We start from the raw sequence: 57,671 nt of genomic DNA, 5'->3' as shown, positions 1-57,671 counted from the left end.
CGTCATTAAGGATCGATTAACCCTGTGGTTCTATTGCGTTAAGAGGGCTGCTCGGAGGCACGGAATCGGTGGCGAGCCGCACAAATCAACGGGTTTTGCTGGGATGCGCTCTGCTGTGCGCCGCAGCGTTGCCGTGTGCTGATTCCTCGCGCCTGAGTGCCGCGGAAAGCAAGCCGCAACCCATTGTTGCGGTAGCGAATTTTCCAACCGCCTCCGCCGCCCGGCTGGCCGGCGATGGCAAGCAGACACGCTTCATTCTCGACCTCGATCAGACCGTCACCTTCCGCGCCGTCACGCTCGCCGACCCATACCGGGTCGTCGTTGACGTGCCGCAGGTGAATTTTCAGCTGCCCGCGGGGGCAGGGGGCGCAGGGCGCGGACTGGTCAAGGCCTTCCGCTACGGGCTCGTCATGCCCGGCGGCTCGCGAATCGTGTTCGACCTGACCGGACCGGCCCGGATCGCCAATTCCTACGTGCTGGAGGCGGCTAATGGTCAGCCGGCCAGGCTCGTGCTGGAGCTGGAGGAGGTCGACCGGACCGCCTTCGTGCAGTCGCTCGCACCCGAGAACCGCCCCGAACTGCGTCCGACGATCGCGGAAGCGCAGCCAGCAACGGCTCCCGCGACGGCAGCCCCGGACACGGCGCAGCAGAAGGCCGACGGCCGCCCGGTGGTCGTGATCGATCCCGGCCATGGCGGCATCGACAACGGCACGCAGTCGAGCGGCGAGAGCGAGAAGAACCTTGTGCTGGCCTTCGGTCTGGCGCTCCGCGACAGGCTGGAAAAGGCCGGCAAATACCGTGTGGTCATGACGCGGGACGACGACACCTTCATTCCCCTCAATGACCGGCCCAAGGTCGCCCGCAATCTGAAGGCGGCCTTATTCGTCTCCATTCATGCCGATGCGCTGCCTCGCGCCGAGGGCGATGCGCAGGGCGCGACCATCTATACGCTGTCCGACAAGGCGTCCGACGCCGAGGCGCAGCGGCTGGCGGACGCTGAAAACCGGGCGGATGCGATCGCCGGCTTCAACCTCGCCGAGGAGCCGACCGACGTCGCCGATATCCTGATCGACCTCACCCAGCGGGAAACCCGCACCTTTTCAAACCGTTTTGCGCGCCTTCTGATGGGCGAGATGAAGTCGACGGTGCGGATGCACAAGCATCCCCTGAAGTCGGCGGGCTTTCGGGTGCTGAAAGCGCCGGATGTGCCCTCGGTGCTGGTCGAGATCGGCTACGTCTCAAATAAAGGTGACCTCGAGCATTTGGTTTCGGAGGGCTGGCGGTCTCGTGCCGTGGGCTCGATGGCGCAGGCCATCGACGGGTTCCTGACCAAACGGATGGCCACGGCGGGATCGTCAAATTGACGACCCGGGGATCATCAAATTGACGACCCGGGGATCGCCAAATTGACGACGAACCGGGGATCGTCAAACTGACGACCTCGGGATCGCCCAATGGGGCGACCCTGGGGTCTTCGATCTGAAAGGGTTTTCCAGTCCCGCCGCAAAAGCCCTAGTTTGGCCACAGCGGGCGCTTTATAAAAATCCCGCAGGGGGTTCCGGAATCGGCGAGAATCCTTGTTCGGCAGGCGTCTTAAGTCCGGTACTGATGGTATTGCGTTAGCCGGTGAATTCGCGACGTGAGATTGGCGCCTGTTTGGGGTGCCAGTTTTTTGGTCCGATGGGCTGATACTGGTCTGATCCAGAGTTTGAACGGATAAACACATAATGCGCTTGCTGGTGCGGTTCATGGGCTTCCTGTTCGCCGCGGGAACGGTGGTGTTCCTTGTCGGTGTCGGGGCCGTGGCAGGCTTGATCTGGCATTTCTCCAAGGACTTGCCCGACTACTCTCAGCTTCAGGATTACGAGCCGCCGGTAATGACCCGCGTGCACGCGGTCGATGGCTCGCTGCTGGGCGAATATGCCAAGGAGCGGCGGCTGTACCTGCCGATCCAAGCCGTCCCCAAGCTCGTGATCAACGCGTTCCTGGCAGCCGAAGACAAGAATTTCTACGAGCATGGCGGCATCGACTACACCGGCATGGCGCGCGCCGGCGTGGCCTACATCCAGAACTACGGCTCCAACCGCCGTCCGCAGGGCGCCTCCACCATCACCCAGCAGGTCGCCAAGAACTTCCTGCTGACCAACGAGGTCTCCTTCGCCCGCAAGATCAAGGAAGCCTTGCTCGCGATGCGGATCGAGAAAACCTACTCGAAGGACAAGATCCTCGAGCTGTATCTGAACGAAATCTATCTCGGCCTCGGCGCCTACGGCATCGCGGCCGCTTCGCTGGTCTATTTCGACAAGTCGGTGAACGAGCTGACGGTGGCGGAAGCGTCCTATCTGGCCGCGCTGCCGAAGATGCCGGCGACGCTGCATCCGGTGCGCAACCGTGACCGCGCCATCGAGCGCCGCAATTACGTCATCGACCGGCTGGTGGAGAACGGCTGGATCAAGCAGGCCGACGCCGACAAGGCCCGCAAGGAGCCGCTGGCCGTCACCAACCGGTCCAACGGCGCCCACACCTTCGCCGGCGAATATTTCGCCGAGGAAGTCCGCCGCGACATCTTCGAGCGCTATGGCGAGAAGAAGCTGTATGAGGGCGGTCTTTCCGTCCGCACCACGCTCGATCCGAAGATCCAGGTCATGGCGCGCAAGGCCATGGTCACCGGCCTCGTGAACTATGACGAGCAGCAGGGCTATCGCGGCGCCATGAGCAAGCTCGATATTTCGGGCGATTGGGGCGTGAAGCTCGCCGAGATCAAATCGCTCTCCGACATCTCGCCATGGCGCATGGCGGTGGTGCTGGAGACCAGCGACCAGTCTGCCCGCATCGGTTTCCAGCCGAGCCGCGAGCTCGGAGGCGCCGTCAGCAAGCAGCGTGAGACCGGCCTCATCACGGCCGACGGCGTGCGCTGGGCGCGGGCCGTACAGGGCGGAGCCAAAGGCAAGACGCCGACGGCGGTGTCGCAGGTGCTGCAGCCCGGCGACGTGATCTATGCCGATCCGCTCTACAAGGACGGCCAGCCGGTCGAGGGCCAGTACCGGTTGCGCCAGATCCCCGAAGTGTCCGGCGCGATGGTGGCGATGGATCCCTGGACCGGCCGCGTGCTCGCGATGGTCGGCGGCTTCTCGTTCGACCAGAGCCAGTTCAACCGCGCCACGCAGGCCTATCGGCAGCCGGGCTCGTCGTTCAAGCCGATCGTCTATTCGGCCGCGCTCGATAACGGCTATACGCCCTCGACTGTCGTGCTCGACGCACCCATCGAAATCGACCAGGGGCAGGGCGCCGGCGTATGGCGGCCGGAAAACTTCTCCTCGGGCAAGTTCCAGGGACCTGTGACGCTGCGCAACGCGCTGCGGCAGTCGCTCAACACCGTGACGGTGCGGCTGGCGCAGGACATCGGCATGCCCTTGATCGGCGAATATGCCCGCCGTTTCGGTGTCTATGACGAACTGCCGAACTATCTCTCCTACGCGCTGGGCGCCGGCGAGACGACGGCGATGCGCATGGTCACGGCCTATTCGATGCTCGCCAATGGCGGCCGCCGTGTGAAGCCGACGCTGATCGATCGCATCCAGGACCGCTACGGCCACACCATCTTCAAGCATGACCAGCGCGAATGCCGCGGCTGCGACGCGCCGGGCGGCTGGAAGAACCAGGCCGAGCCGCAGCTGATCGACCGCCGCGAGCAGGTGCTGGATTCCATGACCGCCTATCAGATCACCGAGCTGATGGAAGGTGTGGTTCAGGCCGGCACCGCGACCGTGGTCAAGGCGGTTGGCAAGCCGATCGCCGGCAAGACCGGCACCACCAACGAGGCCAAGGACGCCTGGTTCGTCGGCTTCTCGCCTGACGTCGCCGTCGCCATCTATATGGGCTACGACAAGCCGCGCCCGCTCGGCAAAGGCAACGCCGCGACCGGCGGCCATCTCGCGGCTCCTATCGCGCGGGACTTCCTCCAGCTCGCGCTCGCCGACAAGCCCGCCGTTCCGTTCAAGGTCCCGGCCGGCATCAAGCTGGTTCGCGTCGTCGCCAAGACCGGCATGCGCGCCGGCCCCGGCGAAACCGGCGGAACCATCCTCGAAGCCTTCAAGCCGGGCACGGCGCCGCCGGACAATTATTCGGTCATCGGCGTGGCCGACGCCGACGGGCGCGGCGGCATGCCGGCCTCGCAGCAGCAGCAGCCGGACTCCGGCTTCCTCATGCGGCCGGGCACGGGTGGGCTGTGGTAGCGGATAACGCCTGATACAGGCGAGGCGGGCGGTTGCGCTTTGGCGCTGCCGCCGTTACATCCCCACCAAGCGCGATGTTCATCGCGCTTTGGATTTGCTTTGCTCATGATCTTTCGGGAAGCCGCTTCGCACTTCCCCGGATCATGCGCGCGACGCGGATCAATTCCGCGAGACCAGAGAACGACATGCGCGCCGAAATCGAACGGTTGGTAGAAGAGATCAAGCAGTCAGTCGGGCTGCTGAGGAGGCATCTTTGACGTCGAGAAATCGACGGCGCGCCTCGCTGAGCTGAACAAGCTCGCAGAAGATCCCAACCTCTGGAACGACCCCCAGAAGGCCCAGAAGCTGATGCAGGAGCGGACCTCGCTCGAGGATTCGCTTGGCGGTATCGGCAAGGTCGAGCAGGAGCTCGAAGACGACATCGGCATGATCGAACTCGGCGAGGCCGAGGGCGATGCCGGGGTCGTCGCTGAGGCCGAAGCCGCGTTGAAGAATCTCAAGAAGGAAGTGGCGCGGCGCGAGCTCGAGGCGCTGCTGTCGGGCGAGGCGGATCGGTTCGATTCCTACCTCGAAGTCCATGCCGGCGCCGGCGGCACCGAGAGCCAGGACTGGGCCCAGATGCTGCTGCGCATGTACACGCGCTGGGCCGAGACCCACGGCTTCAAGGTCGAGTTCCTCGAAGAGTCCGAGGGCGAAGAGGCCGGCATCAAGTCCGCGACCATCCAGGTGTCCGGCCACAACGCCTATGGCTGGCTGAAGACCGAAGCGGGCGTGCATCGCCTGGTGCGCATCTCGCCGTTCGATTCCAACGCGCGACGGCACACGTCTTTCTCCAGCGTGCAGGTGTTCCCGGTCATCGACGACAGCATCAAGATCGACATCAAGGAATCCGATGTCCGCGTCGACACCATGCGCTCGGGCGGCGCCGGCGGCCAGCACGTCAACAAGACCGAATCCGCGGTGCGCCTGACGCACATTCCCACCGGCGTTGCCGTGGTCTGCCAGGCCGGCCGCTCCCAGCACAAGAACAAGGCGCAGGCCTGGGACATGCTGCGTGCGCGTCTCTATGAAATCGAGCTGAAGAAGCGCGAGGAGAAGGCCGCCGCCGACCAGGCCGCCAAGACCGATATCGGCTGGGGCCACCAGATCCGCTCCTACGTGCTGCAGCCCTACCAGATGGTGAAGGATCTGCGCACGGGGGTGCAGACCTCCGACACTTCGGGCGTGCTCAACGGCGAGCTCGATGACTTCATGGCCGCCACGCTGGCTCAGCGCGCCTTCGGCACAACCGGCGCCGACATCGAGGACGTCGATTAGCATGGCACGCGTCGCCTTCATCGGGCTCGGGCGGATGGGGCATGGCATGGCCGGCCGCTACCTCGATGGCGGCTTCACGGTGACGCTGTGGAATCGCAGCAAGGCCAAGGCTGAAGATTTGATCGCGCGCGGCGCGCTTTGGGCGACTTCGCCAGAGGACGCGGCGATCGACGCTGATGCCGTCGTCACCATGGTCGCGGATGACGAAGCCTCGCGCGCGGTGTGGCTCGGGCCCAACGGCGCGGCCAAGACGGCCAAGGCCGGCACTATTGCGATCGAATGCTCCACGGTCTCCTACGACCACGCCCGCGAGATGGGCCGTGAGCTCAACGCGCGCAGTCTCATCTATATCGACTGTCCCGTGACGGGTTTGCCGGATGCGGCCGCCGCCGGGAAACTGACGCTGCTGGTCGGCGCCAACGCGGCTGACCTCGATCGCGCGCGGCCGTTCCTCGAACCGATCGGCTCGACCATCCGCCATTTCGGCGCGGTGGGCTCCGGCACGGTCTACAAGCTGATCAACAATTTGATGGGGGCGATCCAGATCGCAGGCCTGGCCGAGGGCCTTGCCATCGCCGAGCAGGCCGGTCTCGACATGAACCTCGTGCTGGAATCGATCCAGGCGGGCGTGGCCGCAAGCCCGCAGGTGCAGCGCCACTCCAAGCGCATGGTCGCCCGCGACTTTTCCGGTGCGACGTTCACCACAGCACTGCGCCACAAGGATGCCGCCTATGCCGTGAGGCTCGCCGAGAGCCTTTTGGCCGACAAGCCGCTGGTCGCGCGCGCCGCGGTCGAATCCTACGCGCAGGCGAAAGCCACAATGCCCGATGACGACGAAGGCAGGATGATCGAGCTGGTGTCGCGGCCGAAGAAGCCGGCGTAGGCATAGAGTTCAGCTCAGCAAGGCAAAGCGGAGGTCCGCGACCGGATCGCCGCCCGGCGGTAACGCTATCGCAGTTGGCCTCGCAGCCGCGGCATATCTCCACGGAGTCATGTGGTCAGAACCACTTGTGCCCGGTGGAGGGCGGCGCGGTGGATAGGCGATCAATGATGGTCGCGATCCCTGTGCAACTGGAGGCTCGACAGTTTTCCGTCGATGAGGCGAGAGGCGGTTGCCAGCAGTTGCTCCTGCGTGAAGGGCTTCGTCAGTACCGTCGCTTGGGCAAAGCTTTCCGGCAAGGCCTGACGGCCGTATCCCGTCACGAACGTGAAGGGGGTTTTTCGCCGCGTCAACGCCGCAGCGATTTCGTCCACGGTCTCTCCTCGCAGATTGGCGTCGAGCAGTGCGGCATCGAAGGAACCTTCCTCGACCGCGCGAAGAGCCTCCCTGACCGATCCGAAGGGCCCTTCGACCTGAACGCCGACGCTTTCGAGGCCCGATACGATGTCGAGCGCGATCAGTGGCTCGTCCTCGACGATCAAGAACCGCTTGCCACTAAGCGGCTCGGCTGGCGCGGACTGACGAACGCTTCGCGGTCCCGAAAAGTTCGGCGCGACGGGCCTGCGCTCCTCCGCGTCCGCGAACTTCCCCGCGGTGAGCGGCATTACGATCTCCCAGCGAAGACCATCCGCTTCCGCGATCATGTGCGAGCTTCCGCCTTCGCTTTTCGCAGTCTGCTCTATCAGGGTCGTGCCGAAGCCGCGTTTGAGCGGCGACTTGACCGGCGGCCCGCCGCGCTCGCGCCATTCCAGCCCGAGCTTGTTGTCGTTTACGGACCAATTGACAATCACCGAGCCTTCCGACCGAGACAGAGCGCCATACTTGACCGAATTGGTGCCCAGTTCGTGCAGCATGAGCGCGAGATGAAGCGCGACCTGCGGTTCAAGCTGCACAGACGGACCGGACGTGAGGATGCGAGACGCCTCGTGCGCGGCAAGCTGATCGCGCAGGATTTCCTGAAGATCCGCGTGCTGCCAGCCCGACTGGCTCAGCAGCCCGTGCATGCTCGAAAGCGACTGGATGCGGCCGCCGAAGCTTGTGGCGAACTCGGCCGGGTCCTTCGCACGCCGGAGCGTCTGTTGAGCGATCGCTTGGACGACCGCCAGCATGTTCTTGACGCGATGGCTGAGTTCGCTGACCAGCAGGCGCTGCGTGTCGTCGTGCCGCCTGCGCTCGCTGACGTCGCGGGCGGACCCGAACCATTCGACGATTTCGCCGTGTTCGTCGAACACCGGCACGGCGCGCGAATGAACCCAGGCAAGGGTGCCGTCGACTTGCCTTACCTGGTGTTCGTATTCGAACGGCGTCTTCGTCCGGATCGCCTCTTCGATGACAGCCAACAACTCGGGGCGTTCGTCCGGGTGTATGTAGGTATCGAGCCAGGTGCTGCTCGGGCTGTCCGTGTCGCGGATCGATTGCTTGCCCTCGAGCTTGTGCATGACGCTCCAATCCGGGCTCATGCGATAGACAATGTCCGAGGTCGCGGTCACGAACGCGCGGTACCGTTCCTCGCTGCGCCGAAGGCTTCGCAGGACCTCGCCGCGCACGCGCGCGATCTTTAGGTGAGCATCGACGCGTGCCACCAGTTCGCGAGCGGTAAACGGCTTCACGATATAATCGTCCGCGCCCGCGCCGAGGGCGTCGACCTTGGTCTGCTCGCCGGCGCGCGCGGACAGCAGGATCACGGGTAAGGACCGGGTGCGCTGATCGGCACGCAGGCGCAGCAGCAATTCCATCCCGTCTACCCGCGGCATCATCACGTCGCTGAGCAGCAAATCGGGAATCTTTTGCGCAATGGCCTTCAGAGCGGCCTCGCCGTCCGGCACCGCTTCGACGCGGTACTGCTCGCTCAAGACGCGCGTCAGGTATTCGCGCATATCTGCGTTGTCATCCGCCAGCAGAACGAGCGGGCGCTCTGCGTCGGGCGCCGGGGCCGCGTCCACCGGCAGCGCGACTTCGATGACGTCCTCCGGTACCGGGGGAGCGTCGGGCAGCCAGCGCAACGCTTCCTCGATAAAGGGTTTCGCGCTCAGACCCGTCGAAGCCTGCGTGCGGACGCCCCCAATTTGCCGCTGCGGCAGATGTGTCGAGCCCGCGGGTATCGTCACTCTGAATCTGGACCCCTTGCCAAGCTCGCTTTCTACCGTGACTTCCCCGCCATGCAGCCGAGCAAGCTCCTGGACCAACGCGAGCCCGATACCCGAGCCTTCATATGTTCTTCCTTTCGCCCCTTCCACCCGGTGGAAGCGCTCGAACAACCGGGGCAACTCGGCGGGCGGGATGCCCGTGCCGGTGTCGGCAACGATGAGTTCGAAGCCGCTGCCAACGCGCTGAAGCGAGACCTCGATCTTGCCTTCGAACGTGAACTTGAAGGCGTTGGACAGGAGATTGAGGACGATCTTCTCCCACATTTCGCGATCCACGAATGCGGCTTCCGCGAGTGGCGGGCAATCCACGACCAGAGCTAGGCCGGCTTTCTCAATGGTGGAGCGGAATTCGCTGGCCAGATGCGCGGTCGCCTCCGCCAGTTCGGTCGGCTCATAGACGGCCTGAACGCGCTCTGCCTCGATACGCGAAAAGTCGAGCAGCGTGTTGACCAGCTTGAGCAGCCGCAGGCCGTTGCGGTGAACGAGATCGACCTGATCGAGATATGCATCCGGAATCATCGCACCGGCGGCTTGGCGCTTCATCTCCTCGAGGGAGCCCAGCATCAACGTCAGGGGCGTACGGAATTCGTGGCTAATGTTGGAGAAGAACCTGGTCTTGCCGCGGTCGATTTCGGCGAGCGCTTCGGCTCGACGGCGCTCTTCCTCCAATTCGCGCTGACTTTGCTCGGCTCTGACGCGTTCGGTAACGTCCATCCCCGTCGGCACCACCACGACGACGCGTCCGGACGCGTCGCGGACCGGCATGCAGGCGAAATCGACGATATGTTCCGAGCCGTCGCCCCAGAAATACATCGACTCGCCCCGAAAAGGCTCGCCAGCGATAGCCTGTTCGACCGCTCTGCGGACCCACGCCATCACTTCCGGCGAGCGATTCCACCAGCCGCACTCCCAGAACGGCCGCTCGAGAACGTCCTCACGCCTGAAGCCGCAGACCTCGAGGGCGGACCGGTTGATGTCGAGGACCGTTCCGTCCAAGCGGAGACGCGCGGCGAACAGGCCCTGATCGTAGACTGCCTGGAATTGCTCCGTGGCCTCACGCAGTTGCCGGTTGGCTTCCTGCAGTTCTTGGGCGCGCAGCATGACGTCCAGCCGCATCGCCTCGTCCGCGGCGGCGGTCGTGCGGTCGCCACGGGTGATGTCTGTGACGTCCTCGACGCGGTGCATGATGTACAACATTCGGCCGTCCGGGCCGATTACCGGCGCGTTCAAGGGAGACCAAAAACGCTCCTCGAATGCCCCATCAGGTCGGCGGACGTCGTACTTTTGCACGGCCATCGCATCCTGCCGGCCTTCGGCAAGAACTCGTTTGAGAGACGCGCAGGTTCATAGTGCCGGTCGAAGGATCGGCGGGATTGTCCGGAAAGACATCGAACAGGCGGCGCCCCACGATCGCTTCGCGCTCGGTGTACGTCGCCCGAAGGTAGGCGTCGCTTACCGCCAGGATCGGGAAGGTTTCGTCCGCGCCGAGAACAAGAAATAGAGCAGGGGAGCTCTCGAAGACTTTCTGAAAATCGACCATGTAATTCCGCATGGAATCCGGGGTGCTTAGCGATACGCATCAAATGGGAATTATCGGCAGATCATCGGACTTTCCGGCGAGACTGCAAGCTTAGTCAACTCTCGACCCGAATTCGAGTTCCTCTTGTTTTTGGGACGTGCGGTAAGCGCGCCGAGCAAGGCGCCGCCTCCGCGCGGGTTGATCGGGTTTACGAGTAGGCGCCCTAACCGGCCAGCATCGCGTGGGAAAAATTCGATCGCCCGATTCATAGCCGGCATCGGTTTCGTAAACCGGCATGTCATCGGAAATCGGGTGGCACAGTTCGACGCGTGGTCCTAGGCCAGCGGGCTCGACCGCCGATGTGAGAGCCCATGCCCCCAATCGACAACAGGATTCACGCGCGAGACTGGTCGTTGCTCGCGGTACTCTCGATCCTCTGGGGCGGCTCGTTCTTCCTCAACGGCGCGGCCTTGCGGGAATTGACGCCGCTGACGCTGGTATTCCTGCGCGTCGCGCTCGGTGCGGCCATTCTCTTGCCGCCGTTACGCATGCAGGGGATCGGCTTTCCCGATCGTATGTCGGATTGGACGCCGTTCATCGTGATCGGGCTGCTCAACAACGTCATTCCGTTCTCGCTGATCGTGCTGGGCCAAACTTTCATCCCGAGCGGACTGGCATCCATCCTGAATGCGACCACGCCGATCTTCACGGTGCTCGTGATGGCCGCGGCGGGCGAAGAGGCCTTGCATCTGCGGCGCGTGGCCGGCGTGGCGCTCGGCCTTGCCGGCGTGATCACCCTGCGCGGATGGGGCCTCGAGACGAGGCCAGGGCAGGGGCTCGGCATCCTGCTCTGTCTTGGAGGCGCCTTCAGCTACGGGCTTGCCGCACTGGCGGCGCGGCGAATGCTGAAGGACGCGGCTCCGCTCGGGACGGCGACGTTTCAGCTGATGGCGTCGACGGTCATGATGGCGATCGTCGCCGGCGTGGTGGAGCAGCCCTGGCATCTCCCGATGCCGGGCCTGACGACCTGGCTCGCGGTGCTCGGCCTCGCGGGCCTCTCGACGGCGCTCGCCTACATCGTCTTCTTTCAGATCATACGGCGCTCCGGTGCGACCAATGTCATGCTGGTGACGCTGCTCATTCCTGTTACCGCCATCCTGCTGGGATGGCTGGTGCTGGGTGAGCCGATCTCGATGCGCGAGATCGCGGGCGCTATCGTCATCGGCAGCGCGTTGCTTGTGATCGATGGACGCTTTCACAATGTGCTGCGGCGCGTCACGTAAGTTCCGGATGCCCGTTTCATCTCGCGGAAAATCGAAGCGCTTGCCAGCCGCGAGCCTGCTTGCGACACTCCCGGCAAAACAAGACTACAAAACACAGGGGAGAGAACGATGCCGGGTCGTCGCGAAAACCTTGCTGCCCTCGCCATTCTTGCCGGCGTGCTCGTCACGACACCGGCCTCGGCGCAGAAGAAATACGATCCCGGAGCCACCGACACCGAAATCAAGCTTGGCAACATCATGCCCTATAGCGGCCCGGCGTCGTCCTATGGCGTGATCGGCAAGACCGAGGCGGCCTTCTTCAGGATGATCAACGATCAGGGCGGCATCAACGGCCGCAAGATCAACTTCATCAGCTACGACGATGCCTATTCGCCGCCGAAGGCGATCGAGCAGGCGCGAAAGCTGGTCGAGAGCGACGAGGTCCTCTTGATCTTCCAGCCGCTCGGCACGCCCTCGAACTCCGCGATCATGAAATACATGAACGCCAAGAAGGTGCCGCAGCTGTTCGTGGCGTCCGGGGGCACCAAGTTCGGCGATCCCAAGAACTTCCCGTGGACGATGGGCTTCCAGCCGAACTACCAGAGCGAGGGGCGGATCTACGCGAAATATATCCGTGACAAGTTTCCGAACAGCAAGATCGCGGTGCTCTGGCAAAATGACGACGCCGGCAAGGACCAGTTCAAGGGCTTGAAGGACGGACTCGGCGACAAGGTGAACATGATCATCGCCGACAAGTCCTACGAGGTCAGCGATCCCTCGATCGACTCCCAGATTGTTGCCCTGCACGATTCCGGCGCCGACATCTTCTTCTCGTGGGCTGCGCCGAAGGGCTCGGCGCAGGCGATCCGGAAGGTCGGCGAGCTCGGCTGGAAGCCGAAATTCTTCCTCGCCAACACGGCCACATCCATCGCCTCGGTGCTGAAGCCTGCCGGGCTCGACTATGCCAAGGACATCATCTCCACCGCCTATCTGAAAGACCCGACCGATCCGACCTGGGACAAGGATCCGGCCGTGGTGAAGTGGCGCGAATTCATGGACAAATATTACCCCGATGGCGACAAGACCAATGCCAACAACCTCTATGGCTATGTACAGGCCGAGGCGATGGCGCAGGTGCTGAAGCAGTGCGGCGACAACCTCACGCGCGAGAACGCGATGAAGCAGGCCACCAGCCTGAAGAATTTTCACACCGACCTGATGCTGCCCGGCATCATGGTCAACACCTCAGCCGACGACTACTTCCCGATCGAGCAGATGCAGCTGATGCGTTTCAACGGGCAGGCCTGGGAGCTGTTCGGCGACGTCATCACCGGCGAGGTCGGCCACGAGCGCAGTCAGTAGTCAGGGCTTCAAGCGCTCCTGCCAGGGCTTAGCCCGCGCTGAGACGCACGCCTGCGCGCAGGAATTTCTGCGGATCGACCGCTTCGCCCTCGATGCGGGTCTCGTAATGCAGATGCGGACCGGTCGAGCGACCGGTCGATCCGACCAGACCGACGACCTGGCCGATCTTCACGATCTCGCCGACCTTGACGTTGATCTCGGAGAGATGGCCGTAGCGGGTCGAAAGCCCGTTACCATGGTCGACCTCGATCATGCGGCCGTAACCGCCGGACCAGCCGGCGGACACCACTTTGCCGTTGGCGGTGACGCGAACCGGATCGCCGGTGGCGGCGCGGAAATCGAGCCCTGTATGCATCGCGGGCCGGCCGAGGAAGGGATCGCTGCGAACGCCGAAGCCGGAGGTGAATTCGACCTCGCCGATGACGGGCTTGCGATAAGGCACCAGCGCCAGCGTGCGATTGAGACGGTCCATCTCGGCGCGCGTGGTGTTGATGCGTGAGAGCTGCTTCTCGAACGGCCCGGCGTTGGCCGTCAGTTTGACCGGTACGAACGGACCGCCCATCGCGGTGCGCGGCACGGCGGACTCCAGATTGGCGAGATTCAGGCCGAGATCGCTGACGACACCGCGCATCCGGCGCATCCGTGAATCCATGCCTTCCTCGACGGCGCTGAGCGCCGCCATCTGGCGCCGTTCCACCTGGTCGAGCGAGGTCGTGAGCCGGACCAGGACGTTGTCGAAACCCTGGTTCTTGGCCAACTGGTTGGTTGGGGGGGCTGCGACAGTCGGAGCGCGCGACTCCAGGCGCGCCTCACGGTCCGGCGGCGCCACGAAGATCACGGTGTCGCTGATCGGCGAGGGTTTTGGCGTCACCTGGCTCGAATCGCCGCGCTGAGGCGTCGCACGCGGAATCGAGCCGGTTACATCAGGCATGGCTCCGAGCGCCGTGGCTCGGGACTCCAGCGCCGTCTGGCGCTTCATGATCTGGTCGAGTTTCTGGTCGAACTGTTCCTGGTCGAGCAGCTGGCGGCTGGTGGTCCGGTCGACCTTGGCGCGCAGCTCTGCGATGCGGTCCTCATAGGCGTATTGCATCTCGGCCTGGCGGGCGATCAGCCGGGTCAGGACGTCGTCACGGAACGCGAAATATGTGGCGGTTGCCGCCGACCAAAGACCGAGCAGCACGACCGTGCCGACCACGATCCAGAACACCACGGGCCCGAAGCGGACCTGCTTGCCGGCATGGACGATGGTGTAGGCGTCGTCGGTCGCGGGAAGGGGGATCGCTGCAGCTGCCGCAGGGGCGGAGCGGCGTTGGAAGGCCCGTCCGTGGTCGTGGGGATGATGTTGGGGGTACTGCGAATATTGGGCAGAACTTTTCGACATCGGCACTCCCGCGCCGGTCGGATGAGTCCGTACGGCCTTAATTGCCGCGGCAATCTGGGCCGGTCATGGTTAATTTTCCGGAAATGGGAGCGCGCGAATTTGATGGGCTGGTTAAAGACTTCTTGCCGCTTCCAGCACCTCGTCGGCATGGCCGTCGACCCGCACGTTGCGCCAGATCCTGGCTAATCTGCCATCGGCCCCGACCAGTATCGTGGTGCGAAGAATTCCAAGGAAGCTCTTGCCATACATCGACTTTTCGCCCCAGGCGCCATAGGCTTCCAGCATCTGGTGCGTCTCGTCCGAGAGCAGGGGGATACCGAGGCTGTGCTTGTCGCGGAATTTCTCCTGGGCCTTTAACGGATCGGCGGAGACGCCGAGCACGGCGGTGCCGGCAGCGGCGAAGGCGCCGGCGAGCCGGGTGAAGTCGATCGCCTCCCGGGTGCAGCCCGGGGTGTCGGCGCGGGGGTAGAAGAACAGCACGAGCTTTTGGCCGGCATAGTCCGCCAATGTGACGACGTCGCCCCCGTCGCGGGGCAGGCGGAAGGCGGGGGCCTTCTGGCCCTCGGCCAGGCCAGACTTCGCCTTCGCGGGCGGGGGCGCCGATTTGGAGGAATTTAACTGTTTCGATTCGGCCCTGTGTGATCCTGGTTTTGCTAAGGTCCCGATTGATTTGCTCGCCGGTGTCCGGGGTGTTTTCGCGGACTTGGCCGGAGTCGAGGGCCGCGTTGCGAGGGTCTTCTTTTTAGCCGTCGAACTGCCGGAGGGCGTTTTGGACGATTTCGTTCGGGATTTCTTGGACATACGCCTTCCTTTCGACGCTTTCGGCGGGTCAATCGAACCGGTATTGCAGCTCTCGTCCGGCGTGCCGGAATCGCGCCCTCGGCTGGGCAAGTCTGGCGGCGCCGGGATATGGTTACAAGGAATTCCACGTACCACCCCACTGCTCGTTGAACGCGCTCCCGGGGCGAAATGACGAACAGCAGGAATATTCGAGGTATGGCGGCAATGCCGGCGCAGGGAGCTTCGCTTCCCGCGGACGGCTGCGGTCCCGGCGGCGCTCAATCCTACGACGGGCGCCTGTATCGAGAGGCAATGGCAAGGAACAAGTCGCCCCAGGATTACAATCCGGACTTCGATCGGCGCGGCGTTCAGCAACAGCCGCAGGAATGGGACGACGCCGATTGGGATCCGGATCAGGAGGCGGCCGCGCGCCATCGCGCGCGCCGGCTGTTGTCGCGTTCCAATTCGGGCTTTCATCGCTTCGGTGACGGGTTTGGCGGGCTTCGGCGCTGGCTGGCCGCCGATCGCTGGCTGAAGCGGGTCGCGCTCGTCGTCGGGACCCTCGCCGTCATCTTCGTCGGCTGCTTCGGGGCACTGTGGTGGCGGCTCGGTGCCGGCCCCATCAATCTCGATATCGCAACGCCGTGGCTGGCAGCCGCGATCGAGGACAATATCGGTCACGGCAACACGGTCGAGATCGGAGGCACCCAGATCGAGCGCGCCGGCCGGGTCCGCATCGCCGTACGCATCCGGGACATCATCGTCCGCGATCGCGATCACGCCATCGTTGCCAGCGCGCCGAAGGCCGAAGTGAAGCTGTCGGGTGCAGGCCTCTTGATGGGGCACCTGCGCGCCGAAAGTCTCAATCTGGTCGATGCCGAGCTCGCCATCCGCATCGCGCCCGACGGCACCGTCACCGTGTCCGCCGGCGATACCACAAAGCCGCTGGCAACCGGCGTCGCCTCGAAGAAGGACGCGGGCCTGCCGCCGACATTCCCGCGCAATGGCGTCCCGCCGCCGCCATTCGCCACGGCGCCTGCGAGCCAGGATCCATCCCAAGCCGCCTCTCAAGTCCCGCCTCAGGCGACGGCGCAGAGCGGCATCCTCCAGGGCCTCGACTGGCTCGACAGTCTGAGCATGACCGGCCTCGACGGCCAGAACCTCAACGAGATCGGCCTGAAGAACGGTAATCTGATCGTCGACGATCAGCAGCGCGGCAGCAAATGGTCCTTTGAGAACATCACGCTGAGCCTGCGCCGGCCGAGTCGCGGTGGCGTCACGCTCAGCCTGGGCGAAGAGGGCGCGCGCCCCTGGATGCTGCGCGCCACGATCGGGCCGGCCGAGAACGGCGTGCGCTCGGTCGACATCAAGGCCGACAAAGTCTCGACCTCCAACATCCTCCTGGCGCTGCGGGTCAAGGACCTCACCTACACGGCCGATCTGCCTCTGACGGGCGAGCTCAAGGGCGAGCTCGGCCGCGACGGCGTGCCGACCTTCTTCCGCGGCAAGATCGCGGTCGGCGCCGGCAATATCATCGACACCGACACGCCAGACTATCCGATGGCGATCGACCAGGCCGAGATCAACGTCGAGTGGGACGCCAATCGGCGGGTGCTGGTCGCCCCGTTCAAGATCCTGTCGGGCGCGAACCGTCTGACGCTTCTGGCCCATGTCGAACCGCCCAACGGCACCGTCAATGACTGGCAGCTCGGCTTCAGCGGCGGTTCGATCCTGCTCGGCGGCATCGACAACGAGCCGCCGCTCGTCTTCAACCGCATCGCCGTCGGCTTTCGCTTCGACACCGATCACAAGCGCCTCTTGCTGACGCAGGCCGACATCAGCAATGGCGAGATCGGCGTCGCCGGCACCGGTGCCATCGACTATTCCGGCGAGCCGCGGCTGACGCTGGGCTTTGCGGGAACCCCGATGTCGGCCTCCGCGCTGAAGCGGATGTGGCCGACGCTGGTCGTTCCCGAGTTGCGGGAATGGGTGATCGAGCGGATCGAGCGCGGTACGCTCCAGCGCATCGAGATCGGCGTCAATTCGCCGACGAAAAACCTTCCGCGCAAGGGCCCGCCGATTCCCGACGACGGCCTCTCGGTCAACATCGTGGCGAGCGGCGTCGCGGTCCGTCCCGTGGACGGCATGCCTGTCGTGCACGATGCCGATATGAAGGCGCGCGTGACCGGCCGCACCGCGACCGTGACCATCGGACAGGGCATTGCCGATACGCCTGCCGGCCGCAAGGTCACGATTTCCGATTTCGTTTTCGAGGTGCCTGACATGGCGCCCAAACCGTCGCCGTCGCGGACCCGGTTCCGCGTCGACGGACCGGTGCCTGCGGCGGCCGAGATGCTCTCGAATGATCGCCTGAGTGATCTGTCGTCGACCGTCATCGATCCCAACACCAGCAAGGGGACGTTCACGGCGAACATCCAGCTCGGTCTCCCGGTCAAGGGCGAGCTGACCAAGGCGGACACGACCTACACCGTCACCGCCGATCTCAACGGTTTTGCCGCCGACAAGCTGGTGATGAACCAGAAGCTGGAGGCCAACACTCTGAAGATCGTTGCGAGCAACCAGGGCTATCAGGTCAAGGGCGACGTCAAGATCAACGGGCAGGCGGCCTCGCTCGACTATCGCAAGCCCGCCGAGGGCGACGCGGATGTCAGGTTGCAGGCGACGCTGGACGATGCGAGCCGGGCGCGCCTGGGATTCGATCTCGGCCCCGCCGTCAGCGGATCGTTGCCGATCAAGCTTTCGGGCAAGATCGCCGGCGGTCCCGAGCAGACGACCAAGCTCGGCGTCGAAGCCGACCTGACCTCGGTCAAGCTCGACAATATCCTTCCGGGCTGGGTCAAGTTGCCGGGCAAGTCCGGCAAGGCCAGCTTCAAGGTCGTGCCGACCGCGCAATCGACGCGTCTGGAGGACATCGTCATCGAAGGCGGTGGCGCCTCGATCAAGGGCTCGCTCGAAGTCGACGCGAACGGCGACCTCATGAATGCGAACTTCCCGACCTATGCGCCGTCCGATGGCGACAAGGCCTCGCTGAAGGTGGAGCGCAGCCAGGATGGCGTGGTCAAGGGCACCATGCGCGGCGATGTGTTCGACGGCCGCGGCTTCCTGAAATCGGCGATCTCGGGCAATTCCAAGGACGACAAGAACAACAAGCTGAAAAACGTCGATTTCGACATCGACGTGAAACTCGGCGCCGTCGCCGGCTTCAATGGCGAGGCAATGCGCAGCGTCGATGCCAAGATGTCGAAACGCAATGGTGCCATCAAGGCGTTCACGTTGAGCGGCAAGATCGGCAAGGACACGCCGGTGGCGGCCGATCTGCGCGGCGGACGTGCGCAGGGCAGCCGCGAGGTGATCTACCTCCAGACCAACGATGCCGGCGCGCTGCTGCGGTTCACCGACACCTATACCAAGGCCGTCGGCGGCCAGATGGTGGTGGCGATGGAGCCGCCGACGTCCGAGCCGAACACCTCGCGCGAGGGCCTCATCAATGTTCGCGACTTCACGGTGAAGGGCGAGGCACAGCTCGAACGCGTCGCCGCCGGCGCGCCCAACGGCGGCGGCAGCGGGGTCTCGTTCAGTGCGCTCCGTGCCGAGTTCACGCGGCAGAACGGCGCGCTGACGGTGCGCGACGGCGTGGTCAAGGGTCCGATGATCGGCGCTACCATCGAGGGCTCGATCGACTATCCCGGCAACCAGGTCTGCATGAGCGGCACCTTCGTGCCGATGTATGGCGTCAACAACATCTTCGGCCAGATCCCGCTGTTCGGCATCTTCCTCGGCGGCGGCAACAATGAAGGCTTGATCGGCGTGACCTATGAGGTCGTCGGCACGCCGGCGGCGCCCGTGATGCGCGTCAATCCAATCTCGGCGATGGCCCCGGGCCTGTTCCGCAAGATCTTCGAGTTCAACACCGGCAAGCAGAACTCACCGTTCGAGGAATTCCCCTCGCAGTCGAACGACGGCTCGACCGGATCGACGCGCCAGCTCTCGAGCGGCTGCACCCTGACGCGGCGATAGGAGCAGGGCTGAAGAGGTCGTCACGCCCGGGCTTGTCCCGGGCATCGACGGTTCTTTCTGTAGACGCGGAAAACGTGGATGGCCGGGACAAGCCCGGCCATGACGCTGTGGAGAGTTTAGCGCAGGAGACCCTACGCCGCGCGCACGCCTGCCAGGAACGTCCCGACTTCGCCGGATAGCTGCTCCGCCTGCTTGGAGAGGTTGCTGGCTGCGGCGAGCACCATGCCGGCGGCGTTGCCGGTCTCGTTCGCGGCGGTCGAGACGCCGCTGATATTGGTGGTGACTTCCTGGGTCGCCTCCGCGGTCTGCGAGACGCTGCGGGCGATCTCGGCAGTGGCGGCGCCTTGCTCTTCGATGGCGGCCCCGATCGAGGTGGCGATGCGACTGACCTCCTCGATGGTGGCTGTGATGCCGCCGATGGCATCCACGGCCTCCTTGGTTGCGCCCTGGATCTGCGCGATCTTGTCGCCGATCTCGCGGGTGGCTTCGGCGGTCTGACTCGCCAGCGACTTCACCTCTGAAGCGACGACGGCAAAGCCACGGCCGGCTTCGCCGGCGCGTGCGGCCTCGATGGTGGCGTTGAGTGCGAGCAGGTTGGTCTGGGCGGCGATGTTGGAGATCAGCTCGGCGACGTGCTCGATCTGCTGGGCGCCGTCCGAGAGCGCGCGCACGATGGTGTCGGTGCGGCGGGCGCTGTCCACGGCGCGGCCCGTGACTTCGGCGGATTGCGCGACCTGGCGGCTGATCTCGGTGATGGAGGAGGAGAGTTCTTCGGCGGCGGCCGCGACGGTCTGGACGCGCTGGCTGGCTTCGGTCGCGGCGGTACCGACCACGGCGGCGCGGCGGTTGGTGCCTTCGGCAGTCGAGGACATCGACTTGGCGGTGGTTTCCAATTCGCCGGAACCGGAGGCCATCAGGCCGACGAGCTGGCCGACGGAGGCATCGAAGCGGTCGGCAAGTGCGATCAGCGCGTCGCGCTTCTCCTGCTCGGTGCGGGTCTTGGTGGCGACCTGCTCGGCTTCCAGATTACGCGCCGTCAGCGCGGTCTGGCGCAGCACTTCGAGCGTCTCGGCCATGCGACCGAGCTCGTCGCCGCGATCGGTCTCCTCGACCGGCTTGTCGATGGCGCCTGCGGAGATCTCCTGCATGCGGTTCTTCTGGCGATCGAGTGCGCTGAGGACGTCGCGGGCGATCAGCCAGGACAGGGTCGCCATCAGCAGCATCAAGCCGATGCCGATCGCGGCGAGCTCCAGCGTCAGTGCGCGCACGTCGGCGTCGATGTCGTCGACATAGAGGCCGTAGCTGATGGTTGCGTTCCAGGGCGCGAATTTGCGCGCGAACACGGTCTTGCGCACGGGCTCGGTCTGGCCGGGGCGGGGGTAGAGATAGGAGGTCACGCCGCCCTGCGCGGTCTCGCCGCCGGCCTTGATGATGGCGTCGGCGATCAGGACGCCGTTGGAATCCTTGGCCCCGGTGATCTTGCCTTCCAACTGCTGGTTGGCGCCATTCACCAGGATGGAGGTGTCGGGGTTGTAGACGACGGGGTAGCCCTGGTTGCCGTTGAAGTTCATGCGGCGGCCACGCTGGTGGAATTGGGCCTTGGCGTCGGCCAGCGGCAGCTTGCCGGCGGTCACCTCGTCCTGAAGCGATTGTGCGTAATTGTAGAGCAGCTCCACCGCAGTCCGCATCTGCTGGACCCGGTCCTCCATCATGCGGCTCTTGCTGAGGACGGACGATACGCCGATGATGGCCGTGACCGTCAGAGCCGCAAGGCAGACCATGCTGGCAAGCTTGGTGCGGATCGTCAGATGGCTCAACAGCTTCATCACAGCCCCTACGGAATGGTTGTTATTGCTCGCATGGGTAGCATGAAGTTCTTACCAATCATGAATGGAGGCCTGGGTCGGCCGGCCGCGCGAAGGCCGCTTTGCAGCCTCATGCGCAAGCGTGCAGGCAGAACGCCATGCATCGCCGTGCGCCCGCATTCTTGCGGGAGGATATCGCAGCCGGACTTTGTTGCTGATCGAGCGCTCTCGGAGCGGCAATGAACCGATTCGTTCACCGCCTTGTCATGGCCGTGCTGCTCGTGGCGGCCCTCGTTCTGATCTGGACCGTGCTGGGGGCGCGCTGAGACGGCACCGGCAGATCCGCCGGTACCGTCTTTGCTTTCAGGTTAATTCGCAAGCGCCTCGGCGCCGCGCGAACGTGCCGTTAGTCCTTGCCCATCGCCGCATCGGCGCTGACCGAGCCGCCGCCGGCTGCCGACAGATAGAGGCAGGCGAAGCAGAACAGGATCGCAGCGGTGCCGCCATTGAGCAGCGGCAGGAATACCGGCGTTTCGCCCTTGAGCATGTGGCCCATGAAGTAGGCGAAGGCCATTTCGCCGGAAAGGATGAACGCGGTGAGGCGGGTGAACAGGCCGAGCATCAGCAGTGCGCCGAGCACGAGCTCGATCGCGCCTGCCGTCCAGATCAGCGGCGGGATGTTGGCGAAGTAGGGGAGCACCGGGAATTTGAAGATCTTTGCGACGCCGTACTGGAACAGCAGCAATCCGGTGATGAAGCGAAACAGGCTCAAGAGAACCGGTTGAAAGCGAGTGAGATAAGGAAAGTTCATTGGTTTTTTGCCCTCCATCCAATGCCCGACTAGGACCGTATTCAGTTCAACCCCGCAAGCGACCCCGCGTCGATTTGCGCTGACATTTTTGTCATGTCGGACAAAACACCGCAGTTCGTCCGTTCACGCCGCCCGCGCCGGATTTTTTTGCGTACGATGTCTGGAAATCATCCGTATTTTCCCGGTGACACCGAGGGATGCAGGTTACGTTGGAGAGACCTATTCCCGCAACGCGGGCACGATCAGGAATGGAATCATGCCGAGGATCACGCTCGCAAGTGCGAATACGAGCAGCAGGTTGTAGCCGTGGGTGAAATCGTGGATGAGGCCGCCGCTCCATGAGCCGAAGGCGGAGCCGAGGCCGCTGCCGATCGAGATGGTACCGAAAATCGTGCCGACGCGCTTGCCGCGAAAGATCTTCATCGCGGTTGCCGTGATCAGCGGGCCGCGCGAGCCCATCATGCTGCCGAAGCAGACGACGAAGCCGGTGAGCAGGATGATGTTCGGATAGTACTGAAGCAGCCAGAGCAGGACGATGCCCAGAATCGAGATCGCGTAGCTCAGCAGCACTGACGGCCGGCGCCCGATCAGGCCGTCGAGCGTGGACACGCCAAGCATGCCGAACACGAGCACGACGCCGGAAAAGCCCCAGGCTGTCGCGGCTTGGAGCGGCGGGAATCCCGCGTCGATCAGATAGGCCACGATCTGGGCGGCGATCGCATACATGCCGACGGCGGTGAAGAAGAAGGTGGAGAAGAGCGCCCAGAACGCGTGGTGACGCATGGCGCTCGGAAGCGTCCAGCCGTGGTCGATGAAGTCGGGATCGCTCCTCTTGGTCACATGCGGCGAGCCGGCCGAAAACATCCGCCAGGGCAGCAGCAGCAGCGGCACCAGCAGGCCAAGCGCGGCGAAGCCGAACAGCTGGTAGGTTTCACGCCAGCCGAGATGGTCGATCAGGAGCTGCGAGGCCGGCAGCAACGCCAGCACGCCACCGCCCATCGCCGAGTACACCGCCGCCATTGCGGTCGGCAGCTTTGCACCGAACCAGCGGCCGAGCAGCATCGAGTTCGGCACATTGCCGATGAAGGCGACGCCGATGCCGACGCAGAGCCCGATTGAAAGCTGGAATTGCCACAGCGCCTGCGCATGGCTTGCGATCAGGAAGGCCGCACCGAGCAGGAACAGACCGAGCGCGTAGACGATGCGGGGTCCGGAATGGTCGAACAGGCGTCCCACCAGCGGCGCGGTCAACCCGCTGATCAGCCAGGTCAGTGAATAGATCGAAACGACCTGGGCGCGGTCCCAGCCGAAGTTTTCGGAGATCGGTTTGAGGAAGACGGTGAAGCTCTCGCTCAGGCCGCGGCCCAGGACCGCCAGCGTGAAGCACAGCGCGAGCACGACGAGCGCGGTGCGCACCGCAGCTTGCTGCGAGCGCTCCGGTTCCAGGATCGCTCCCGCAGGCGCTTCGTTGGTCGTTTCCTTGGCCGTTTCCCTGGGCGTGTTCTGATCCATTGCCGGTCAGGGAGCGCGCATCCGCATGCCCTGACAAGCAGCGAAAAGCTCATACGCCTATGCAGGCTTGATCAGGACGTGCTTCTTCTTGCCGAAGGACAGCTTGATCACGCCCTCGGGCGTCAGATTGCTTGCTGAGAGCGCCATTTTCTCGTCAGTGACCGGCTCGTCGTTGACGCGAAGGCCGCCGCCCTTGATCTGGCGCCTTGCTTCGCCGTTGGAGGCAACGAGGCCCGCCTTGACGAAGGCGTTGAGCACGCCGAGGCCGGTGTCCAGCTCGCCGCGCGGAATTTCTACGGTCGGCAGAGTTTCGGCCAGCGCGCCTTCCTCGAAGGTGCGGCGCGCGGTCTCTGCTGCCTCGTTCGCGGCGTCGCGGCCGTGCAGCAGCGCGGTCGCTTCGGTGGCGAGCACCTTCTTGGCCTCGTTGATCTCGGATCCGCCGAGCGCCTCGAGCTTCCTGATCTCGGCCATCGGCAGCGTCGTGAACAGCTTCAGGAATTTGCCGACGTCGGCATCTTCGGTGTTGCGCCAGTATTGCCAGAAATCATAGGGCGAGAACGCGTCGGCGTTGAGCCAGACCGCGCCTTGCGCCGTCTTGCCCATCTTGGCGCCCGAGGCCGTCGTCAGCAGCGGCGTCGTCAGCGCGAACAGCTGATGGGTACCCATGCGGCGGCCGAGATCGACGCCCATGATGATGTTGCCCCACTGGTCCGAGCCGCCCATCTGCAATTTGCAGCCGGTGCGCTTGGCGAGTTCGACGAAGTCGTAGGCCTGGCAGACCATGTAGTTGAACTCGATGAAGCTCATCTCCTGCTCGCGCTCGAGGCGCAGACGCACGGAGTCCATGGTCAGCATGCGGTTGACCGAGAAGTGTCGGCCGACGTCGCGCAGCATCTCGATCCAGTTCAGCCTGGTCAGCCACTCCGCGTTGTCGAGCATGATTGCGTCGCTCTTGCCCCCGCCATAGCGCAGCACCTTTGCGAACACGCCGCGGATCGATTCCTTGTTGGCCTCGATCTCGGCGACGGTGCGCATCGCGCGCGTCTCGTCCTTGCCGGAGGGATCGCCCACCATGGTGGTGCCGCCGCCCATCAGCGTGATCGGCTTGTTGCCGGACTCCTGGAGCCAGTGCAGCATCATCATGGTGAGGTAATTGCCGATATGCAGCGAGCGGGCGGTGCAATCGTAGCCGACATAGGCGGTCGCTTCGCCCTTGGCGGCCAGCGCGTCCAGCCCCTCGAAATCGGAGCATTGGTGGATGAAGCCACGTTCCTGCAGGGTATTGAGGAAATCCGATTTAAATGCAGTCATCTGTCGGCATGCCCAGAAATTCTTGGTTTACTGTTTTGGGCGCAATTTAAGGGTCTTCGGCCGGAACCCGATTGCTGCCCGCCACTTGGCGCTGTGGCATTATAAGATGTGTCCCTCTGGCACAAGATCGGCATGCTGGAGGGGGTGTTTGAAGGGCGCTGATCCCATGATGTTGACGGCACTCGGTTTGATGAGCGGCACCTCGCTGGACGGGGTGGATGTCGCGCTGATCGAAACCGATGGAAAGCAGGTGAAGGCGTTCGGGCCGTCCGGCTACCGGGCCTATAGCTCGGCGGAGCGCAATCTGCTGCGCCAGGCGCTGAGCGAGGCCGTGCACCTGTCGCAACGTGACGCCCGGCCGGGCATCCTGGCCGAGGCCGAGCGCGCGGTGACACGGGCCCATGCCGAGGCGGTTGCCGCCTTCTTCGCCCAGAACCGCATGAAGCCGGAGGAGATCGACATCGTCGGCTTCCACGGCCAGACCGTGCTGCATCGCCCCGAGCGGCGGCTGACGGTGCAGATCGGTGACGCCGCCTCGCTGGCGAAAGCGATCCATATCCCCGTGATGCATGATTTCCGCGCCGCCGACGTCGACGCCGGCGGGCAGGGGGCGCCCTTCGTACCAGTCTACCACCGCGCGCTCGCCAACTCGCTCGATCGCGAGGGGCCAATCGTCGTCGTCAATATCGGCGGCGTCTCCAACATCACCTATATCGACGGCAACGACACGCTGATCGCCTGCGACACCGGGCCCGGCAACGCGCTGCTGGACGATTTCATGTACCGCACCATGAACCAGGCGTTCGATGCGGAGGGAAAGTTCGCGAGCCTCGGAAAGGTCGATGAGGCCTGGATTGCCCGCGCGCTGCAACGGCCGTTCTTCGCGCTGCCTCCGCCGAAATCGCTCGACCGCAACGATTTTGCGGCGCTCAGGCTCGGCGAGGTCGCCCCTGCCGACGGCGCCGCGACGCTCACCGCCTTCACCGCGGCGGCGATCGCCCGCATCATCCCGTTGTTGCCACGCCGGCCGCGGAGCTGGATCGTCTGCGGCGGCGGCGCGCGCAACCTCACCATGCTGCGGATGCTGAGAGAGCGGGTGGGAACGGCTACCGTCGAGGCCGCCGAGACGCTCGGCTGGGCCTCCGACGCCATCGAGGCCCAGGCCTTCGGCTTCCTCGCCGCCCGCGGCCTGAAGGGCCTGCCCTTGTCCTATCCGGCCACCACGGGGGTGCCGATGCCGATGACGGGCGGGGTGATCGCGCGGCCGTGAGGGGCGGGCTGATGTTTCAACGTCATTGCGAGGAGCGACGCGACGAAGCAATCCAGACTGCCGGCGCGGAAAGATTCTGGATTGCTTCGCTGCGCTCGCAATGACGGAGTGTGCTGCACTGGTTCGTTCTATCAACAGAGGACCTTCATCGCAGACATGCCTTTGCGATCTCGCGGCGCGTTTCGCCCGAGCTTTGCTGCCGTCTTGCGCCCAAATTGCCAAAGGGCACAGGGAAGGCCGGGCGCCGGCGGCACCCGCAGGTCCGTGGGCGATAAGAACGCACACGGGGTGGACCACAGGTGTGCCGGTCGCCCGGCCTTCCCTGCGCGGATGGTTTTAACGGTGTCCTTCGTGCTCTCCTCGGGGAGCGTTGCACTATTGCCCCCGTCGCCTCACGGCTGATCGATGTGAGGGCCCGGTTGGGCCGCCACATCGCCGCGAGCCTTGGCGCCAGAACCCCGGGCGCCGGGACCACACGACTTCTCCGTCCGCGGACGGCTTGGCCTCAGCGACCGGGGCTTGCGTGTGCCCCCCGGACCGTCGACCAAACCGCTGTGACCGCGCCGTGTCGTATGCGCGTCGTGCCGGGACTCACGGTCGCCCGCCCTGTCCTCACGCACACCGCGCCGGCGCTACCGCGTCCACCGCACCCCGGCCCGCATCTCGTGACGATCGCGAAACGCCCCTCTGGCAGGGCCGGGATGACGGGCATATGCCACAAATCCGAAATTCGGGAAAGTGGAATATTTTTGTGCGCGGGGATTGACGGATTTTGGGTGTTTTGCCCGCCGCCTGCCGATGTCTACGCCGATGGCGGGCAGGGGGATTGTTCGACGCTGAATTAATGCAAGTGCATTGATCTTGACAGGTGCATGCAACTGCATCTATCTTGGATGGATCGAACCCCGGGATCTTGGCCATGACCGCGTCACTGAAACTCATCAGCCACAAGCTTTGCCCCTACGTGCAGCGCGCCGTGATCGCGCTGAAGGAGAAGGGCGTGCCGTTCGAGCGGATCGATATCGATCTCGCCAACAAGCCCGACTGGTTCCTGAAACTCTCGCCGCTCGGCAAGGTGCCGGTGCTGGTGGTGACGACTGACACGGGCGAGGTCGCGCTGTTCGAGAGCAACGTGATCTGTGAATACATCGAGGAGACGCAAGCGGGCCTCAAGCTGCATCCGGCGGATGCGTTGAGGCGCGCCGAGCATCGCGCCTGGATGGAGTTCGGCTCGGCGATCCTCGGCGATCTCTGGGGACTGGAGACGACGACTGATCCGGCGACGTTCGAGAGCAAGCGTCAGGCGCTCGTGGCGAAATTCGCGCGCGTGGAAGCCGCGCTTGGCGCAGGGCCGTTCTTCACCAGCGAAGCGTTCAGCCTCGTCGATGCGGTGTTCGCACCCATCTTCCGTTATTTCGATGTGTTCGACGAACTGACCGAACTCGGCATCTTCAAGGATCTACCCAAGGTGCGCGCGTGGCGGGCCGAACTTGCGAAGCGCCCTAACGTGCGCGTCGCCGTCGGCGCCGACTATCCGCAATTGCTGCGCGCGTTCCTGGTGCGTCACGACGCGCATCTACTCAAGCTCGCCGCCTGAGTACGTTGCGATGTCGCCATCTCTGGCCTGGCTGATGCTGGTGATTGCCGGCGTGCTCGATGTCGGCTGGGCGATCTCGATGAAATATGCGGAAGGCTACACGCGGCCCGGCTGGAGCATGGCGTCGCTCGTGCTGCTCGCAGCTTTCGTCGTCTTGCTCGGGCGTGCCTTGAAAGTGCTCGAGGTCGGCGTCGCCTATTCGGTGTGGACCGGCATCGGCGCGGCCGGCACGTTCATCGTGGGCGTCGCACTGTTCGGCGAGACCTTGAGCGCGATGAAGATGATCGGCATCGCGCTCGTGTTGACGGGGATCGCCGCACTCAAGCTGGCTTGAGCCGTCACGTGTGGCCCGGATGGCGCGGAGCGCAATCCGGGTCTTCTTGCGCGGCTGGAGTTTCCCGGATTTGGGTTCGCTCCATCCGGGCTACGAGGTCTTGCCTTAACGCACGTTGGCGAGGCGCATGTCGAGATACGCCGTGATGGTTTCCATCAGCGGCTCGAGCTTGGCGTCGAAGAAGTGATTGGCGCCGGGGATGACCTGCTGGTCGATCACGATGCCCTTCTGCGTCTTCAACTTCTCGACCAGCGTGTTGACGTCCTTGGGCGGCACCACCGCATCCTTCTCGCCATGCACGATCAGGCCCGAGGACGGGCAGGGCGCAAGGAACGAGAAGTCGTAGAGATTGGCCGGCGGCGCGATCGAGATGAAGCCCTCGACCTCGGGGCGGCGCATCAACAGCTGCATGCCGATCCAGGCGCCGAAGGAGAAGCCGGCGACCCAGCAAGCGCGCGCTTCGGGATTGATGGTCTGCGCCCAGTCGAGGGCTGCGGCGGCATCCGACAATTCGCCGGTACCGTGGTCGAACGAGCCCTGGCTGCGGCCGACGCCGCGGAAATTGAAGCGTAGCACCGAGAAGCCGCGATGCGCGAACGCATAGTAGCACTGGTACACGATCTGATGGTTCATCGTGCCGTGAAACTGCGGATGCGGATGCAGGATCATCGCGATCGGCGCGTTCTTCTGCTTGGCCGGGTGATAGCGGCCTTCGAGACGGCCGGCAGGGCCAGTGAAAATGACTTCAGGCATCGATGATCTCTTGATTGATTTGCTGGAGCGACGATCCTCGGCAATCAACCGATTGTGGCCTCGTCGGCGGGTGCCGACGGAAGCGCGAATGAAGGGTGAGAAGGCGCGCCTTGCGGTGATGCGCTGAAGGCGCGCGGTGACTTGACGGTGCGGGTTCTAACATAGGCTGAGGGTCAAAAAGCAAGCATCTTGAACATCACTCAATGGGCTCAAGATGTTAGCGTGTCATGGTCGCGTCATCGGCTGCCGCGGACATGGAATCGCCCGTTGCCAAGCGCGTGCCGGGGCGCCATGTCGGACCAGACGGGGGTCTTACTGGCAGGGTTTCCCAAGCAAGGTAATATAATACTACATGCGGAACCGCGTTTATCTCGACTGGAATGCGACCACGCCGCTGCGCGCGGAAGCGCGACGCGCAATGCTCGCCGCCTTCGACCTGGTCGGCAACCCATCCTCGATCCATGCCGAGGGGCGCGAGGCACGGCGGCTGGTCGAGGACGCCCGCGCCGCCCTTGCCGCGGCGGTCGGGGCGCTGCCGCGGAACGTCGTCTTCACCTCCGCTGGAACGGAAGCCAACGCGCTGGCGCTGTCGCCTGGCCTGCGGCGGTCATCCGGCGGCCCGGTCGAACGGCTGCTGGTCTCGGCCGTGGAGCATGCTTCGGTGCTCGCCGGCGGCCGGTTCCCGGCGGACAAGATCGGTCTGATCCCGGTGCTGCGGTCCGGTGTGGTCGATCTCGACCGTCTCAGGGGCCTGCTCGCTGACGGCCCTCCAGCCTTGGTGTCCGTCATGGCCGCGAACAACGAAACCGGCGCGCTCCAGCCGGTCGCGGAGGTCGCCCGGATCGTCCACGAGGCCAACGGCATCCTGCACGTTGATGCGATCCAGGCGCTCGGGAAAATTCCGTTCGAGATCAACACTGTGGGCGTGGATCTTGCGACTTTTTCTGCACATAAGGTCGGCGGCCCCAAGGGTGTCGGGGCCCTGGTCGTGGCGGAGGGACTGAGCGGATTGGAGCCTTTGCTGCGCGGAGGCGGCCAGGAGCTGAACCGACGCGCCGGAACCGAGAATGTTGCGGGAATCGCCGGCTTCGGCGCAGCGGTGAAGGCCGCGCTTCAGACTCTTTCGGAAGATGCGGAGCAGATAGCAACCCTTAGAATTCGCTTGGAAAACGGCATCCGGGGAATCGCCGGCGCAACCATCTTCTCGGATGAGGTGGAGCGGTTGCCGAATACCGTCCTTTTCGCCGCGCCAGGCCTCAAGGCCGAGACCGCCGTGATCGGCTTTGACCTCGAAGGTATCGCAGTCTCCTCGGGTTCGGCCTGTTCCTCGGGCAAGGTCCAGCCGTCCCACGTGCTGTCGGCCATGGGGTACGATCCCGCCGTGGCCCAGGGAGCGGTGCGCCTCAGTCTGGGCTGGTCCACGGAACCAGATGACATCAACAGGGCGTTAGAGGCTTGGCGAAAGCTCGGTAATACCCTACTTAAGGGATAGGCGATGAAACAGGGCTTGAACGGTTCTAAGCCCGTGCTTTCCGCCAAAAAACATCGTAATAGACATCGTAATACTCGTCCGAGTTTGATCCACCGCGGTCCTTGAAACCGCGAGCGGAGGATAGAATGCCAGCCGTGCAAGAGACGGTCGAGCGCGTCAAGCGCATCGACGTCGACCAATACCGCTATGGGTTTGAGACCCTGATCGAGTCCGACAAGGCCCCCAAGGGGCTGTCGGAAGAGACCGTCAAGTTCATCTCCGAGAAGAAGAACGAGCCCGCCTGGATGCTCCAGTGGCGGCTGGAGGCCTATCGGCGCTGGCTGACCATGACCGAGCCGACCTGGGCCCGCGTCGACTATCCCAAGATCGACTTCCAGGACCTCTATTACTATTCGGCGCCGAAGCCGAAGAAGACGATCACCTCGCTCGACGAGATCGATCCGGAGATCCTGAAGACCTACGAGAAGCTCGGCATACCCTTGCGGGAAGTCGCCATGCTCGAAGGCGTCGAGCCCAAGCCCGGCGAGGAAGACCCGACGCGCCGCAAGATCGCGGTCGATGCCGTATTCGACTCGGTTTCGGTCGCGACCACCTTCAAGGCGGAGCTGAAGAAGGCCGGTGTGATCTTCATGCCGATCTCGGAAGCGATCCGCGAGCATCCCGAGCTGGTGCAGAAGTATCTCGGCTCCGTTGTTCCGACCTCGGACAATTTCTACGCGACGCTGAACTCGGCGGTGTTCTCCGACGGCTCGTTCGTCTACGTGCCGCCGGGCGTGCGCTGCCCGATGGAGCTGTCGACCTATTTCCGCATCAACGAGCGCAACACCGGCCAGTTCGAGCGCACGCTGATCATCGCCGACAAGGGCGCTTACGTCTCCTACCTCGAAGGCTGCACCGCACCGCAGCGCGACGAGAACCAGCTGCATGCCGCCGTGGTCGAACTCGTCGCGCATGACGATGCCGAGATCAAATATTCGACGGTGCAGAACTGGTACCCCGGCAATTCGGAAGGCAAGGGCGGCATCTACAATTTCGTCACCAAGCGTGGCGACTGCCGTGGCGACCGCTCCAAGATTTCCTGGACCCAGGTCGAGACCGGCTCCGCGATCACCTGGAAATATCCGAGCTGCATCCTGCGCGGCGACAATTCCAGCGGCGAGTTCTACTCGATCGCGATCTCGAACGGTTACCAGCAGGTCGACAGCGGCACCAAGATGATCCATCTCGGCAAGAACACGTCGAGCCGCATCATCTCCAAAGGCATTGCCGCCGGCAAGTCGCAGAACACCTATCGTGGACTGGTGACGGCGCACCGCAAGGCGACCGGCGCGCGCAACTTCACCGCCTGCGACTCGCTGCTGATCGGCGACAAATGCGGCGCGCACACCGTGCCCTACATCGAGGCCAAGAACTCGTCGGCGACGTTCGAGCACGAGGCGACGACCTCGAAGATCTCCGAGGACGTGCTGTTCTACTGCATCCAGCGCGGGCTCAGCCAGGAAGAGGCGGTCGGCCTCGTCGTCAACGGCTTCGTCAAGGACGTGCTGCAGCAACTGCCGATGGAATTCGCGGTGGAAGCGCAGAAGCTGATCTCGATCTCGCTCGAAGGGTCGGTCGGCTGATCTCCGACCCTCGCGGTGCGCCTCGGGCGCTCCATGCATCAATTGAATAAACTGGATACCAAGATGGCTTTGCTTGAAGTGAAAGACCTCAAGGTTCGTGTCGAGGAGCGTGAGATCCTCCACGGGCTGAATTTGACCGTGAACGAGGGCGAGATCCACGCGATCATGGGGCCGAACGGCTCCGGCAAGTCGACGCTCTCCCACGTCATCGCCGGCAAGCCCGGTTATGAGGTCACCGACGGTCAGATCCTGTTCAAGGGCGAGGACCTGCTGGAGATGGCTCCGGAGGAGCGCGCCGCGAAAGGCGTGTTCCTGGCGTTCCAGTATCCGGTCGAGATTCCCGGCGTCGCCACCATGACTTTCCTGCGCACGGCGCTGAACGCGCAGCGCAAGGCGCGCGGCGAGAGCGAATATTCGACGCCTGACTTCCTGAAGAAGGTCCGCGAGGTCTCGAAGTCGCTGAACATTCCGCAGGACATGCTCAAGCGCGGCGTCAATGTCGGCTTCTCCGGCGGCGAGAAGAAGCGCAACGAGGTGCTCCAGATGGCGTTGTTCGAGCCGAGCCTGTGCATCCTCGACGAGATGGATTCCGGCCTCGACATCGACGCGTTGCGCATCGCCGCCGACGGCGTCAACGCGCTGCATTCGCCCAAGCGCGCGATGGTCGTCATCACCCATTATCAGCGGCTGCTGAACTACATCGTGCCCGACATCGTGCACGTGATGTCGAAGGGCCGTGTCGTGAAGAGCGGCGGCAAGGAACTGGCGCTGGAGCTGGAAGCCTCCGGCTACGCCCAGTTCGAGGACGCCGCGTAAGGAATTTTGCGATGAACGTTGCTGTGGCAAAGACCGGAAAGGGCCGCGCGGTGAGCGATCTCTTCACCAGCGCCGAGGGCCGGCTGCCGGGTTCGCCTTCCGTGATCGCGGTGCGCCGCGAGGCGTTCGAGACCTATGAGCGTCTCGGCCTGCCGCATCGCCGGATCGAGGAATGGAAATATACCGATCTGCGCGCGCTGGTCGGCGAGGTGCTGCCGCTGTCGGCCGCGCCCGATGCGGCCGCGCTGAAGCGTGCCGCGGACGCTGTGAAGGTCCATGCGATTGCAGGCGCCCGCAAGCTGGTGCTGGTCGACGGCGTGTTCGCGTCCGATCTCTCCGACGTGAAGGCGCTTGCCTCCGAGGTGGGCTTTGGGACGTTGCGGGAGGCGCTGGAGAAGGATGCCGATCTCCTGAAGACCGCCTCGACGGATGCGGTGATCGCGCTGAACGCGGCGATGGCGACCGACGGTGTCGTGCTGTCGATTGCGGATGGTACGCAACTGTCTGCGCCGATCCAGATCATCCATCTCGCAACCGCGGCTTCCGCCTCGGCCTTCACCCGCTCGCGGGTCATGGTCGGGAAGGGCGCCCGCGCCACCATCATCGAGAGCTTTGTCGCAGTCGGTGCCAAAGCCTACCAAGTCAACGATGCCGTCGTCCTTTCGATCGGCGACAACGCTGATGTCGCACATATCCGTCTGATGGACGACGCGCCTGACGCGGTGAACATCAGCTCTCACTTCGTGACCGTCGGAGCCAACACGAAGCTGAATTTCTTCAACATGACCACGGGCGCCGCAGTGAGCCGTCTGCAGGGCTTCATCACGCTGGCGGGTGAGGGCAGCGAGCTCTCCGCCAATGGCGTGAACCTGCTGCAGAAGACCGAGCACGGCGATACCACGCTGGTCGTCGACCATGCGGTGCCGAACTGCGTCAGCCGCGAGGTCTTCCGCGCCGTGCTGGATGATCGCGCCCATTCGGTATTCCAGGGCCGCATCATCGTTCGTCCCGACGCCCAGAAGACCGACGGCAAGATGATGATCCGCGCGCTGCTGCTCTCGGACGAGGCCGAGGCCGACAACAAGCCCGAGCTCGAAATCTTCGCCGACGACGTCTCTTGCGGCCACGGCGCCACCGCCGGCGCGCTCGATGACAGCCTGCTGTTCTACCTGAAGGCCCGCGGCCTGCCGGAGAAGCAGGCCCAGGCGCTGCTGATCCAGGCGTTCGTGGGCGAGGCGATCGAGCAGATCGCCGATGACGGGTTGCGCGAGCACGTGATCGGCATCGCCGAGCGCTGGCTGGAGCGCCGCCAATGAGCACGCATCCGGCAGTCAAGAACGGTGCCTACGACGTCGCGCGCGTGCGCCAGGATTTTCCGGCGCTCGCCATGCAGGTCTATGGCAAGCCGCTGGTCTATTTCGACAACGCCGCCTCGGCGCAGAAGCCCAGTGCCGTGCTCGACCGCATGACGCAGGCCTATACGAGCGAATACGCCAACGTGCATCGCGGCCTGCATTACCTTGCCAATGCCGCGACCGAGGCCTTTGAGGGCGGTCGCACCAAGGTGGCGCAGTTCATCAACGCGCCCCGCACCGAAGAAGTGATCTTCACCCGCAACGCGACGGAGGCGATCAACCTGGTCGCCTCGTCCTGGGGCGGGCCGAACATCAAAGAGGGCGACGAGATCGTCCTCTCGATCATGGAGCACCATTCCAACATCGTGCCCTGGCATTTCCTCAGGGAGCGTCAGGGTGCCGTGATCAAATGGGCGCCGGTCGACGACGAGGGCAATTTCCTCATCGACGAGTTCGAGAAGCTTCTGACGGCCAAGACCAGGCTGGTCGCGATCACCCAGATGTCGAATGCGCTCGGCACCATCGTGCCGGTCAAGGAGGTCGTGAAGATCGCCCACGCTCGCGGCATCCCCGTGCTGGTCGACGGCAGCCAGGGCGCGGTGCATCTGCCCGTCGACGTCCAGGACATCGGCTGCGACTTCTACGTCTTCACCGGCCACAAGGTCTATGGTCCCACGGGCATCGGTGTGCTCTGGGCCAAGTACGACCACCTCGTGGCGATGCGTCCCTTCAACGGCGGCGGCGAGATGATCCGCGAGGTTTCGCGCGATGTCGTCACCTACGGCGATCCTCCGCATAAATTCGAGGCGGGCACGCCCGCGATCGTCGAGGCCGTCGGCCTTGGCGCGGCCATCGACTACGTCAATTCGATCGGCAAGGAGCGCATCGCCGCGCACGAGCACGATCTCACCACCTATGCCCAGGAGAAGCTGCGCGAGATCAACTCGCTGCGGCTGATCGGGACCGCGCGGGGCAAGGGTCCGGTGATCTCGTTCGAGCTGAAGGGCGCGCATGCCCATGACGTCGCCACCGTGATCGACCGCCAGGGCATCGCGGTGCGCGCCGGCACCCATTGCGTGATGCCGCTTTTAGAGCGGTTCAACGTGACGGCCACATGCCGGGCCTCGTTCGGCATGTATAATACGCGGGAAGAAGTCGATCATCTGGCACAGGCGCTGCTGAAGGCGCGGGATATGTTCGCATGAGTGACACGGCCGAAATCAAAGCCAATCCGATGGAGACCCGTTCGGCGCTGCCGCCGGAGGAGACCGAGCGTCTCACCACCGAGATCATCGCCGGGCTGAAGACCGTGTTCGACCCGGAAATTCCGGCGGACATCTACGAACTCGGCTTGATCTACAAGGTCGAGATCAAGGACGACCGCTCCGTCGACGTCCAGATGACGCTGACGACGCCGAACTGCCCGGCCGCCGGCGAGCTGCCGACCATGGTCGAGAACGCGGTTGCCAGCGTCCCCGGCGTCGGCGTGGTCGACGTCAAGGTGATCTGGGAGCCCGCCTGGACCCCGGAGCGCATGAGCGACGAGGCCCGCCTCGTCCTCAACATGTGGTGACGCGTAACGCTTGCTTTGAATCCCTGGCATTGAATTCGCGCCGCAACGGACCACATCATTGACATGACCCAGATATCGTCAGGCTCGACACCAGCATCCACTCCCAAGCCGCGGCGGCCGCGCCCGCAGGTAATGCGGCTGACCGATGCCGCCGCCCAGCGCATCAGCGAACTGACAAACCGCGCCGACTCCGAGATCGTCGGCCTGCGCGTCGGCGTGAAGAACGGTGGCTGCGCCGGCCAGTCCTACACGGTCGAATACGCCCATGACGTTCGCCCGACCGACGAGGTCGTCGAGGACAAGGGTGTCAAGATCCTGGTCGACCCCAAGGCCGTGCTGTTCCTGCTCGGTACCGAGATGGACTACAAGGCCGACAAGATGCAGGCCCAGTTCGTCTTCAACAATCCCAACCAGATCTCCGCCTGCGGCTGTGGCGAGTCGGTCGAGCTGCGTCCGGCCAAGATCGACGGGTAGTTTATCTCCCGCGTCATTGCGAGGAGCGAAGCGACGAAGCAATCCAGACTGCCTCCGCGTCGGAAGCCTGGATTGTGTCGCTTCGCTTGCAATGACGGAAATGCTATGAAGGCTCACTTGCTCGCGCGAGGAAGCCTTCGATGGACCGCGAATTCCTGGCCGAACTGTTCGCCGATTTCGGCCCCGTCACCATCCGCAAGATGTTCTCCGGCTACGGCATCTCCGCCGACGGCATCAACTTCGCGCTGTCGCTGCGTGCCGGCCTGTTCTTTCGGGCCGACGAGGTGACGATTCCTGAGTTTGAAGCCGAAGGCTCAAAACCGTTCCAATATTCGACCCGCGCCAAGACCGTGGTGGTCAACTCCTATTGGGAGCTGCCTGCGCGCCTGTTCGACGATTCCGCCGAGCTCGCGCAATGGGCGAGGGCGGCGCTCGCCGCCGCCCAGCGCGCCAAGGTGAAGACGCGGCCGAAGAAAAAGGCGGCGGCGAAGACGGCGCCAAGAAAAGCCGCGCCGAAGAAGCGGTTGTCCAAGAAGGCAGCCAAAAGGAAGGTGCGGTAGGGTGGGCAGTGCGACTTGTCCGCCATAGCTCGAAGAGCGACGGCGGAAGCGTGCCCACCGCTTTAAATAATCAACGCCGAGATCGTGGGCACGGCGCTTACGCGCCTTTGCCCGAGAGGTTCAATCCACGGCCTTAGTCAGGCCAACTCTCATGTCCTTGGCGGTAAATACGCAGACGCCGTCCGCCAGCACACGGCCATCGGCAATCCCGAGCACCAGCTTGCCGCGGCGGACCATGCGCATGGCGACCTCGTAGCGCACGCGTCGCGTCTCCGGCGTGACCACTCCGGTGACCTCTACCTCGCCGACGCCGATCGCGCGGCCCTTGCCGGGTGAGCCCGACCAGCCGAGCCAGTAGCCGACCATCTGCCACATCGCATCCAGCCCAAGGCTTCCCGGCATCATCGCGTCGCCGCGATAATGGCAATCGAAAAACCAGTGGTCCGGCACGATATCGAGCTCGCCGACGATATGGCCCTTGCCGAACTCGCCGCCGTCCAGGCTGATTTCCGTGATGCGATCCATCATCAGCATCGGCGGCGCTGGCAATTGCGCGTTGCCCGGCCCAAAATAGCCGCCGTCGCTCGATCTCAGCAATTCGTCCCTGGTGTAGGACGGTTGAGGCGTGTGGAAATCATGCGGATTGGGCACGACGACAAATCCTCGATGCTCGCGGTCTGGCGGCGCGGAGGATGTCGGTCGTCAGGTTGGAATGTCAAGCGCAGCCGTCCGGCACGCTGCGATCGCGTCACGCCACGCGGCTGTGGGTCTCGACCGCGTATTCCGGATCGGCCTCGCAGATCACGCGGTTGCGGCCGTTGCGCTTGGCGGCGTAGAGGCAGGCATCCGCGCGCTCGATCAGTGCATCGGTGTCGTCGCCCGGTTTGAGCATGGAGACGCCGACGGAGATGGTGACGCGGCCGAGGATCTCGCCGGTGGACTTCTTCTTCAATTCCTTCGCCATCACCGCGCGGCGGATGTGGTCGGCCACCGTGAGGGCCTGACGCAGCGCGGTGTTGGGCAGCACCACCGCGAATTCCTCGCCGCCATAGCGCGCGGTGATGTCCTGGCCCTTGATGGTCTGCTTCAGCGAAAGTCCGACGAGCCGCAGCACCTGGTCGCCGGTGAGATGGCCGTAGGAATCGTTGAACGACTTGAAGTGATCGATGTCGAACAGCAGCAGCGACAGCGGCTCGCCCGAGGCAAGCGCGGTTTGCACCGCCATGTCGATCATGCGGTCGAAATATTTGCGGTTGCCAAGGCCGGTGAGCGGATCGGTCAGGCTTTCGGCGCGGATCGCCTCCAGGCTCTGCTGGAGGTTGCTGATCTCGTTCTTCGACAGCGTCAGCCGGTCTTCCAGCGTCTTGTTGGTCTCGCGCATCTCACTGGTCGAACGCAGCAGCGTCTCGACGATCGACTTGATCTGCTCGCGGCTCTTGGCGGACGCCAGTTTCTCGGTGGCGCCCGACAGGCTGGCATCGTAGGAGCCGGTCACGCCGAGTGCGTCGCTCAAGACCTTCATCACGTCGTCGATCTCGCCGATGACGCGCGCGCCGACCTTGTCGATGCGGTCGGTGGTCTTGATGTGGGAGAGATAGGTCTCGTAGATCTGCTCGAGATCGGCTTCAGTCAGCTTGCCGCTGCGCGCCAGCGTCTCGTTGATGATCTTGTTGAGCGGCGCGTTGTAGCCGGTGGCGTAGACGTACCAAATCTCATAATTGCGGGGAATTGCCGTCTGCCGCAGCGATCGGATCTGCCCGAGCGCTATCTCGGCGAACGCCATCGTGCGTTCGTGTTCATCGAGAACCTTCACCACGGAACATACCCCACAGCGGTCGGTGCACCGACGACCGCAGCAATGCTTAAATTATGTTCGTAGGCTAACGGACGATCGTGAACGCCCCGTAAATATACGTTCACGAATGCATCTAAAAAATTGTGCGGAGGCTTTGCTCAACCGAAAGCCTGGAGCACGTCGCGCTTCAGGCCCCGGCGGGGGAGCGCACCGGCCGGAGCAGGAACGCCGGAAGATGCGAGTGATCGCCGGGCTCGCTGTCCGCCTCGCGCTGGCGACGCGGCTCGGGACGGCCGATCGAAGGCACATGCGCCGCATTGGCCGGCTGGCGCGCGCCATGACGCGGCTCGGACGATTGCCGCGCTTCCCGCGGAGGCCTCGGCTCGCGTGCAGGCCTCGCCTCGGGGGCGGGCCGCGCTTCGGCCGACGGCCTTGTCTCGGAAGCGTGCCTCGCTTCGCCACGCGGCTCGCGCGGCTCGTGGCTGCGCTCACGGTCGCGACCGCCGCGCTGCGGCTTCCCGCGTCCGCCACGTGAGCGCTCGCGCGACTCGCGCGGGCGATCACTGTGTTCGCCGGTGTCGGCACTCACTTCGTAGTCGCCTTCGGCGCGCGGAATGCTCTGCCCGATCAGCTTCTCGATCGCCACGATCGACTTCTGGTCGAGCGGCGTCACGAGCGAGATCGCGGTGCCGGTGCGGCCGGCGCGGCCGGTGCGGCCGACGCGATGAACGTAGTCGTCGGGATGGTGGGGGACGTCGAAATTGAAGACGTGGCTGACCTCGGGAATGTCGAGACCGCGGGCGGCGACGTCGGAGGCGACGAGCAGCGGCAGCTCGCCCTTGCGGAACTGTTCGAGCGCCGCCGTGCGGGCCGACTGGTCCATGTCGCCGTGCAGCGCGCCGACACTGAAGCCGTGCTTCTGCAGCGATTTGTGAACGATGGCGACCTCGCGCTTGCGATTGCAGAAGATGATCGCGTTCTGGAGGTCCTTGGCTTCGCGCAGCAGGCGCCGCAGCAATTCGCGCTTCTCATGCGCTTCGCGCCCGGCCGGGACCTGACACTGCGTGACGGTCACGGCGGTCGTCGCGGGCTTGGACACTTCGACCTTCTGCGGGTTGTGCAGGAAGGTCTCGGTGATACGCCGGATTTCCGGCGGCATGGTCGCGGTGAAGAACAGGGTCTGCCGCGTGAACGGGACGAGCTTGCAGACGCGTTCGATGTCGGGGATGAAACCCATGTCCAGCATGCGATCGGCTTCGTCGATGACGAGCAGCTCGACGCCGGTGAGGAGCAGACCGCCGCGCTCAGTATGGTCGAGTAGGCGGCCGGGGGTGGCGATTAGCACGTCGACGCCGCGCGTCAGCTTGGCATCCTGGTCGCCGAAGGAAACGCCGCCGATCAGGAGGGCGACGTTGAGTTTCTGGCCGGCGCCGTAGCGGTCGAAGTTTTCCTTGACCTGCGCCGCGAGCTCGCGGGTCGGCTCGAGGATCAGCGTGCGCGGCATGCGTGCGCGGGCGCGACCCTTTTCGAGGATGGTGAGCATCGGCAGCACGAAGGCCGCGGTCTTGCCGGTGCCGGTCTGGGCGATGCCGAGCACGTCCTTGCGTGCGAGGACGTGTGGGATCGCCTGTTCCTGAATGGGGGTGGGGGTGGTGTAACCGGTGGCCGCCACTGCGGCGAGGACTTTTTCGGACAGTCCGAGATCTGAAAAGGACATTGAGCCTCTGGTCGAAACCGCCGTTCGGAATCGAGGGTAATAAGGCTGTCGCGTTCCACCCCAAAACGGCGCGCTCTCAAAGAAGCTGGGGGTGCTGACTCACGCGAACAAAGCGCCAAGCTCAGGAATCGCTCTTCGATACCGAGCCGCGTCGACCCGGAACATAGGCGGGAATCGGCCAAAGTCAATGGAGCGGGCGCGGGAAGGTCCTAAAAAACCTGAGGTTTTTGCCAAATAGCGGGTGCGATTGGGGTTTTTCCGCCCAGCCGGCGCGCCCAGGCCGGGGCCGCCAAAACAGCGGCTAACCCCCATCCGAGCCCTGCGCCCGGAAGTCACCGGGGGCCATGCCATAGGCGGCATTGAAGACCCGGTAATAGGTCGCCAGGCTCTCGAAGCCGCAGGAGGTCGCGATGTCGGCGATCAGCCGCTCCGGTGCCTCGCGCATCAGGCGGCGGCTCCGCTTCAGGCGTTCGTTGGTCACCGTCTGCGAGAAGCTCTTCGCCGCGGTCTCGAACAGCATGTGCAGGTGGCGCACCGACACGCCGAGCTGGTCGGCCACCATCGTCGGCGCCAGATCCGGGTCTTGCAGGTGGCCCGCGATCAGGCGCCGGGCCTGCGAGAGGCGGGCGGTCCGCAGCGCGGCCTGTCCGCGCCGGCTGCCGGGCCTGACGATGCCGCGCTCGATCAACGCCAGAAGGGCCAAAGCCTGGACGAGAGAGGTCGCATCGACGGCGCACCCGTGTGCGGCCTCATCGAGATCGGCAAAGCAGGCGCCGAGCAGCGGCGCCAGGGTGGGATCGCCGAATGTCCGGGGCGCAAGCTCGCGCATGCGTTTGTCCTGCACCGGAATGCTGCTGACCGGGATCTTCAGGATCCGCAAGTGGAAGCCACCGGCGCCGAGCGGCACAGTGCGGTAGGGCAGGTCGGTATGGCTGGTGGCGAAACTGCCCGGGGGGATCGCGAAGTCGTTTCCGCGCATGCCGCCGAACCAGCCGCCGCTGCCGAGCTGCTGGTAGACGCAGATGCTGTCGCCAGTTGCGTAGGCGATGTCGGAGTTGCTGCGTTCGACCGTATATCGCGAGGCCTTCAGCTCGACGAGGCCGGCGCCGCCGAGTTGGCGCAGCGAGAATTCGCCGAAGAAATCCCCGCGCCGTTCGCGCTCGAGTTCGGCGGTGACGCCGAACAAGCCCTTGGACCGCACCTCGCGCCAATAGTCGAAGCGATCCTTCGGCTCGACCTCGTCGGTACACCAGCGATACACGGCAGCCCCCTCGCTTCCAGTGCGTTTGCCCGATGCCAAAGAAAAAGCAGATTCCAGCGCAATCTGCCATAGGCAGATCGTGGAACCGGGGCCCGGGCGCTTGAACCCTCGTTACGTCTGGGCCGACTATCACACAGCGGCAGGGGGTCCAATGAACTGCTGTTCGAGAGAAGCGGCGTGGCGCCGTTCTGCAACGGGAATCTTGCGATGACGCGTCGGCTTTTCGGAATTCTGGCGGCCTTTGGCCTGGCGGCGAGCCTGAGCGGCTTCGTCGCCCCCGCCCATGCCGAGAAGCGGGTCGCGCTCGTCGTCGGCAACAACGATTACAGGAACGTCCCGAAGCTGCTCAAGGCGGTCAACGACGCCCGCACCATGGGCGATACGCTGAAGCAGCTCGGCTTCTCGGTGATGGTCGCCGAGAACCAGAGCCGGCAGCAATTCTCCGAGACCCTGCTCGCCTTCGACAAGGCGATCGAGCCCGGCGACACCGCGTTCTTCTTCTACGCCGGCCACGGCTTCGAGATCGCGGGCCAGAACTACCTGCTGCCGACCGACGTGCCGGCGGCGACCGAAGGGCAGGAAGAGCTGGTGCGCGACGCCTCGATCCTGGCCGACCGAATCGTCGAGCGTCTCCAGAACAAGAAGGCCCGGACGTCGATCCTGGTATTCGACGCCTGCCGCAACAACCCGTTCGAGCGCAAGGGCACCCGCGCAGTCGCCGGTGGCGGCGGGCTTGCTCCGATGGTGCAGCTGCCCGAAGGCGTGTTCTCGGTGTTTTCGGCCGGCCCCCGCCAGACCGCGCTCGATCGCCTCTCCAACGACGACGCCAATCCCAATTCGGTGTTCACGCGCACCTTCGCCAAGGAGCTGCTGCAGCCCGGCGAGAACCTCGTGCAGGTGGCGCAGCGCACCCGCCGTGCCGTCAGCGAGATGGCCGACACCGTCAAGCACCGGCAGGTGCCGGTCTATTTCGACCAGATGGTCGACGACGTCTTCCTCAGCGGCACCGCGAAGGATGCCGTCGCGCGGCCGGCCGATCCGCCGCCGCAGAAGCTTGCGGCGCTGCCGCCGGTGTCGGTGCCGCAAATGCCGAAGGAAGAAACCATCAACGCGCCGATCGCGAGCTTCTCGCGGCACAATGGCGGCTGGAGCGTCGTGTTCTCCTTTGCCGACCCGACGCTCGGCATTTCCTGGCGCATGGCAGGCAAGGGCGATTTCCGCGAGACCGGCTTCATCGATACGCTCGATCCGCGCACGCGCAAGCGGATGCCGAACCCGTCGATCGAATTACCGCCGGATGCCGCGGCCGGCACCATCGAGGTCCGCTATGTCGATCAGTCCGGCGACATGCAGGGGCCGTTCCCGATCCGGTTCGATCCCGAGGCCGCATTGATCCGCGACCAGCGCAAGATCCTCGACATGACCGCGACGAGCTGGCTGTCGTTCCGTGAGTTCAACGGGCTGCTGGTCTACTACACGCATCTCGTGTCGTACCGCTGCGCCATTCGCGAGGTGCGCATCGGCATCGACAGCGCCGTGCCCAACCAGGTGCTGAAGATGCCCGCTTGCGACATGCGCGACCCCAGTGCGATCACCGCCGGCATGCCGCTCTACATGAAGCTTGCGCCGAGCACGCAGTCCATCTCGGTGGAACTGACCTATCGCGACGGCAGCGTCTCGGAGATCAAGAGCTTTCGGGCCGCGAACCGCAGCAACAATTGAGAACGTGTTGATCGAACAGGCCGCGACGGGATTGACGAAGTTTAATCGGACAAGCCAGCGCCGGAAGTGTTAGAGGCGGGGATGACAAAATTCATTATCGTCGCGCTCCTCACGACGTTTCCGGCGCTGGCGCAAACCAATTCAACCCCCACGCCGCCAGTCACCGACAGGGAACGCGTCCAGGCGGACCGCGCGAAGGCCGCCGAGGATGAAAAGGTGGCTCCGGCCGCTCGTCCGTGGGATCGCGACGCCGACGGCAAACGTCCGTGGGAACGGAAGTCGTCAAAGCCCTGAGGCGAGCAGATCGCCGTTCGCCGCAGGCGAAAAGGAACAACTCCTCGGTCAGCTGGATTGTCCACCAAACCAGGGAGACGATCCATGATCCGCAAGTCCATTCTCATAGCCTTCGCATGCGCGGCGCTTTCGACGACTGCTTTTGCTCAAGGAGGCGGTGGCGGAGGAGGCGGCGGCGGTGGTGCGGGTGGCGGCGCCGGCGCGGGTGCTGCTGCCGGTACGGGGACCGGCGGCGCGGGATCCGCGGCCAGCTCGGGTGCGGGAACAGGCACGTCATCCAGCAGCGCCAATTCGGGGCCGTCGGCCCCGTCAGGGATGGGGACGCATGGCACCACCACCGGGGCCAACGTCAACACCAACAATAGCCAGAACAATCCGAACGTTCAGCCGCCGACTGCGAACGGCACGTCGCCGACAGCCGCGCAAGCTGAGCGGAACGCCGGCGTCGGTCATGCACCGAACGGGTTGCCGATCGGCAGCCCGGGGACCGGGACCAGCAATGAGGATCAGAAATAGTTTGGCTTCCGTCCATGAAAGGCCTGCGCCGTGCGGGCCTTTCTCCTCTCCGGGCGGACGCCGGCCTGATGCGCACGGCAGATGCTCGGCTTTCGCAGCAGGCAACGCTAGAGCCCGTCTCTAAAACCGCGGCTCGCTCTCTTGCGCATCGCGGCTTCGGCGCGTGCGCAGATGGACGAGCGCGATGTGATGGCCAGCCAGGCTGCCACGCTTGTCAGCAACCATGCCACGTTGAACGCTCTCTCTCGTGCTCTTTCGGGTCGACATCCCATAACAACCCGGATTGCCCGCTTTATTCCCGGGACCGGAAGGGCCGGCCAGTTGCCGGCGGGCGTTGACACGGCGCATCGAGATTCAGGCTCGGCCCGGCCGGAATCGGCGTTACACTGCCCGCCATGTCTTGATCGATACTCGCGTCGCGGATCGTGGCTGCAATGACCTCTGGCCAACAACCGAACCGAACGACAAAAGTCCGCTGCTGCATCGTCGGCGGTGGGCCTGCCGGCATGATGCTCGGCTATCTCCTGGGGCGGGCCGGCATCGAGGTTGTGGTGCTGGAGAAGCATGCCGACTTCTTCCGCGATTTCCGCGGCGACACCGTGCATCCATCGACGCTTCAGGTGATGGACGAGCTTGGCCTGATCGACGGCTTCCTGAAGCTGCCGCATCAGCGCCTGCAGAAGATGGACGGCCTGTTCGGCGGCACGCCGGTGCGCATCGCTGATCTCCGCCGGCTCCACACCAAATACCCCTTCATCGCCTTCATGCCGCAATGGGACTTCCTGAATTTCCTGCGCGAGGCCGGCCGGCGCTTTACCTCGCTCGAGGTGATGATGAGCACCGAGGCGGTCGATCTGATCCGTCGCGGTGAGACGATCGCAGGCGTACGGGCGAAGTCGCCTGACGGCATCGTCGACATCGAAGCCGATCTCACCATCGCCTGCGACGGCCGCCATTCGACGGTGCGCGAGCGTGCGGGCCTCAGCGGCGAGGAGATCGGCGCGCCGATGGACGTGCTGTGGTTCCGCGCCGGCCGCCAACCCGACGAAACGGAAAACGTGTTCGCGCGCGTCGAGCCCGGCAAGATGATGATCACGTTCGATCGCGGCGACTATTGGCAATGCGCCTATGTCATCGCCAAGGGACAGTATGAGGCGGTGAAGGCGAGGGGATTGCAGGCGCTGCTCGACGACGTCGTATGCATGGCGCCGATCCTGAAGGGCGGCATTGCCGACGTGAAGAGCTTCGACGACGTCAAGCTGCTGACCGTCGCCATCAACCGCATGGCGCGCTGGACACGGCCTGGCCTGCTCTGCATCGGCGATGCCGCGCATGCGATGTCGCCGGTTGGCGGCGTCGGCGTCAATCTCGCCGTGCAGGACGCGGTCGCGACCGCCAATCTCCTGGCGGACAAGCTGCAGCATGGCTGCCCGTCCGAGAACGATCTCGACGCCGTACGCCGTCGCCGCGAGTTCCCGGTGAGGATGACGCAGCGGATGCAGGTGATCGTGCAGAACAAGATCATCAGCGGCGCCTTGCAGGGGAACGATCGGCCGCTCCAAGTGCCGCTGATCGTGCGCCTGATCACCGCGCTACCTTGGCTGCAGGGCATTCCGGCGCGCCTGCTTGCGCTCGGCGTGCGACCCGAGCATGTGCATTCGAAGGCTGCGCCGTCATCGTAGCGCAGCAATTCGGTAGGGATAATGTCGCGTTAAATCGCGCCTGCGGCGTTGCATGCGTGCAACAGCGGCGACGGATTTGCGGACCAGCGCGTGCCCACGCGCCGCGTTAACTCTGTTGATTCGAATTTTAGTAACACCCGTCTGTGACCGTGCGTGCATCAAAGGACACGGGGTGTACCATGCGTAACAAGTTGATTGCCGCCTTCGCCTGCACGACCGCTCTGGTTTCGACCGGCGCGGCCTCCGCCGCCGATCTCGGCGCGCGCTACACGAAGGCGCCTGCCTATGTGGAGCCGCTGTTCAACTGGACCGGCTTCTATGTCGGCGGCCACATCGGCGGCGCATGGACCAACGAGCAGTTCATCAACAACGGGATCGGCGCGCCGTTCGGCGATCTCGTCCCGGGTCAGGGCTATCGTCAGCGCAGCGCAGGCATCATGGGCGGTGCCCAGATCGGTTACAACTGGCAGGCCAACAACTACGTGTTCGGCATGGAAGGCACGATCTCCGGCCTCGACAACAAGGGCTCTTTCACGAATAACGCGTTCGGTGCCGGAGACGACGTGTTCTCCTGGCGCGCCAACATGCTCGCGACCATCGTCGGCCGCGCCGGCTTTGCCGTTCAGAACAACCTCTTCTACGTCAAGGGCGGCTATGCCGGCGTGAACAATCGTCTCTCGGTTGTCGACACGGTCGGTCCGGCGACGGGCTCGGGCGGTCAGACGAAATGGCACAACGGCTGGACCGTCGGCGCCGGCTGGGAGTACGGCATCACCCGCAACTGGATCGTGGGCGTCGAGTACAACTACGCCGCCTTCAGCAGCCAGACCTATCAGCTTGGCGGGACCTCGGGGAACTACAGCTTCGACACCAAGCCGCGCGACGTTCAATGGGCCGTCGTGCGTGCGAGCTACAAGTTCGACGCCCCGACCATCCGTTACTGAGCACGTCGACCGCAACGCGACCAACGATCAAAAAAAAGCACTGCTAAAATTCAAAGCCCCGGACTTGTCCGGGGCTTCTTTTTTGCGTTGTCGGATGGCGTGCGGCCCGGCCTCAGGCCATGACCGAGAAGCCGCCATCGACGGGGATTGCGGTGCCCGTGACGAAGGTCGATGCGGGCGATGCCAGGAACACGGCGATGCCGGCGAAATCGTCGATGTCGCCCCAGCGCCCCGCAGGCGTGCGCGCCAGCACCCGCTCGTGCAATCCCGACACCTGCTGCCGCGCACCGCGGGTGAGGTCGGTGTCGATCCAGCCCGGCAGGATCGCATTGACCTGGATGTTGTCGGGCGCCCAGGCATTGGCGCAGGCCCGCGTGTACTGCACGATGCCGCCCTTGCTCGCGGCATAGGCGGTGGCGAAGCTCGCGCCGAAGATCGACATCATCGAGCCGATGTTGATCACCTTGCCGTTGCCTGAGGCCTTCAAGGCCGGATAGGCGAGCTTGGAGCACAGGAAGGCGCTGGTGAGGTTGGTTTCGATCACCTTGTTCCACTCGTCGAGCTCGAGCTCGTGCGGCGGTTTGCGGATGCTCATGCCGGCGTTGTTGACGAGGATGTCGATGCGGCCGAGATCCTTCACCACGCGCGCGATCATGGCCTCGATCGCTGCCTTGTCGGTGACGTCGGTCGCAACCGCGATCGCCTTGACGCCGCGCTGCCTGAGATCTTCGACGGCTGCCTTGGACTTGGCTTCGTTGCGTCCGACCACGGCGATGTCGGCGCCGGCATCGGCAAGGCCACGCGCCATGCCAAGCCCGATGCCGCCGTTACCTCCCGTGACGATCGCGACCTTGCCGCGGAGATCGAACCGGCTGGATGTCATGCTTGTATTCCCTGGTTTCTTTTATTGGTTGCTCTGCCAGATCAGCACCAGCCCGAAGCCGGCCATGGCGGCGCCATAGCCAGCCCACTGCAGCTGGTCGACCATGAAGCTCGATCGCGGCCAGGGAACCGTACCCGTGCCCTGTCCGATCCAGAGCAGCCCGATGGCGAGGGCAAACAGGCCTGCTACAAGCAGAAATCTGCGCATGCATTCCTCCCCGTCGGTCTGCTTCCCTCGCGACTCCAAGCATGAACGATTGCCGTGGCCACGAAAGCTTGGGGCACACAGTAACCGTAGCTTTGGTCCGGATACAATGGCGCCGCCAGCAGAGCCAACGCGGCGATACCCACCGCCTGTCGTAATCCGCAGGCGGGCGGTCACCGACGTCATGTGAGTGATCGAAGCCCGGCCCGGCGCTGCGTACGGCGCCGAAGCCGAGCATTGGTCGCCGACGAGACCATAACGAAAAAGCCCCGGCGATGCCGGGGCTTTGACGTCTGAACTTGCGTTCGGATCAGTCCTTGGTCGCTCAGTACTTGGCGACGACCGGACCGGTCCAGTTGAAGCGGTAGACCAGCGAGGTCGAGATCGTCTGGTTCCAGCTGTTGGCGCGGATGGAGTTGCCGGTCAGCGCGTTGGTGCCGTCGAACAGCTCGTCCGAGGTCTTGGCGTTGTAGAAGGCCGAACGATACTCGGTCTTCATGAACCAGCCGGGCGAAGAGACGCCGAAGATGTTCAGGCTGTTCTCGACACCGCCGCCGACGAACCAGCCGTTGCGGTTGTAGCTGTTTAGGTGGATGCCAGCCGGGGTGCCGGCCAGATTGGTGAAGTTGGTCTGGCCGAAGTGAGCGCCGGAGTAGCCGCCGTTGACGTAGGAGAGAACGTTCGGAGCGACCAGCCAGCCGAGGCGCACGCCCGCGGCCCAGGAGGTTTCCAGCTTCTGGTTGCCGGTGAGGCCGAAGATCGGATCCTGGATCGTGGCGCGGATGCTGCCGAACTGGCCGTCGGCGAACACACCGGCAACCCAGGTGCCGCTGAACTGCCAGTCGTAACCGGCGCCGACCGTGCCGAACCAGCCGGAGCCGCCCTGGCGCTGGTCGATCGTCAGCGGAATGGCACCAACGGTGGTCTGGACGTGCTGGTCGGCATTGGAGAGGCCACCGCCGCCGCCGCCGAACACGTAGAAGCCGGTCCAGTTGGCGACGGGCGCCGGCATGGGGGCCTTCACGTAGGGACGGGCACCGAGATCGGCAGCCGAGGCGGAACCCGTCATCGCGGCAACCGCGGTCAGAGCGAGCAAAGTCTTTTTCATGTCAAAATCCCCAACCTTGGTCTGTCTAGCAGCGCGAGCGCACTGAAGTTCGTTTCATCTGATGCCCGGACTATAGACGTTTCCTGCGGGAATGCTGTTGCAGGGCAAGCACAGTCGCCGGAAAACGCCGGTGCGTGGGTATTTTAGCTACAGTTGTCAAAATCTGAAATAACCTTGTATATTCAATAGTTTGTCTGGTTTCTCGAATCTCTTATTCTGGTAGGGTTTCGTTAGGAAATCCGGCTTTGTCCGAAATGGAGGCAGCCGTGCCTCGCCTTGAGCGCCTGAGTCGCTGGCCGAGTCGCAGCGACGGTGGCGCGATTCGTTCAAGCCCATGCAGACCTCGGTGACGCCGTCGCGCTCCTTGAACGCAAAAAGCCCCGGCTTTTCGCCGGGGCTCTCCACGAAGTGCTATTGCGCCGCCGACTCAAACGTCCAGTAGTTCGTCGCTGGCGAATTCTGCCTTGTCCGTGATGAAAGCGAATCGCGCCTCGGCCTTGGTGCCCATCAGGCGCTCCACCGAATCCGCAGTGGTATCGCGGTCGTCGGCGAGCAGCACCACCTTGAGCAGCGTGCGCTTGGCTGGATCCATGGTGGTTTCCTTGAGCTGCGCCGGCATCATCTCGCCGAGGCCTTTGAAGCGGTTCACCTCGACCTTGGCGTTGGCGTTGAACGCGCTCTTGATCAGCTCTTCCTTGTGCTTGTCGTCGCGCGCGTAGACCGACTTGGTGCCGTGCGTGAGCTTGTAGAGCGGCGGCACGGCGAGGAAGAGATGTCCTTCGTCGATCAGCTTCGGCATCTGCCGGTAGAAGAAGGTGATCAGCAGCGAGGCGATGTGGGCGCCGTCGACGTCGGCGTCGGTCATGATGATGATGCGCTGATAGCGCAGATCCTCTTCGCGGTATTGCAGCAGCTGGCCGCAGCCGATCGCCTGCACGAGGTCGGAGAGCTGGGCATTTGCCGTCAGCTTGTCCTTGCCCGCGGAGGCGACGTTGAGGATTTTTCCGCGCAATGGCAACACCGCTTGGGTCTTGCGATCACGTGCCTGCTTGGCGCTGCCGCCGGCCGAGTCGCCCTCGACGATGAAGAGCTCGGAGCCGTCGGTGCCGGCATCGGTGCAGTCGGCGAGCTTGCCGGGCAGGCGTAACTTCTTGCCGGCGGTTTTCCGCGCGGTCTCCTTCTCCTGCCGCCGCCGCAGCCGTTCTTCGGCGCGGTCGACGACGAAATCGAGCAGCCGGTTGGCCATGTTCGGATTGCCCGACAGCCAATGGTCGAACGGATCCTTCATCGCCTGTTCGACGATGCGCTGCGCTTCGGCCGTTGCGAGACGATCCTTGGTCTGGCCCTGGAATTCGGGCTCGCGCACGAACACCGAGAGCATCACGGCGGCTCCGACCATCACGTCTTCCGACGTAATGGACGAGGCGCGCTTGCCCTGGCCGACGCGCTCGGCGTGATCCTTCAGACCGCGGAGCAGCGCGCTGCGCAGGCCGGATTCGTGCGTGCCGCCATCGGGCGTCGGGACGGTGTTGGTGTAGGAGGACAGGAAGCCGTCGGCATCCGCGGTCCAGGCCACTGCCCATTCGCAGGCGCCATGGGCGCCGTTGCGGCCCGACTTGCCGGAGAAGATGTCCGGGTGCACCAGCGTGTCGGCGTGGATCGCGGCCGCCAGATAGTCCTTGAGACCGCCGGGGAAGTGGAAGGTCGCTTCCGCCGGCACGTCCTCGACGCCCTTGAGCAGTTCGGGCGCGCAATTCCAGCGGATCTCGACGCCGCCGAACAGATAGGCCTTCGAGCGCGTCATCTTGAACAGGCGCTGCGGCTTGAACGCAGCCTTGGCGCCGAAGATGTCGGTATCGGGCTTGAACCGGACGCGCGTGCCGCGGCGGTTGTTGATCTTGCCGAGGTCCTCGAGCTTGCCCTTGGGATGGCCGCGCTCGAACGTCATGCGATAGAGCTTCTGGCTGCGCGCGACCTCCACCTCGAGCAGCGAGGAGAGGGCGTTGACCACGGAGATGCCGACGCCGTGCAGACCGCCCGAGGTTTCATAGACCTTGCTGTCGAACTTGCCGCCCGAATGCAGCGTGCACATGATGACTTCGAGCGCCGACTTCTTCGGGAACTTCGGATGCGGATCGATCGGGATGCCGCGGCCGTTGTCGGTGACGGTGAGGAAGCCATCCGCGGAGAGCTCAACGCCGATGAAGGTCGCGTGTCCGGCCAGCGCCTCGTCCATCGAGTTGTCGATGACTTCGGCGAACAGATGATGCAGCGCTTTCTCGTCGGTGCCGCCGATATACATGCCGGGCCGCCGCCGCACCGGTTCCAGACCTTCGAGCACCTCGATGTCGGCCGCGGTGTAGTCGGCTTCGCCGCCGGTTCCGCGCGGCGCCGCCTTGGGCGCACTGCGCGCCTTCGGCTCATCGCCGCCGAAAAAATCGTCTTTTGCTTTGGGCTTCAATTGCTTGGACATATATCTTGATACGCTTTGAGGGGCCGCATCAGCGGCGAATCGGTCGGGCCGACTATGCCACTTCTGACTTGGAAAGGTTACCGCGGGGCGGACCGGGCGGAGTGGTTGGGATTCAATCCCGGCGATTTTACGCCGCAGGCCCTGCATTTGCCGGCAAATTGACCGGCTGGTCCGGGTTGAGCCGAGCTTTGTGACTTGATGTCACACAAGCCCTTGGCTTACCAGTCCTTTTCATCGAGCAGCACCTTGAGACGGGGCGGGAAGGCTTTTTTAGATGGAGCAGTTTGCGCACGCCCTGGCCGATTTCGTGCGCGTTCACCAGGCCTGGGCGGCTCCGATCGTGTTCCTGCTCGCGTTCGGAGAGTCGCTCGCCTTCATTTCGCTGCTGATCCCGGCCTGGGGCGCGCTGGTCGCGATCGGTGCGCTGATCGGGGTGAGTGGCATCAGCTTCTATCCGGTCTGGATCGCCGGCGGCCTCGGGGCGGCGCTGGGCGACTGGGTCTCGTACTGGTTCGGCTATCGCTACAAGGAGAAGGTCGCCCAGATGTGGCCGCTCTCGCGCTATCCGGAACTCCTGCCCAGAGGCGAAGCCTTCGTGCGCAGCTGGGGCATCCCCAGCATCTTCATCGGCCGCTTCTTCGGCCCCTTGCGCGCCTCGGTGCCGCTGGCGGCCGGCATCTTCGAGATGCCTTATTGGAGCTTCCAGGCCGCCAATTTCGTCTCGGCCCTGATCTGGTCGGCCGTGCTCCTGCTGTTCGGCGACGTACTCGCGAAGATCATGGAATGGATCTGGCGGGTGGTCTGACGCCGAACCTTGACGAAAGCCTGATCTGGCCTTATAGCCGCGCGCCATGATCAACGCCGCGACCATCCTGTTCGCCCGTCGCCGCCGCCGCAGTCTTGCGGTTTGGGCGGTCGATCGCGTTTGAGATCATCGTCTTTGCCGCTGGATCCGATCCGCGGCATTCTCTCTCCTGTCAGCGCGATCTGATCCGGCGGCCCCCAAAGAGGCTCAGCAGGAGACCACGATGTACACGCCACCCTTTTTCAAGCCGGACCGCGCCGCGAGCCTGAAATTCGCCGACGAGCGCGGCTTCGGCACCATGTGTGCCTTCGACGGCCGGAAGCCGGTGGCCTCGCCGCTGCCGTTCTATCTGACCTATGCGGCCGACGGCACGCCGCAGGCCGCCTTTCATGTCGCCCGTCACAATCCGCTGCTAAAGCTTGCGGGCGGCGATGCGTCCTGGCTGCTCGCGGTCAACGGCCCCGACGCCTATGTATCGCCGGACTGGTACGTCTCGCCGGACCAGGTGCCGACCTGGCTCTACCAGTCGGTGCATCTGAGCGGACCGGTGCGGATGTTGTCGGATGATGAGCTGGCGGTGCAGATCGACACCCTCAGCGACAAGTTCGAGAACTGGCTGTTGCCGAAGAAGCCGTGGACGTCTGACAAGATGACCGCCGGACGGCTCGAGGCGATGAAGAAGGCGATCGTGGGCCTGGTGATGACGGTTGAGGAGGTCGAAGGCAGCTTCAAGCTCAACCAGCACAAATCCGACGCCGACTATGCGGCGATAGCCAATGCGCTCGGCGCGCAGCCCGCTGCTGACGCCAGGCACATCGCACAATTGATGCAGGACGTGAGGCCGGAGGCCTTCGCGAACGAAACCAACATGCTCGAAGGGAGCGCGCCATGAGCCTCGCTGACATCAAACAGGCCCCGAAGGGCGCTGCCACCAAACCCGCAACCGTCTTCGTCGACGGCGGCTCCGGCACCACCGGTCTCGGCATCAACGAGCGGCTGAAGCACCAGAACGACGTCGTCGTGAAGACGATCCCTGACGACAAGCGGAAGGACCCCGCTGCCAAGAAGGCGCTGATGGAGGAGGTGGACCTCGTCATCCTCTGTCTGCCCGACGATGCCGCCAAGGAAACAGTCGCGCTGGTGGACAGCATGGGCGCCTCGGGCCCGAAGGTGCTCGACGCTTCGACCGCCTACCGGGTCGCGCCCGATTGGGCCTACGGCTTTCCCGAACTGACGCCGGACCAGGCCGGCAAGATCAAGGCGGCGAAGAAGGTCTCCAATCCCGGCTGCTATCCGACCGGCGCGATCGCGCTGCTGCGGCCAATCGTCGATGCTGGCCTGTTGCCGCAGGATTATCCCGTCACGGTCAACGCGGTGAGCGGCTATTCCGGCGGCGGCAAGTCAATGATCGCGAGCTTCGAGGACGGCAGCGCGCCGTCCTTCGAACTCTACGGCCTCGGCTTCGAGCACAAGCATCTGCCGGAGATGCAGCTTTATTCGAACCTGACGCGGCGGCCGATCTTCATTCCCTCGGTCGGCAACTACCGGCAGGGCATGCTGGTCTCGATCCCGCTCCAGCTCGACACACTGCCGGGCAAGCCCACAGGTGCAGACCTGCAAGCTGCGCTGGCAAAGCGCTACACCGGCTCGACATACGTCTCGGCGATGCCGCTCCAGAACGAGGCGAGCAAAGGCGGCCGGATCGAGCCGGAGGCGCTGAACGAGACCAATCAGCTCGAGCTCTACGTCTTCGCCAATGACAAATATCAGCAGGCCGTGCTGGTCGCCCGGCTCGACAATCTCGGCAAGGGCGCGTCCGGCGCGGCCGTGCAGAACATGCGGCTGATGCTGGGATTGCCGACAAGCAACTGATCAGACGTTGCTCGCGAGGGCCATCTGGTGGACCGAGCGACGCTGCAGCTTTCGACCCCGGCAAGACGATCGAATGACACCTGAAGGGTACGCCTGATGAGTTTGAAGAAGATCGGCATTCTCGGCGCCTCCGGTTACACTGGCGCCGATGCGGTGCGCCTGCTGGCGCGGCATCCGAATGCCGAGATCATCGCGCTCACCGCCAACACCCACGCCGGCAAGTCGATGGGCGACGTGTTTCCGCATTTTTTCATGCTGGACCTGCCGAAGCTCGTGGAATGGGAAAAGGTCGATTGGAGCAGGCTCGATGCGGTGTTCTGCGGGCTGCCGCACGGCACCACGCAGGAAATCATCGCCGCGGTCCTCAAGGCCAATCCCAAAATCAAGGTCCTGGACATGTCCGCCGATTTCAGGCTGCGGGACAAGAACACCTATGCGCAATGGTACGGCCATGAGCACCGGGCGCTCGAACTGCAGGGTGAAGCTGTCTATGGCCTGACCGAATTCTATCGCGAGAAGATCATTTCGGCGCGGTTGGTGGCCTGTCCCGGCTGCTATCCCACGGCGGCGCTGCTCGCGCTGGTGCCGCTTGCGAAAGCAAAACTGATCGACGTCGACGACATCATCATCGATGCGAAATCGGGCCTCACCGGCGCCGGCCGCGGCCTGAAGCAGAACACGCTGTTCAGCGAGGCGGGCGAGGGGCTGTCGCCCTATTCGGTCGGCACCCACCGGCACGCGCCCGAGATCGAGCAGGAGATCGGCGTCGCCGCCGGCTCTGCGGTGACGATCAACTTCACGCCGCATCTCATTCCGATGGCGCGCGGCGAACTGTGCACGTCCTACGTCAAGCTGAACGGCGCGACGCCGGACGATCTGCGCGCCGCTCTGGAACAGGCTTATGCCAACGAGCCCTTCGTGCACGTCGCCAGGAAGGGCGTGCTGCCGCAGACCCAGAATGTGCGCGGCTCCAACTATGTACAGATCGGTGTCGTCGCCGACCGGATCAAGAACCGGGCGATCGTGATTTCCACGCTCGACAATCTGGTGAAGGGTTCGGCCGGGCAGGCGATCCAGAACATGAACCTGATGTTCGGGCTGCCGGAGACGGCGGGGCTGGAGCAGATCGCGCTGTTTCCATGACACGAGGTCCTGTAGTGGACGATGCGACCCTGCAATTCTATCGGAGCAACGCCCGGTCCTACGCGGACTGGGCGAAGGCACCCTCGACGCGGCTGCGCGGCTTTCTCGCCTTGCTGCCATCGGGCGGTTCTATCCTCGAGCTCGGCTGCGGCGCCGGCAATCATTCGGCCGTGATGCTGGCCGAAGGGTTTTCGGTGCGCGCGACTGACGGCTCGCCCGAAATGGCGGAGATCGCGTCGCAGCGACTCGGCCATCCCGTCGAGGTGATGCGGTTCGACGAGCTCGAGGCGAACGAGGCCTATGACGGCGTCTGGGCCAGCGCTTGCCTGCTGCACGTGCCGCGCGACGAACTCGCCGGCATCCTCGCAAGGATTCATCGCGCCCTGAAATCGTCGGGCGTCTTCTATGCCAGCTACAAGATGGGCGAGAGCGACGGCCGCGACAGCCTCGGGCGCTATTACAGCTATGTCTCGCCCGAGTGGCTGGGTGCGACCTACGCCAGTTCGGGTCCGTGGATCACGCTGTCATCCGAAACCAGCGTGATCAAGAGCTTCGACGAGACGCCCGCTAACATGCTGAATCTCGTCGTGCGCAAGGCCTGAACAAGAGGCGTGGTTTCTAGAGCACCTTGAAGATCGCCAGCGCCAGCACCGCCTGGGCGAGGAAGCCGACGGTGAAGGCCAGCGTGCGGAACACGGGAATCCCGAGCGCGTAGACGATCAGATGCGCGACGCGCGACCAGAAATAGACGGCGCAAGCGAGCACGGTCCATTTCGAGGAATAGTCGATCGCGTTGAGGATCAGCACCAGCGGCGCGAACAGCACGAGGTTCTCGACCGCGTTGTCGTGCGCGAACATCAGGCGGTTTGCCCACTCCGACTGCGGCTTGTCGCCGCGCGAGGGGTTGGCCATGGCGCCCGAGAGACCGCGGACCTGGCACCGGTTGATGGTGTAGGGAATCCAGAGGATCCCGGTCAGGATCACCGTCAGTGTCAGCCAGAACAATTCGCGCGTCATGGTTCGATTCCCTCTGTCGTCGCTGCGTCGAGCGCGAGTCTATACAAAAGCGTGGAAGATTCCGCTATGCGCGGACCCTGACATAGCTGCCGGGCGCGTCCTCGATCGGCGGCAGGGCGTCGCTGCCGACGCGGCGCGCCGGGACTTCTTCCGGATCGAGTTCGCCGAGCCATTGGCGCCAGTCCGGCCACCACGAGCCCTTGTGCTCGACCGCGCCCTTCATCCACTCGGCGACGGTGACGTCCTTGATGTTGTCGTTGGTCCAGTACTGGTACTTGTTCGAGGCGGGCGGATTGACCACACCGGCGATGTGGCCCGAGCCCGACAGCACGTACTTCACGGGACCGCCGAAGAACTGCGAGCCGTACAGCACCGATTCAGCGGGCGCGATGTGATCCTCGCGGGTGGCGAGGTTGTAGACGGGCACCTTGACCTTGGAGAGATCGAGCAGCGTGTTGTCGAGCACCATCGTGCCGGTGGAGAGCCGGTTCTCCAGATAGCAATTGCGCAGATAATAGGAGTGATTCGACGCGGTCATGCGCGTCGCGTCGGAATTCCAGTGCAACAGGTCGAATGCGCTCGGCTGTTTGCCCTTCAGATAGTTGCTGACGACATAGGACCAGATCAGGTCGTTGGAGCGCAGCATGTTGAAGGCCATCGCCATCTTCGAGCCTTCGAGCACGCCGGCGGCCTTCATGTCCTGCTCGAGCGATGCGATCTGCTCCTCGTCGACGAACACCAGGAGATCGCCGGCATGGCTGAAGTCGACCTGGGCCGCGAAGAACGTCGCCGACGACACCCGCTGGCGGCGCTTCTCGGCGAGCCAGGCCAGCGTGGTCGCGAGCATGGTGCCGCCGACGCAATAGCCGGCGGTGTGCACCTTCATCTCGCCGGTGACCTTCTCGATCACGTCCATCGCCGTGAGCGGGCCTTCCTTCATGTAGTCTTCCCAGCTCTTGTTGCCGAGCCGCTTGTCGGGATTGACCCATGAGATCACGAACACGGTGATGCCCTGGTCGACGCACCATTTGATGTAGGATTTCTCGGGCTTGAGATCGAGGATGTAGAACTTGTTGATCCAGGGCGGCACGATCAGGAGCGGGGTGCGCAGCACCGTCTCCGTGGTCGGCGAATACTGGATCAACTGCATCAACTCATTCTGGTAGATCACCTTGCCCGGCGTCGTCGCCATGTTGACGCCGACGACGAGATTGTCCGGATCGGACTGGCGGATCTTCAGCATGCCGTTGCCGGCGGCGATGTCCTCGGCCAGCATCTTCAGGCCGCGCGCCAGATTCTCGCCGCTGCTCGCCATCGTCTCGCGCAGCACCTCCGGATTGGTCAGCACGAAGTTGGAGGGCGACAGCGCGTTGGTGAGCTGCTGCATGTAGAACTCCGCCTTGCGGCGGGTCTGCGGATCGAGCCCGTCGGCGTCGCGCACCAGCTCCTGCGCCCATTTGCTCGTGAGCAGATAAAGCTGCATGACGAAATCAAAGAACTGGTTCGATTTCCATTCCGGATCGGCAAAGCGCTTGTCGCGCGGCGAGGGCGCGATCGCGGGAGCAGCGTCCTGGCCGGCCATGCGGCGCGCCGCCGATCCCCAGAGGTCGAGATAGTCCTTGGCGAGCTTGGTCTGCAGATCGGAGGAGCGGGACGTATCCGACAGCCAGTACTCGGCAACCGATGTGAAGGTCTTGACGACCTCGGTGAGCTCGGTCGGCGGGCGATCCTGCACCTCGCCGCTTTCGCGCGGCTTCAGATAGGCGGCGAGCGCCTTGCCGCCGTTCTCCATCGCCCGCGCGACATTCATCGCGAAGGCTTCCGCATCGAACTTCGGCTCGGGTTTGGGCGTATCGGTCGTGGCCATACTCATGCGCAGAACAGTAACGATTCATTCCGTATTCGTCACCGCGAAGCTCGCATGTTTGACGTTAAACCCTCTCGAAGATGTGTTGCACTGCGACAAATC

47 protein-coding genes are annotated in these 57,671 nt (G+C 64.2%); 28 read left to right on the top strand and 19 right to left on the bottom strand.

Annotation, left to right across the window (positions count from 1 at the left end; genetic code table 11):
- The first annotated feature begins 68 nt into the window (after positions 1-68).
- The 4 genes from C7G42_RS21205 to C7G42_RS21190 all read left to right on the top strand — a co-directional run bounded on the left by C7G42_RS21205 (position 69) and on the right by C7G42_RS21190 (position 6,435).
- On the top strand, positions 69-1,364 hold the full coding sequence (locus tag C7G42_RS21205) for an N-acetylmuramoyl-L-alanine amidase (RefSeq protein ID WP_106950887.1): 1,296 nt from the start codon (positions 69-71) through the stop codon (positions 1,362-1,364).
- 363 nt (positions 1,365-1,727) lie between these two features.
- Positions 1,728-4,235: a penicillin-binding protein 1A gene (locus C7G42_RS21200; protein WP_106950886.1), complete on the top strand. Its 2,508-nt coding sequence runs from the start codon at positions 1,728-1,730 to the stop codon at positions 4,233-4,235.
- Between the two features lie 185 nt (positions 4,236-4,420).
- A protein-coding gene (gene prfB / locus C7G42_RS21195; RefSeq protein ID WP_106951075.1) for a peptide chain release factor 2 occupies positions 4,421-5,552 on the top strand; the annotation gives its coding sequence in 2 pieces (ribosomal slippage) (positions 4,421-4,489 and positions 4,491-5,552; 1,131 coding nt in all).
- Between the two features lies 1 nt (position 5,553).
- Entirely contained in the window at positions 5,554-6,435 is an 882-nt protein-coding gene (locus tag C7G42_RS21190) for an NAD(P)-dependent oxidoreductase (RefSeq protein WP_106950885.1), read from the top strand.
- A 161-nt stretch (positions 6,436-6,596) separates the two neighbouring features.
- Here C7G42_RS21190 and C7G42_RS21185 read toward each other — a convergent pair whose 3' ends face one another.
- Positions 6,597-9,836, bottom strand: a complete 3,240-nt coding sequence (locus C7G42_RS21185; RefSeq protein ID WP_158537623.1) for a response regulator — start codon at positions 9,834-9,836, stop codon at positions 6,597-6,599.
- Positions 9,837-9,900: 64 nt separating this feature from the next.
- Positions 9,901-10,179: a PAS domain-containing protein gene (locus C7G42_RS34840; RefSeq protein WP_147250270.1), complete on the bottom strand. Its 279-nt coding sequence runs from the start codon at positions 10,177-10,179 to the stop codon at positions 9,901-9,903.
- A gap of 350 nt (positions 10,180-10,529) precedes the next feature.
- On the opposite strand from C7G42_RS34840, the gene C7G42_RS21180 reads away from it, so the two are divergent.
- Positions 10,530-11,441, top strand: a complete 912-nt coding sequence (locus C7G42_RS21180) for a DMT family transporter (protein ID WP_106950883.1) — start codon at positions 10,530-10,532, stop codon at positions 11,439-11,441.
- Between the two features lie 108 nt (positions 11,442-11,549).
- On the top strand, positions 11,550-12,782 hold the full coding sequence (locus C7G42_RS21175; RefSeq protein ID WP_106950882.1) for an ABC transporter substrate-binding protein: 1,233 nt from the start codon (positions 11,550-11,552) through the stop codon (positions 12,780-12,782).
- 28 nt (positions 12,783-12,810) lie between these two features.
- On the opposite strand, the gene C7G42_RS21170 is transcribed toward C7G42_RS21175, so the two are convergent.
- Positions 12,811-14,163, bottom strand: a complete 1,353-nt coding sequence (locus tag C7G42_RS21170) for a M23 family metallopeptidase (RefSeq protein WP_199581043.1) — start codon at positions 14,161-14,163, stop codon at positions 12,811-12,813.
- Between the two features lie 111 nt (positions 14,164-14,274).
- The gene (locus tag C7G42_RS21165; protein ID WP_106950880.1) at positions 14,275-14,964 is read right to left on the bottom strand and encodes a peroxiredoxin family protein; all 690 of its coding nucleotides are present in this window, start codon (positions 14,962-14,964) and stop codon (positions 14,275-14,277) included.
- 204 nt (positions 14,965-15,168) lie between these two features.
- Between C7G42_RS21165 and C7G42_RS21160 the strand changes: the two genes are divergently transcribed.
- A complete protein-coding gene (locus C7G42_RS21160) occupies positions 15,169-18,981 on the top strand; it encodes a YhdP family protein (RefSeq protein WP_199581062.1) in 3,813 nt (1,270 codons plus the stop codon).
- Between the two features lie 131 nt (positions 18,982-19,112).
- Here C7G42_RS21160 and C7G42_RS21155 read toward each other — a convergent pair whose 3' ends face one another.
- The 4 genes from C7G42_RS21155 to tyrS form a co-directional block, all read right to left on the bottom strand.
- Positions 19,113-20,807, bottom strand: a complete 1,695-nt coding sequence (locus C7G42_RS21155) for a methyl-accepting chemotaxis protein (protein WP_106950878.1) — start codon at positions 20,805-20,807, stop codon at positions 19,113-19,115.
- Positions 20,808-21,192: 385 nt separating this feature from the next.
- Positions 21,193-21,597, bottom strand: coding sequence for a DoxX family protein (locus tag C7G42_RS21150; protein WP_106950877.1), 405 nt, complete (start codon positions 21,595-21,597; stop codon positions 21,193-21,195).
- A gap of 219 nt (positions 21,598-21,816) precedes the next feature.
- Entirely contained in the window at positions 21,817-23,109 is a 1,293-nt protein-coding gene (locus tag C7G42_RS21145) for an MFS transporter (RefSeq protein ID WP_106950876.1), read from the bottom strand.
- Between the two features lie 57 nt (positions 23,110-23,166).
- Positions 23,167-24,420, bottom strand: coding sequence for a tyrosine--tRNA ligase (gene tyrS, locus C7G42_RS21140; RefSeq protein ID WP_106950875.1), 1,254 nt, complete (start codon positions 24,418-24,420; stop codon positions 23,167-23,169).
- 166 nt (positions 24,421-24,586) lie between these two features.
- On the opposite strand from tyrS, the gene C7G42_RS21135 reads away from it, so the two are divergent.
- From C7G42_RS21135 to C7G42_RS21120, 3 genes are all read left to right on the top strand, one after another.
- The gene (locus C7G42_RS21135; protein ID WP_106950874.1) at positions 24,587-25,690 is read left to right on the top strand and encodes an anhydro-N-acetylmuramic acid kinase; all 1,104 of its coding nucleotides are present in this window, start codon (positions 24,587-24,589) and stop codon (positions 25,688-25,690) included.
- 919 nt (positions 25,691-26,609) lie between these two features.
- Positions 26,610-27,287 (top strand): glutathione S-transferase family protein, encoded by a 678-nt coding sequence (locus C7G42_RS21125; protein WP_106950873.1) that lies wholly within the window; start codon positions 26,610-26,612, stop codon positions 27,285-27,287.
- 10 nt (positions 27,288-27,297) lie between these two features.
- Positions 27,298-27,621, top strand: a complete 324-nt coding sequence (locus C7G42_RS21120) for a DMT family transporter (RefSeq protein WP_106950872.1) — start codon at positions 27,298-27,300, stop codon at positions 27,619-27,621.
- Between the two features lie 105 nt (positions 27,622-27,726).
- Here C7G42_RS21120 and C7G42_RS21115 read toward each other — a convergent pair whose 3' ends face one another.
- Positions 27,727-28,374 (bottom strand): alpha/beta hydrolase, encoded by a 648-nt coding sequence (locus C7G42_RS21115; RefSeq protein WP_014495555.1) that lies wholly within the window; start codon positions 28,372-28,374, stop codon positions 27,727-27,729.
- Between the two features lie 352 nt (positions 28,375-28,726).
- Here C7G42_RS21115 and C7G42_RS21110 point away from each other — a divergent pair, with 352 nt between their 5' ends.
- The 8 genes from C7G42_RS21110 (at position 28,727) to C7G42_RS21075 (ending at position 36,266) form a co-directional block, all read left to right on the top strand.
- Entirely contained in the window at positions 28,727-29,866 is a 1,140-nt protein-coding gene (locus C7G42_RS21110) for a cysteine desulfurase family protein (protein ID WP_106950871.1), read from the top strand.
- Positions 29,867-29,991: 125 nt separating this feature from the next.
- Positions 29,992-31,488, top strand: a complete 1,497-nt coding sequence (gene sufB / locus C7G42_RS21105) for a Fe-S cluster assembly protein SufB (RefSeq protein WP_106950870.1) — start codon at positions 29,992-29,994, stop codon at positions 31,486-31,488.
- 63 nt (positions 31,489-31,551) lie between these two features.
- A complete protein-coding gene (gene sufC / locus C7G42_RS21100) occupies positions 31,552-32,304 on the top strand; it encodes a Fe-S cluster assembly ATPase SufC (protein ID WP_162406473.1) in 753 nt (250 codons plus the stop codon).
- Positions 32,305-32,315: 11 nt separating this feature from the next.
- On the top strand, positions 32,316-33,620 hold the full coding sequence (gene sufD, locus C7G42_RS21095; protein ID WP_106950868.1) for a Fe-S cluster assembly protein SufD: 1,305 nt from the start codon (positions 32,316-32,318) through the stop codon (positions 33,618-33,620).
- Entirely contained in the window at positions 33,617-34,864 is a 1,248-nt protein-coding gene (locus C7G42_RS21090; RefSeq protein ID WP_106950867.1) for a cysteine desulfurase, read from the top strand. The genes sufD and C7G42_RS21090 overlap by 4 nt, the downstream gene beginning before the upstream one ends.
- On the top strand, positions 34,861-35,232 hold the full coding sequence (locus C7G42_RS21085) for an SUF system Fe-S cluster assembly protein (protein WP_106950866.1): 372 nt from the start codon (positions 34,861-34,863) through the stop codon (positions 35,230-35,232). The genes C7G42_RS21090 and C7G42_RS21085 overlap by 4 nt, the downstream gene beginning before the upstream one ends.
- 63 nt (positions 35,233-35,295) lie before the next feature.
- Entirely contained in the window at positions 35,296-35,706 is a 411-nt protein-coding gene (locus C7G42_RS21080) for a HesB/IscA family protein (protein WP_094974332.1), read from the top strand.
- Positions 35,707-35,846: 140 nt separating this feature from the next.
- Positions 35,847-36,266 carry a TfoX/Sxy family protein gene (locus C7G42_RS21075; protein WP_106950865.1) on the top strand — a complete coding sequence of 140 codons (420 nt, stop codon included), beginning with the start codon at positions 35,847-35,849 and terminating at the stop codon, positions 36,264-36,266.
- Positions 36,267-36,386: 120 nt separating this feature from the next.
- Here C7G42_RS21075 and fabA read toward each other — a convergent pair whose 3' ends face one another.
- The 4 genes from fabA to C7G42_RS21055 form a co-directional block, all read right to left on the bottom strand.
- On the bottom strand, positions 36,387-36,917 hold the full coding sequence (fabA, locus tag C7G42_RS21070) for a bifunctional 3-hydroxydecanoyl-ACP dehydratase/trans-2-decenoyl-ACP isomerase (RefSeq protein WP_106950864.1): 531 nt from the start codon (positions 36,915-36,917) through the stop codon (positions 36,387-36,389).
- Between the two features lie 97 nt (positions 36,918-37,014).
- Positions 37,015-38,082 carry a GGDEF domain-containing protein gene (locus tag C7G42_RS21065; RefSeq protein ID WP_106950863.1) on the bottom strand — a complete coding sequence of 356 codons (1,068 nt, stop codon included), beginning with the start codon at positions 38,080-38,082 and terminating at the stop codon, positions 37,015-37,017.
- A gap of 166 nt (positions 38,083-38,248) precedes the next feature.
- Entirely contained in the window at positions 38,249-39,778 is a 1,530-nt protein-coding gene (locus C7G42_RS21060; RefSeq protein ID WP_106950862.1) for a DEAD/DEAH box helicase, read from the bottom strand.
- Positions 39,779-40,079: 301 nt separating this feature from the next.
- Positions 40,080-41,039, bottom strand: a complete 960-nt coding sequence (locus C7G42_RS21055; RefSeq protein ID WP_106950861.1) for a helix-turn-helix transcriptional regulator — start codon at positions 41,037-41,039, stop codon at positions 40,080-40,082.
- A 207-nt stretch (positions 41,040-41,246) separates the two neighbouring features.
- On the opposite strand from C7G42_RS21055, the gene C7G42_RS21050 reads away from it, so the two are divergent.
- From C7G42_RS21050 to C7G42_RS21030, 5 genes are all read left to right on the top strand, one after another.
- Positions 41,247-42,761, top strand: a complete 1,515-nt coding sequence (locus C7G42_RS21050) for a caspase family protein (protein ID WP_106951074.1) — start codon at positions 41,247-41,249, stop codon at positions 42,759-42,761.
- Between the two features lie 81 nt (positions 42,762-42,842).
- Positions 42,843-43,055, top strand: coding sequence for a hypothetical protein (locus C7G42_RS21045; protein ID WP_106951073.1), 213 nt, complete (start codon positions 42,843-42,845; stop codon positions 43,053-43,055).
- A gap of 84 nt (positions 43,056-43,139) precedes the next feature.
- A complete protein-coding gene (locus tag C7G42_RS35065) occupies positions 43,140-43,571 on the top strand; it encodes a hypothetical protein (protein WP_158537621.1) in 432 nt (143 codons plus the stop codon).
- Positions 43,572-44,005: 434 nt separating this feature from the next.
- Positions 44,006-45,253 (top strand): FAD-dependent oxidoreductase, encoded by a 1,248-nt coding sequence (locus tag C7G42_RS21035; protein ID WP_106950859.1) that lies wholly within the window; start codon positions 44,006-44,008, stop codon positions 45,251-45,253.
- Positions 45,254-45,432: 179 nt separating this feature from the next.
- Positions 45,433-46,197, top strand: a complete 765-nt coding sequence (locus C7G42_RS21030; RefSeq protein ID WP_106950858.1) for an outer membrane protein — start codon at positions 45,433-45,435, stop codon at positions 46,195-46,197.
- Between the two features lie 112 nt (positions 46,198-46,309).
- Here C7G42_RS21030 and C7G42_RS21025 read toward each other — a convergent pair whose 3' ends face one another.
- The 4 genes from C7G42_RS21025 to parE all read right to left on the bottom strand — a co-directional run bounded on the left by C7G42_RS21025 (position 46,310) and on the right by parE (position 50,865).
- Positions 46,310-47,080, bottom strand: a complete 771-nt coding sequence (locus C7G42_RS21025; protein WP_106950857.1) for an SDR family NAD(P)-dependent oxidoreductase — start codon at positions 47,078-47,080, stop codon at positions 46,310-46,312.
- 21 nt (positions 47,081-47,101) lie between these two features.
- The gene (locus C7G42_RS21020) at positions 47,102-47,287 is read right to left on the bottom strand and encodes a hypothetical protein (protein ID WP_106950856.1); all 186 of its coding nucleotides are present in this window, start codon (positions 47,285-47,287) and stop codon (positions 47,102-47,104) included.
- Positions 47,288-47,609: 322 nt separating this feature from the next.
- A complete protein-coding gene (locus C7G42_RS21015; RefSeq protein ID WP_106950855.1) occupies positions 47,610-48,392 on the bottom strand; it encodes an outer membrane protein in 783 nt (260 codons plus the stop codon).
- Between the two features lie 427 nt (positions 48,393-48,819).
- Positions 48,820-50,865 carry a DNA topoisomerase IV subunit B gene (gene parE, locus C7G42_RS21010; protein ID WP_106950854.1) on the bottom strand — a complete coding sequence of 682 codons (2,046 nt, stop codon included), beginning with the start codon at positions 50,863-50,865 and terminating at the stop codon, positions 48,820-48,822.
- A gap of 274 nt (positions 50,866-51,139) precedes the next feature.
- On the opposite strand from parE, the gene C7G42_RS21005 reads away from it, so the two are divergent.
- The 5 genes from C7G42_RS21005 (at position 51,140) to C7G42_RS20985 (ending at position 55,287) form a co-directional block, all read left to right on the top strand.
- Positions 51,140-51,670: a DedA family protein gene (locus C7G42_RS21005; protein WP_106950853.1), complete on the top strand. Its 531-nt coding sequence runs from the start codon at positions 51,140-51,142 to the stop codon at positions 51,668-51,670.
- Positions 51,671-51,893: 223 nt separating this feature from the next.
- Positions 51,894-52,562, top strand: coding sequence for an FMN-binding negative transcriptional regulator (locus C7G42_RS21000; protein WP_106950852.1), 669 nt, complete (start codon positions 51,894-51,896; stop codon positions 52,560-52,562).
- Complete coding sequence (gene argC, locus C7G42_RS20995; RefSeq protein ID WP_106950851.1) at positions 52,559-53,542, top strand: N-acetyl-gamma-glutamyl-phosphate reductase; 984 nt, start codon at positions 52,559-52,561, stop codon at positions 53,540-53,542. Before C7G42_RS21000 ends, argC (C7G42_RS20995) begins: the two co-directional genes overlap by 4 nt.
- 96 nt (positions 53,543-53,638) lie before the next feature.
- A complete protein-coding gene (gene argC / locus C7G42_RS20990; protein ID WP_106950850.1) occupies positions 53,639-54,685 on the top strand; it encodes an N-acetyl-gamma-glutamyl-phosphate reductase in 1,047 nt (348 codons plus the stop codon).
- A 14-nt stretch (positions 54,686-54,699) separates the two neighbouring features.
- Positions 54,700-55,287, top strand: coding sequence for a class I SAM-dependent methyltransferase (locus C7G42_RS20985; protein WP_106950849.1), 588 nt, complete (start codon positions 54,700-54,702; stop codon positions 55,285-55,287).
- Positions 55,288-55,303: 16 nt separating this feature from the next.
- Here the strand turns inward: C7G42_RS20985 and C7G42_RS20980 are convergent, their stop codons facing one another.
- Together C7G42_RS20980 and C7G42_RS20975 are read right to left on the bottom strand one after the other, a co-directional pair.
- Positions 55,304-55,702 carry an MAPEG family protein gene (locus tag C7G42_RS20980; protein ID WP_106950848.1) on the bottom strand — a complete coding sequence of 133 codons (399 nt, stop codon included), beginning with the start codon at positions 55,700-55,702 and terminating at the stop codon, positions 55,304-55,306.
- Between the two features lie 64 nt (positions 55,703-55,766).
- Positions 55,767-57,575 carry a PHA/PHB synthase family protein gene (locus C7G42_RS20975; RefSeq protein ID WP_199581042.1) on the bottom strand — a complete coding sequence of 603 codons (1,809 nt, stop codon included), beginning with the start codon at positions 57,573-57,575 and terminating at the stop codon, positions 55,767-55,769.
- Positions 57,576-57,671 lie beyond the last annotated feature (96 nt).

The sequence above is a fragment of the Bradyrhizobium sp. MOS003 genome, from assembly GCF_003020125.1.
Taxonomy (GTDB): Bacteria; Pseudomonadota; Alphaproteobacteria; order Rhizobiales; family Xanthobacteraceae; genus Bradyrhizobium.
This window is presented reverse-complemented; position numbering and strand designations above follow the sequence as displayed.

Coding starts and splice junctions, on each gene's coding strand:
- C7G42_RS21050 (WP_106951074.1), top strand. CDS start 41,247: ATGACGCGTCGGCTTTTCGGAATTCTGGCGGCCTTTGGCCTGGCGGCG.
- C7G42_RS21155 (WP_106950878.1), bottom strand. CDS start 20,807: ATGAAGCTGTTGAGCCATCTGACGATCCGCACCAAGCTTGCCAGCATG.
- C7G42_RS21135 (WP_106950874.1), top strand. CDS start 24,587: ATGATGTTGACGGCACTCGGTTTGATGAGCGGCACCTCGCTGGACGGG.
- argC (WP_106950851.1), top strand. CDS start 52,559: ATGAGCCTCGCTGACATCAAACAGGCCCCGAAGGGCGCTGCCACCAAA.
- C7G42_RS21025 (WP_106950857.1), bottom strand. CDS start 47,080: ATGACATCCAGCCGGTTCGATCTCCGCGGCAAGGTCGCGATCGTCACG.
- C7G42_RS21190 (WP_106950885.1), top strand. CDS start 5,554: ATGGCACGCGTCGCCTTCATCGGGCTCGGGCGGATGGGGCATGGCATG.
- sufD (WP_106950868.1), top strand. CDS start 32,316: ATGAACGTTGCTGTGGCAAAGACCGGAAAGGGCCGCGCGGTGAGCGAT.
- C7G42_RS21075 (WP_106950865.1), top strand. CDS start 35,847: ATGGACCGCGAATTCCTGGCCGAACTGTTCGCCGATTTCGGCCCCGTC.
- C7G42_RS21115 (WP_014495555.1), bottom strand. CDS start 28,374: ATGCCTGAAGTCATTTTCACTGGCCCTGCCGGCCGTCTCGAAGGCCGC.
- C7G42_RS20980 (WP_106950848.1), bottom strand. CDS start 55,702: ATGACGCGCGAATTGTTCTGGCTGACACTGACGGTGATCCTGACCGGG.
- C7G42_RS20975 (WP_199581042.1), bottom strand. CDS start 57,575: ATGAGTATGGCCACGACCGATACGCCCAAACCCGAGCCGAAGTTCGAT.
- C7G42_RS21200 (WP_106950886.1), top strand. CDS start 1,728: ATGCGCTTGCTGGTGCGGTTCATGGGCTTCCTGTTCGCCGCGGGAACG.
- C7G42_RS21125 (WP_106950873.1), top strand. CDS start 26,610: ATGACCGCGTCACTGAAACTCATCAGCCACAAGCTTTGCCCCTACGTG.
- C7G42_RS21145 (WP_106950876.1), bottom strand. CDS start 23,109: ATGGATCAGAACACGCCCAGGGAAACGGCCAAGGAAACGACCAACGAA.
- C7G42_RS21180 (WP_106950883.1), top strand. CDS start 10,530: ATGCCCCCAATCGACAACAGGATTCACGCGCGAGACTGGTCGTTGCTC.
- C7G42_RS21110 (WP_106950871.1), top strand. CDS start 28,727: ATGCGGAACCGCGTTTATCTCGACTGGAATGCGACCACGCCGCTGCGC.
- C7G42_RS21060 (WP_106950862.1), bottom strand. CDS start 39,778: ATGTCCTTTTCAGATCTCGGACTGTCCGAAAAAGTCCTCGCCGCAGTG.
- C7G42_RS21185 (WP_158537623.1), bottom strand. CDS start 9,836: ATGTTGTACATCATGCACCGCGTCGAGGACGTCACAGACATCACCCGT.
- sufC (WP_162406473.1), top strand. CDS start 31,552: ATGGCTTTGCTTGAAGTGAAAGACCTCAAGGTTCGTGTCGAGGAGCGT.
- argC (WP_106950850.1), top strand. CDS start 53,639: ATGAGTTTGAAGAAGATCGGCATTCTCGGCGCCTCCGGTTACACTGGC.
- C7G42_RS34840 (WP_147250270.1), bottom strand. CDS start 10,179: ATGGTCGATTTTCAGAAAGTCTTCGAGAGCTCCCCTGCTCTATTTCTT.
- parE (WP_106950854.1), bottom strand. CDS start 50,865: ATGTCCAAGCAATTGAAGCCCAAAGCAAAAGACGATTTTTTCGGCGGC.
- C7G42_RS21150 (WP_106950877.1), bottom strand. CDS start 21,597: ATGAACTTTCCTTATCTCACTCGCTTTCAACCGGTTCTCTTGAGCCTG.
- C7G42_RS21035 (WP_106950859.1), top strand. CDS start 44,006: ATGACCTCTGGCCAACAACCGAACCGAACGACAAAAGTCCGCTGCTGC.
- C7G42_RS21160 (WP_199581062.1), top strand. CDS start 15,169: ATGCCGGCGCAGGGAGCTTCGCTTCCCGCGGACGGCTGCGGTCCCGGC.
- C7G42_RS21175 (WP_106950882.1), top strand. CDS start 11,550: ATGCCGGGTCGTCGCGAAAACCTTGCTGCCCTCGCCATTCTTGCCGGC.
- C7G42_RS21015 (WP_106950855.1), bottom strand. CDS start 48,392: ATGAAAAAGACTTTGCTCGCTCTGACCGCGGTTGCCGCGATGACGGGT.
- C7G42_RS21165 (WP_106950880.1), bottom strand. CDS start 14,964: ATGTCCAAGAAATCCCGAACGAAATCGTCCAAAACGCCCTCCGGCAGT.
- C7G42_RS21030 (WP_106950858.1), top strand. CDS start 45,433: ATGCGTAACAAGTTGATTGCCGCCTTCGCCTGCACGACCGCTCTGGTT.
- C7G42_RS21005 (WP_106950853.1), top strand. CDS start 51,140: ATGGAGCAGTTTGCGCACGCCCTGGCCGATTTCGTGCGCGTTCACCAG.
- tyrS (WP_106950875.1), bottom strand. CDS start 24,420: ATGACTGCATTTAAATCGGATTTCCTCAATACCCTGCAGGAACGTGGC.
- C7G42_RS21080 (WP_094974332.1), top strand. CDS start 35,296: ATGACCCAGATATCGTCAGGCTCGACACCAGCATCCACTCCCAAGCCG.
- C7G42_RS21085 (WP_106950866.1), top strand. CDS start 34,861: ATGAGTGACACGGCCGAAATCAAAGCCAATCCGATGGAGACCCGTTCG.
- C7G42_RS21170 (WP_199581043.1), bottom strand. CDS start 14,163: ATGTCGAAAAGTTCTGCCCAATATTCGCAGTACCCCCAACATCATCCC.
- C7G42_RS21020 (WP_106950856.1), bottom strand. CDS start 47,287: ATGCGCAGATTTCTGCTTGTAGCAGGCCTGTTTGCCCTCGCCATCGGG.
- C7G42_RS21090 (WP_106950867.1), top strand. CDS start 33,617: ATGAGCACGCATCCGGCAGTCAAGAACGGTGCCTACGACGTCGCGCGC.
- C7G42_RS21000 (WP_106950852.1), top strand. CDS start 51,894: ATGTACACGCCACCCTTTTTCAAGCCGGACCGCGCCGCGAGCCTGAAA.
- sufB (WP_106950870.1), top strand. CDS start 29,992: ATGCCAGCCGTGCAAGAGACGGTCGAGCGCGTCAAGCGCATCGACGTC.
- C7G42_RS35065 (WP_158537621.1), top strand. CDS start 43,140: ATGATCCGCAAGTCCATTCTCATAGCCTTCGCATGCGCGGCGCTTTCG.
- C7G42_RS21120 (WP_106950872.1), top strand. CDS start 27,298: ATGTCGCCATCTCTGGCCTGGCTGATGCTGGTGATTGCCGGCGTGCTC.
- C7G42_RS21045 (WP_106951073.1), top strand. CDS start 42,843: ATGACAAAATTCATTATCGTCGCGCTCCTCACGACGTTTCCGGCGCTG.